Source organism: Thiorhodovibrio frisius (genome assembly GCF_033954835.1).
Taxonomy (GTDB): domain Bacteria; phylum Pseudomonadota; class Gammaproteobacteria; order Chromatiales; family Chromatiaceae; genus Thiorhodovibrio; species Thiorhodovibrio frisius.
Genome location: NZ_CP121471.1, coordinates 2055947 through 2112159, shown reverse-complemented (window position 1 = coordinate 2112159; position 56213 = coordinate 2055947). Strand labels below are relative to the sequence as shown.

The 56213-nt window shown below is 60.2% G+C and carries 54 protein-coding genes, 1 tRNA gene and 2 pseudogenes (2 of these 57 running past the window's edge); 32 read left to right on the top strand and 25 right to left on the bottom strand.

From position 1 onward, the window contains the following. On the top strand, positions 1–126 hold the final stretch of the coding sequence (locus tag Thiofri_RS09900; RefSeq protein ID WP_009151241.1) for a response regulator transcription factor. It extends 516 nt beyond the left edge of the window; 126 of the gene's 642 nt are visible here — the last part of the coding sequence; its start codon lies beyond the left edge, outside the window; it ends in the stop codon at positions 124–126. 8 nt (positions 127–134) lie between these two features. Here Thiofri_RS09900 and Thiofri_RS09895 read toward each other — a convergent pair whose 3' ends face one another. The 10 genes from Thiofri_RS09895 to trxA all read right to left on the bottom strand — a co-directional run bounded on the left by Thiofri_RS09895 (position 135) and on the right by trxA (position 12440). Then, positions 135–929: a bestrophin-like domain gene (locus Thiofri_RS09895; RefSeq protein WP_009151240.1), complete on the bottom strand. Its 795-nt coding sequence runs from the start codon at positions 927–929 to the stop codon at positions 135–137. 67 nt (positions 930–996) lie between these two features. Further along, positions 997–2040, bottom strand: coding sequence for an HAD family hydrolase (locus tag Thiofri_RS09890; RefSeq protein ID WP_009151239.1), 1044 nt, complete (start codon positions 2038–2040; stop codon positions 997–999). Positions 2041–2301: 261 nt separating this feature from the next. Then, the gene (locus Thiofri_RS09885) at positions 2302–4098 is read right to left on the bottom strand and encodes a sulfatase-like hydrolase/transferase (RefSeq protein ID WP_143742096.1); all 1797 of its coding nucleotides are present in this window, start codon (positions 4096–4098) and stop codon (positions 2302–2304) included. Between the two features lie 460 nt (positions 4099–4558). Beyond that, a complete protein-coding gene (gene mgtE, locus Thiofri_RS09880) occupies positions 4559–5914 on the bottom strand; it encodes a magnesium transporter (protein ID WP_009151237.1) in 1356 nt (451 codons plus the stop codon). Between the two features lie 113 nt (positions 5915–6027). Continuing rightward, positions 6028–7071, bottom strand: coding sequence for a M14 family metallopeptidase (locus Thiofri_RS09875; RefSeq protein ID WP_009151236.1), 1044 nt, complete (start codon positions 7069–7071; stop codon positions 6028–6030). Beyond that, on the bottom strand, positions 7071–8492 hold the full coding sequence (locus Thiofri_RS09870; protein ID WP_009151235.1) for a hypothetical protein: 1422 nt from the start codon (positions 8490–8492) through the stop codon (positions 7071–7073). The genes Thiofri_RS09875 and Thiofri_RS09870 overlap by 1 nt, the downstream gene beginning before the upstream one ends. Before the next feature lie 36 nt (positions 8493–8528). Beyond that, positions 8529–9203 carry an N-acetylmuramate alpha-1-phosphate uridylyltransferase MurU gene (murU, locus tag Thiofri_RS09865; RefSeq protein ID WP_009151234.1) on the bottom strand — a complete coding sequence of 225 codons (675 nt, stop codon included), beginning with the start codon at positions 9201–9203 and terminating at the stop codon, positions 8529–8531. Further along, positions 9200–10597: a paraquat-inducible protein A gene (locus tag Thiofri_RS09860; protein ID WP_009151233.1), complete on the bottom strand. Its 1398-nt coding sequence runs from the start codon at positions 10595–10597 to the stop codon at positions 9200–9202. Before Thiofri_RS09860 ends, murU begins: the two co-directional genes overlap by 4 nt. 39 nt (positions 10598–10636) lie before the next feature. Then, entirely contained in the window at positions 10637–11893 is a 1257-nt protein-coding gene (gene rho, locus Thiofri_RS09855; protein WP_009151232.1) for a transcription termination factor Rho, read from the bottom strand. Positions 11894–12113: 220 nt separating this feature from the next. Further along, entirely contained in the window at positions 12114–12440 is a 327-nt protein-coding gene (gene trxA / locus Thiofri_RS09850; protein ID WP_009151231.1) for a thioredoxin TrxA, read from the bottom strand. Between the two features lie 351 nt (positions 12441–12791). Here trxA and Thiofri_RS24745 point away from each other — a divergent pair. After that, a pseudogene (locus tag Thiofri_RS24745) lies at positions 12792–14197 on the top strand (DEAD/DEAH box helicase). Here Thiofri_RS24745 and yrfG read toward each other — a convergent pair. Beyond that, positions 14194–14907 (bottom strand): GMP/IMP nucleotidase, encoded by a 714-nt coding sequence (gene yrfG / locus Thiofri_RS09835; RefSeq protein WP_009151229.1) that lies wholly within the window; start codon positions 14905–14907, stop codon positions 14194–14196. The pseudogene Thiofri_RS24745 and the gene yrfG sit on opposite strands and share 4 nt — an antisense overlap. A gap of 232 nt (positions 14908–15139) precedes the next feature. Continuing rightward, positions 15140–15649, bottom strand: a complete 510-nt coding sequence (locus Thiofri_RS09830) for an STAS domain-containing protein (RefSeq protein WP_323706231.1) — start codon at positions 15647–15649, stop codon at positions 15140–15142. A 264-nt stretch (positions 15650–15913) separates the two neighbouring features. Between Thiofri_RS09830 and Thiofri_RS09825 the strand changes: the two genes are divergently transcribed. The 20 genes from Thiofri_RS09825 (at position 15914) to Thiofri_RS09730 (ending at position 34734) form a co-directional block, all read left to right on the top strand. Beyond that, on the top strand, positions 15914–16573 hold the full coding sequence (locus Thiofri_RS09825; RefSeq protein WP_009151227.1) for a response regulator: 660 nt from the start codon (positions 15914–15916) through the stop codon (positions 16571–16573). 233 nt (positions 16574–16806) lie between these two features. Then, the gene (locus tag Thiofri_RS09820; RefSeq protein WP_009151226.1) at positions 16807–17124 is read left to right on the top strand and encodes a DUF2934 domain-containing protein; all 318 of its coding nucleotides are present in this window, start codon (positions 16807–16809) and stop codon (positions 17122–17124) included. Continuing rightward, positions 17121–21260, top strand: a complete 4140-nt coding sequence (locus Thiofri_RS09815; RefSeq protein ID WP_009151225.1) for a CheR family methyltransferase — start codon at positions 17121–17123, stop codon at positions 21258–21260. Before Thiofri_RS09820 ends, Thiofri_RS09815 begins: the two co-directional genes overlap by 4 nt. Before the next feature lie 139 nt (positions 21261–21399). Continuing rightward, positions 21400–22845 carry a TrkH family potassium uptake protein gene (locus Thiofri_RS09810; RefSeq protein WP_009151224.1) on the top strand — a complete coding sequence of 482 codons (1446 nt, stop codon included), beginning with the start codon at positions 21400–21402 and terminating at the stop codon, positions 22843–22845. Between the two features lie 592 nt (positions 22846–23437). Next, positions 23438–24733, top strand: a complete 1296-nt coding sequence (locus Thiofri_RS09805) for a tyrosine-type recombinase/integrase (RefSeq protein ID WP_009151223.1) — start codon at positions 23438–23440, stop codon at positions 24731–24733. A 190-nt stretch (positions 24734–24923) separates the two neighbouring features. Further along, positions 24924–25550, top strand: coding sequence for a hypothetical protein (locus Thiofri_RS09800; RefSeq protein WP_009151222.1), 627 nt, complete (start codon positions 24924–24926; stop codon positions 25548–25550). A gap of 121 nt (positions 25551–25671) precedes the next feature. Next, a complete protein-coding gene (locus tag Thiofri_RS09795) occupies positions 25672–25872 on the top strand; it encodes a helix-turn-helix domain-containing protein (RefSeq protein WP_009151221.1) in 201 nt (66 codons plus the stop codon). A gap of 265 nt (positions 25873–26137) precedes the next feature. After that, complete coding sequence (locus tag Thiofri_RS09790; protein WP_009151220.1) at positions 26138–26647, top strand: hypothetical protein; 510 nt, start codon at positions 26138–26140, stop codon at positions 26645–26647. After that, the gene (locus Thiofri_RS09785; protein WP_009151219.1) at positions 26640–26822 is read left to right on the top strand and encodes a hypothetical protein; all 183 of its coding nucleotides are present in this window, start codon (positions 26640–26642) and stop codon (positions 26820–26822) included. Before Thiofri_RS09790 ends, Thiofri_RS09785 begins: the two co-directional genes overlap by 8 nt. After that, a complete protein-coding gene (locus Thiofri_RS09780; protein WP_009151218.1) occupies positions 26809–29274 on the top strand; it encodes a YfjI family protein in 2466 nt (821 codons plus the stop codon). The genes Thiofri_RS09785 and Thiofri_RS09780 overlap by 14 nt, the downstream gene beginning before the upstream one ends. 347 nt (positions 29275–29621) lie before the next feature. Next, on the top strand, positions 29622–29894 hold the full coding sequence (locus Thiofri_RS09775) for a hypothetical protein (protein WP_040857607.1): 273 nt from the start codon (positions 29622–29624) through the stop codon (positions 29892–29894). A 22-nt stretch (positions 29895–29916) separates the two neighbouring features. Next, the gene (locus tag Thiofri_RS09770; RefSeq protein ID WP_083848583.1) at positions 29917–30114 is read left to right on the top strand and encodes a sigma factor-like helix-turn-helix DNA-binding protein; all 198 of its coding nucleotides are present in this window, start codon (positions 29917–29919) and stop codon (positions 30112–30114) included. 9 nt (positions 30115–30123) lie between these two features. Continuing rightward, entirely contained in the window at positions 30124–30486 is a 363-nt protein-coding gene (locus tag Thiofri_RS09765) for a hypothetical protein (protein ID WP_009151216.1), read from the top strand. Positions 30487–30498: 12 nt separating this feature from the next. Next, positions 30499–30729, top strand: a complete 231-nt coding sequence (locus Thiofri_RS09760; RefSeq protein WP_009151215.1) for a hypothetical protein — start codon at positions 30499–30501, stop codon at positions 30727–30729. Positions 30730–30897: 168 nt separating this feature from the next. Then, positions 30898–31200, top strand: coding sequence for a hypothetical protein (locus Thiofri_RS09755; protein WP_143742036.1), 303 nt, complete (start codon positions 30898–30900; stop codon positions 31198–31200). Positions 31201–32310: 1110 nt separating this feature from the next. Beyond that, entirely contained in the window at positions 32311–32556 is a 246-nt protein-coding gene (locus Thiofri_RS09750; protein WP_009151213.1) for a hypothetical protein, read from the top strand. Positions 32557–32656: 100 nt separating this feature from the next. Beyond that, positions 32657–33373 carry a transcriptional regulator gene (locus Thiofri_RS09745; RefSeq protein ID WP_190275874.1) on the top strand — a complete coding sequence of 239 codons (717 nt, stop codon included), beginning with the start codon at positions 32657–32659 and terminating at the stop codon, positions 33371–33373. A 136-nt stretch (positions 33374–33509) separates the two neighbouring features. Beyond that, complete coding sequence (locus Thiofri_RS09740; RefSeq protein ID WP_009151211.1) at positions 33510–33992, top strand: DUF5681 domain-containing protein; 483 nt, start codon at positions 33510–33512, stop codon at positions 33990–33992. Then, on the top strand, positions 33989–34177 hold the full coding sequence (locus Thiofri_RS09735) for a hypothetical protein (RefSeq protein WP_009151210.1): 189 nt from the start codon (positions 33989–33991) through the stop codon (positions 34175–34177). The genes Thiofri_RS09740 and Thiofri_RS09735 overlap by 4 nt, the downstream gene beginning before the upstream one ends. Beyond that, positions 34171–34734, top strand: a complete 564-nt coding sequence (locus tag Thiofri_RS09730) for a hypothetical protein (protein ID WP_009151209.1) — start codon at positions 34171–34173, stop codon at positions 34732–34734. The genes Thiofri_RS09735 and Thiofri_RS09730 overlap by 7 nt, the downstream gene beginning before the upstream one ends. 152 nt (positions 34735–34886) lie before the next feature. Here Thiofri_RS09730 and Thiofri_RS09725 read toward each other — a convergent pair. Continuing rightward, a tRNA-Thr gene (locus Thiofri_RS09725) sits at positions 34887–34962 on the bottom strand. A gap of 43 nt (positions 34963–35005) precedes the next feature. After that, a complete protein-coding gene (locus Thiofri_RS09720; protein WP_009151208.1) occupies positions 35006–35827 on the bottom strand; it encodes a cytochrome C assembly family protein in 822 nt (273 codons plus the stop codon). Positions 35828–35955: 128 nt separating this feature from the next. On the opposite strand from Thiofri_RS09720, the gene ffh reads away from it, so the two are divergent. Beyond that, complete coding sequence (gene ffh / locus Thiofri_RS09715; RefSeq protein ID WP_009151207.1) at positions 35956–37386, top strand: signal recognition particle protein; 1431 nt, start codon at positions 35956–35958, stop codon at positions 37384–37386. Positions 37387–37464: 78 nt separating this feature from the next. Here ffh and purU read toward each other — a convergent pair whose 3' ends face one another. Next, positions 37465–38319 carry a formyltetrahydrofolate deformylase gene (gene purU / locus Thiofri_RS09710; protein ID WP_009151206.1) on the bottom strand — a complete coding sequence of 285 codons (855 nt, stop codon included), beginning with the start codon at positions 38317–38319 and terminating at the stop codon, positions 37465–37467. A gap of 116 nt (positions 38320–38435) precedes the next feature. Between purU and Thiofri_RS09705 the strand changes: the two genes are divergently transcribed. Continuing rightward, the gene (locus tag Thiofri_RS09705) at positions 38436–39143 is read left to right on the top strand and encodes a hypothetical protein (RefSeq protein ID WP_009151205.1); all 708 of its coding nucleotides are present in this window, start codon (positions 38436–38438) and stop codon (positions 39141–39143) included. Positions 39144–39181: 38 nt separating this feature from the next. On the opposite strand, the gene Thiofri_RS09700 is transcribed toward Thiofri_RS09705, so the two are convergent. After that, a complete protein-coding gene (locus Thiofri_RS09700) occupies positions 39182–40669 on the bottom strand; it encodes a mannose-1-phosphate guanylyltransferase/mannose-6-phosphate isomerase (RefSeq protein WP_009151204.1) in 1488 nt (495 codons plus the stop codon). 159 nt (positions 40670–40828) lie between these two features. Between Thiofri_RS09700 and Thiofri_RS09695 the strand changes: the two genes are divergently transcribed. Together Thiofri_RS09695 and Thiofri_RS09690 are read left to right on the top strand one after the other, a co-directional pair. Then, positions 40829–41581, top strand: a complete 753-nt coding sequence (locus Thiofri_RS09695) for an MliC family protein (protein WP_009151203.1) — start codon at positions 40829–40831, stop codon at positions 41579–41581. Positions 41582–41690: 109 nt separating this feature from the next. Beyond that, the gene (locus Thiofri_RS09690; RefSeq protein WP_009151202.1) at positions 41691–42620 is read left to right on the top strand and encodes a DUF6279 family lipoprotein; all 930 of its coding nucleotides are present in this window, start codon (positions 41691–41693) and stop codon (positions 42618–42620) included. Between the two features lies 1 nt (position 42621). Here the strand turns inward: Thiofri_RS09690 and Thiofri_RS09685 are convergent, their stop codons facing one another. From Thiofri_RS09685 to Thiofri_RS09675, 3 genes are all read right to left on the bottom strand, one after another. Continuing rightward, the gene (locus Thiofri_RS09685) at positions 42622–43950 is read right to left on the bottom strand and encodes an MFS transporter (protein WP_009151201.1); all 1329 of its coding nucleotides are present in this window, start codon (positions 43948–43950) and stop codon (positions 42622–42624) included. A gap of 135 nt (positions 43951–44085) precedes the next feature. Next, on the bottom strand, positions 44086–45447 hold the full coding sequence (locus Thiofri_RS09680) for a Coenzyme F420 hydrogenase/dehydrogenase, beta subunit C-terminal domain (RefSeq protein WP_009151200.1): 1362 nt from the start codon (positions 45445–45447) through the stop codon (positions 44086–44088). Between the two features lie 76 nt (positions 45448–45523). Continuing rightward, a complete protein-coding gene (locus Thiofri_RS09675) occupies positions 45524–45859 on the bottom strand; it encodes a DUF1626 domain-containing protein (RefSeq protein WP_009151199.1) in 336 nt (111 codons plus the stop codon). Between the two features lie 41 nt (positions 45860–45900). On the opposite strand from Thiofri_RS09675, the gene Thiofri_RS09670 reads away from it, so the two are divergent. Then, positions 45901–46128 carry an addiction module antidote protein gene (locus Thiofri_RS09670; RefSeq protein ID WP_143742035.1) on the top strand — a complete coding sequence of 76 codons (228 nt, stop codon included), beginning with the start codon at positions 45901–45903 and terminating at the stop codon, positions 46126–46128. 63 nt (positions 46129–46191) lie between these two features. On the opposite strand, the gene Thiofri_RS09665 is transcribed toward Thiofri_RS09670, so the two are convergent. Genes Thiofri_RS09665 through Thiofri_RS09650 form a run of 4 tightly spaced genes read right to left on the bottom strand, consistent with a single transcriptional unit; the run spans position 46192 to position 50836 of the window. Beyond that, on the bottom strand, positions 46192–47133 hold the full coding sequence (locus Thiofri_RS09665) for a diguanylate cyclase (protein ID WP_009151198.1): 942 nt from the start codon (positions 47131–47133) through the stop codon (positions 46192–46194). A gap of 33 nt (positions 47134–47166) precedes the next feature. Beyond that, positions 47167–49566 carry a response regulator gene (locus Thiofri_RS09660; RefSeq protein ID WP_009151197.1) on the bottom strand — a complete coding sequence of 800 codons (2400 nt, stop codon included), beginning with the start codon at positions 49564–49566 and terminating at the stop codon, positions 47167–47169. An 11-nt stretch (positions 49567–49577) separates the two neighbouring features. Next, complete coding sequence (locus Thiofri_RS09655; protein WP_223296838.1) at positions 49578–50168, bottom strand: hypothetical protein; 591 nt, start codon at positions 50166–50168, stop codon at positions 49578–49580. Beyond that, a complete protein-coding gene (locus Thiofri_RS09650; protein WP_223296837.1) occupies positions 50156–50836 on the bottom strand; it encodes an ABC transporter substrate-binding protein in 681 nt (226 codons plus the stop codon). Before Thiofri_RS09650 ends, Thiofri_RS09655 begins: the two co-directional genes overlap by 13 nt. A gap of 232 nt (positions 50837–51068) precedes the next feature. Between Thiofri_RS09650 and Thiofri_RS09645 the strand changes: the two genes are divergently transcribed. From Thiofri_RS09645 to Thiofri_RS09630, 4 genes are all read left to right on the top strand, one after another. Then, complete coding sequence (locus Thiofri_RS09645) at positions 51069–51767, top strand: response regulator transcription factor (protein ID WP_009151195.1); 699 nt, start codon at positions 51069–51071, stop codon at positions 51765–51767. A 59-nt stretch (positions 51768–51826) separates the two neighbouring features. Next, positions 51827–52090: a potassium channel family protein gene (locus Thiofri_RS09640; RefSeq protein ID WP_223296836.1), complete on the top strand. Its 264-nt coding sequence runs from the start codon at positions 51827–51829 to the stop codon at positions 52088–52090. Positions 52091–52157: 67 nt separating this feature from the next. After that, positions 52158–52460 (top strand): type II toxin-antitoxin system RelE/ParE family toxin, encoded by a 303-nt coding sequence (locus tag Thiofri_RS09635; RefSeq protein WP_009151194.1) that lies wholly within the window; start codon positions 52158–52160, stop codon positions 52458–52460. Further along, positions 52457–52753, top strand: coding sequence for an addiction module antidote protein (locus Thiofri_RS09630; RefSeq protein ID WP_009151193.1), 297 nt, complete (start codon positions 52457–52459; stop codon positions 52751–52753). The genes Thiofri_RS09635 and Thiofri_RS09630 overlap by 4 nt, the downstream gene beginning before the upstream one ends. Positions 52754–52939: 186 nt before the next feature. On the opposite strand, the pseudogene Thiofri_RS09625 reads toward Thiofri_RS09630, so the two are convergent. Beyond that, positions 52940–53278 (bottom strand): annotated as a pseudogene (locus Thiofri_RS09625) (DUF3782 domain-containing protein); the annotation flags it as partial. Between the two features lie 484 nt (positions 53279–53762). Continuing rightward, a complete protein-coding gene (locus Thiofri_RS09620; protein WP_009151192.1) occupies positions 53763–55295 on the bottom strand; it encodes a fumarate hydratase in 1533 nt (510 codons plus the stop codon). Positions 55296–55517: 222 nt separating this feature from the next. Between Thiofri_RS09620 and Thiofri_RS09615 the strand changes: the two genes are divergently transcribed. After that, on the top strand, positions 55518–56213 hold the 5' portion of the coding sequence (locus Thiofri_RS09615; RefSeq protein WP_009151191.1) for a TauD/TfdA family dioxygenase. 180 nt of this gene lie beyond the right edge of the window; 696 of the gene's 876 nt are visible here — the first part of the coding sequence; its start codon is at positions 55518–55520; its stop codon lies off the right edge, out of view.

The window sequence follows — 56213 nt, the reverse complement described above, 5'->3', positions numbered from 1 at the left end:
CCGCGCACGGGTGAAGCGCATCGACGTAGTGTGCTGCGCAAGTTCAAGGTCCGTTCGACCAAGGCGTTACTGTCCCTTTTTGTACCACCGAAAGACGCTGCGGCTCAAAGCGAACCCTTAGCGTAAAACAGCAGCTACTGCCCAAGGTCCTGCTGTATTTGGTCAATGAGCGTCTGGATAACCTCCTGGTCCACCTGGATAAAGCCGGACACTGGGTGGTCAATATCCACAAGCAGCAGCATGACACCGGACAGAACCAGGGCGAGAGCCGTCATCCGCGAACGGCTGATTCTCCCTGAAATGCCGGCGTTAAAGCCGCCGATTGCCAGAGAAGCTGTGGCGATGATCACCAAAATGGCGAGCACAATGCCCGGTAGTCGGTAAAAAACATTCCAATTGCGCAGGCGGTGCGAACCAAAAAGATCCGTCACCGCCAAGCCGAGAGACACATCGAACGCACCAGCCTCCTTCTCTTGCACAATCTCTTCGGTAAGCTGCCAGATCGCGGCTGCCGCGCGCGTCGACTCCTGGATCAAATCCTGGAGCTTTTGGGAACTGAGTGCGTCACTTCTCGTAATGACCTGAGTGCGCGCGTACTCAAGCAGCGCCTTCTTTAATTTCTGATCCTCAGGTTTGGCGACCAGATCGGCCAGCAGAAACACCTTGCCGATCGCATTCGCGTCAGTGATCACGGCCTTCTGCCGGGACTGGTGATTGCCCACACTGGCTGAGAAGGTCAGCGCCAGGATCAGCCCAAGCAGCAGCAACATCGACGAGAGAACGACATTGCCCCCACCGGCCTCCGCGCTCTCCCAAAATTCCTTGGTGCGATGCCCGGCGCGATAACCGATCTCGATCGCGATCATCACGAGGACGAAAAACAGCAGAACCACGCCCCAAATCGGAATTTGATAAAAAAAGGAGGTCATCTCTGTTTATACCAATCGGAAATTGGTCAATTGTTGGATCGCTCGTCAGCGGGTTGCGTCCTGGCGCTCATTGATCAGGAGCGAAGATGCGCTTCCAATCGTCCTTTATGCTGATCACGGACCAGCCCTTAGCCTTGGCCTCGTCCATCAGGTCCTGGCTGAAGGTGCCGAACTTGGTGTCGGGCAGCCCCTCGGCGGGGCCGTAGGCGTATTCGCGCTTCGCGTCGTCGTGGAAAACCAGCATCATCAAGCGCGCGCCCGCGCCTGCGCCAGTCCATTCGAGCATCTGCCGGTCGCCATCGGAATTGCCGAAGGCGGCGATGGGACGCTTGCCGATGAACTGATTGATGCCGACCGGCTTGCCCGTTTTGTCGTCGATGAAGTTCACCTCGGGTTTACGTATCAGCTCGGGCTTGCCGTCGACCACCTTGTACTCGGTCTTGATCGATGAACCGATCACCTGCTGTGCGGGTATGCCGTAGACCTCCATGGTCATCGGCCGCATGAACTCGATGCCGCCGCCGGAGACGATGTAGGTGGTGAAGCCATTGTCGCGCAGGTAGTCGAGCAGTTCGAGCATCGGCTGGTAGGCTAGCTCGGTGTAGCGCCGGTCGAACTTCGGATGCTTGGCGGTCTTGAACCAGTCGGTCACGATCTGTTCAAACTCGGCCGTGCTCATGCCGGCATGGGTCGCCATGACCAGCTCAAGAATGCCCTTTTCTCCGCTCGCCGCAATGCCGGCCAGATCGTTGGCAAGCACCGACTTGAAGGGCTCTGTCGTCTTCCACTCCGGGTGCTGGGGAGCCAGCGCCTTCACCCGGTCCAGGGCAAAGGCGAGCTGGGTGTAAATGGGGTGCGACGGCCAGAGTGTGCCGTCGTTGTCGAAGGTGGCAATGCGGTCCTCAGGCGGCACGAAGTCGGGCGAGCCTGGCGTGGTGACCTTGTCCACAAACTCGATGATCGCCTGTTTGCTGTCACCAGTCGTCCAAGACGCTAGTGGGTCAGTGTCTGCGGCAAAGAGCGCGCCGGTCGCGCCGAGGCCAGCAAGCACCAGCGCCGCAGGCCACAACAGGCTCAGCGGCTTGCGGTTACCTTTGATTTTGGTATGCATTTGGGTATCACCTTTGGTTAGGGTCGCAGATGTTGCGGGCACTTCTGGTGCGCCCGCAGGGAAAGCCGATCAGGTACTGCTGTATAGAGAAAGCATGCAAGGCACAGCCAAGCGGCTTAGCCGCATGCACAGTGTTCGATGGAGCGAAATAGCTTCTAGCAAACTTCGCGCAAAACATAAAGACGCATGATCCGGGATGACCAGGATCATGCGTCATGGGTTGCCCGGCGTCATGCGCCGGGACAGTTCAAAACACGCGGATCAGGGGGTTGGACGCCCCATACCTCGCTCATCAAGCATCTTCTGCACGGCCTTTTGCTCTTTCGGCGCAAGGTCATACATCGGCGGGTTGTTGCTGATAAAGCCGATCTTGAACTGCGGCGGATACTTCATCAGGTCGGCCATATAGGCGCCAGCCGCTCCCTCGAGCGGAACGTACATTGGAATATGGCGAACACCGATGCTCACGTCTTCCTGTGGGTTAGTGTAGAGATTAAACATAATAGCGCCGCCACTTTCGGTGAAGACCGAACCGCTGAAGCCGCCAAAATCGCCTTTTTGCACCACCCCGTTCTCAATCTCCCCGGTCCAGACCAATTTGAACTCATCGATCCGAATGCCACCGAAGTACTGGTTGATGGTGTAGGGACGACTGCGCCGGCTTGACAGACCATCATCGGCCAGCAGGAAGGGCAGCTGATCGACGCCGTCGATGTAGGTAACGTCGGAGAACTCTCCAGCCAGGTCGGCCCCGGAAACGCCGGTCATTGACATCACGGTGGGCAGAATATCGGCAAAGTCGAACAGGCCATCGGAGCGACGTGACGGGATCATGCCTTTCCAATAGGCGAAGGTCGGCACGCGCACACCGCCTTCCCAGCTCGACCCCTTACAGCCGCGGAATGGGGTGCGACCATGCGGCGGGATTTCACATTCCGGCCCATTGTCGGAGGTGAGCAGGATCAAGGTGTTCTCAAGCTGGCCGGTTTCTTCAAGCTTGTCGACCAAGGCCCCGAAGATATCATCCATCTGCACGATGCAATCACTATAGACGGTATGCGCGGCCGATTTGCCCAGGTATTCATCGGGCGGATAGTTGTCGAAATGGCAACCACGGGTGGCGTGATAGAGGAAGAACGGCTCGTCGCTGTCCTTCATTTTGTCGAGAAAGGCTAGGCTGACGTCCTTCCAGTGGGTGTCAAGGTCTTTGATGTAGTCGAGGTCGATCAGCTTGCCGTCCTTGCATTGCTCGGTGTCATCGGCGGTGCAATGGACCTCGTGGTGGTCAAAGCCATCCTCCTGCATCATCTTGAAGCGCGCCGGCGAGAGAGCGACCTCGGGGTTAAAATAGAGATCGCGCCATTCGGTATACATATCCGAGACGCCCAGAAAGCCGACATAGTCGTCATAGCCGACATTCTGTGGCAACGAGCCCTTGTTCTCACCCATGTGCCACTTGCCAACGCCCTGGGTGACATAGCCGTGTTTCTTGAGCAGCTTGGGCAAGGTGATGGCACCGTCAAGGCCGCCCGGCTCGCCATACATCGGCGGGCGCAGGATGCCGTGATGCAGCGGATTCTGACCGGTGTGAATGGTCGCGCGACTCGGTGAGCAGGACGGCGTCGAGTAGGCCGAGGTCAGCAGCAACCCGTCTTGCGCCAGCTCATCCATGTTGGGCGTGGCATTACCGACGGCCACGCCACCGCCGTTGAAGCCGGGATCCATCCAGCCCACGTCGTCGAGCAGGAAGATCAGCACATTGGGCTTCTTGCCGGTTTTCTTCTCCAATTCGGCGAGCTTCTCGCGCGCGGCGTTCTCTTGCTCCGGATGGGCGATGACCGGATACATGTTGTCGGCCGGCTTCTCGGCCTTGAGATGAATGAAATGCCCAGGAAAGTCATACCCCTTGGCCGAGGTTGGGCCTGTGGTTGCGCCGCGCGGGTTGGCGGATTCTGCATCCGGGGCCGCCGCCGCGTAGGGCAGCGCAAAGTTTAAGGTCAGGGCGACGGCAAGCGGGGCCGTCAGTCGATGGCGCAAAGCATCGGGTTTTGCGAGCATCGGCCCGCCATTGTGGTATGGATCAACAGACATAAGCATTACCTTTTGGATCGTAGGGAATTCGCCTCCGCTGGGAAGCCGGTGGGAGGCCGAATCAATAAAGGATCGAAAGGATGAAGCGACGCACTCAGGCTGAAGTCTGAATGGAGTAGGAAGGACTGGAACCCTCATGTGAATCACAGGGATTCATTATCCAGGGTGATCGGGACCATGAGCGTTAGGATTTGGAGCCTTCGTAATGGAACTTCAGCCCGCGACACGACGCAACCCGGAAAGACTCTAGGCGGTCTTGGCAGAAATGCCTATGCGTAAGAATACCTAGACTACGCGCGAAATCCGCCGACAATGGTCTCGAAATACACGGCAGCGTCCATTGCTTGCTTTCTAAACTTAAGCGTCTTAAGCGTCCGTCACCCAGCCCACAATCGAAAACGAGTTTGCAATTGGGATACCGATGCGCTCACAGCAAAAACAGGGTCGCCAGACCAAGAAACGCCATAAAGCCCACCACGTCGGTCACCGTGGTGAGAATGACACCGCCAGCCAGCGCCGGGTCGATGCCGAGGCGGCGCAGCAGTAGCGGCAAGAGCGCACCGGTAAAGGTGGCGACGAGCAGGTTTAGCGCGATGGCCACCGCGATGATGAGTGCGATGTCGCGACTGCCGAACCACAAAAACGCAATTCCGGCCACCACCAGCGACCAAATGAGGCTATTGAGCAGTGCCACGGCCATTTCCTTGCCGAGCAGCCATCGGATATTTTTCACCGAGAGCTGGCCGATGGCGATGCCACGGATGGCAAGCGTGAGTGTCTGGGTGCCGGCGATGCCGCCCATGCTGGCGACCACCGGCATCAGCACCGCCAGGGCGACGATCTGCTGAATGGTGGCCTCGAAGCGGCCAATCACCCAGGCAGCCAAAAAAGCCGTGAGCAAATTCACCCCCAGCCAGAGCGCGCGACGGCGAGCGCTGAGCAACACCGGAGCGAACATGTCCTCGGTCTCGCTCAAACCCGCCTGCCCCATGAACTGGTGCTCGGCTTCCTCGCGGATCAGGTCCATCACGTCATCGACAGTAATGCGCCCGAGCACCTGCCCCTGATCGTCGATGACCGGGGCCGATACCAGATCGTGCGCCTCGAAACGACTGGCCACCTCGCGGGCGTTGGTGGTCGCGAGAATGGGCTGCACATCCAGGGTCATAGCCTCGGCGACAGATTCGTCGGGATCGTGCGTAAGCAGATCACTCAAGTAAAGAACGCCGAGATAACGGCCAGCCCGATTGACGACGATGAGATTGTCGGTCAGGTTTGGCAGCCCGTCTTTGTAACGGCGTAGAAAGCGCATCACCACGTCGAGCGTCACCTCCGGGCGCACGCTGACGGTGTCGCTGTTGACCAGAGCGCCGGCGCTATCCTCCGGATAAGCCAGGGAGATTTCCAGACGCTCGCGACGTTGCTGGTCCAGGCTGTTTAGCACCTCCCAAGTGATGGTGCTCGGCAGATCGCGGATCAGGGCGGCCAGGTCGTCGGAGTCCAGGCTTTCGGCCGCAGCCAGAATGCGGTCCGAGCTCATGCGGCTTAAGATGTCGTCGCGCACATCGTCGTGCAGATAGAGCAGCGCTTCACCCTCGATGTTCGGGTCAAGCAGCTCCCACAGGAGCTGACGCTGCGGCGGCGGCAGGGACTCAATCACATGGCCAATCTCGGCCGGATGCAGCGCATTAAGCATGCGCTGGGCTTTTTTGACCGAGCCGGACTCGAGCACGGCATGCAGGGCATCAATGCGGTCGGTCAGAGGATTGCTCTCGGGTTCCATACAGCGGATTTCCTGAGTGTTTGGGCTTTATCTGTTTGCGCCCATTATGCGGGTTTTGCGCCCGATTCAAGCTGGCTTCAAGCTGGCTTCAAAGCCGGCGGCGAGCGAGACGATCAAGCGCCGATCTTGTAGCGTTCCATCAGGTAGCACAGGCAGTCCTGACGAATGACCCGCTCATCGCGGGTAAGCATTGAGGGCATGGCAGGGATGCGCAGGCGCAGTTCGCGTTCCTTGAGTTCAAAGAAGCGCGCGCCAACATCCTGGCCGTTTTCATCGCGCACATCGAACGCGGCCTCCTTGGCCGAATCCAAGCGAGCGAAGGGCGTGCCGGCGGCAAGCTCGCGGAAGTTAAACTGTTCCAGTTCAGGCGACAGCAGCAGCTCGGCCGCGCGGGGAGGAAAGCCGAACTCCAGTCCGGTGGCGATCTTAACCTGGGCCACGGTGTGGAAAAGATCGATATCCTGCGCGGGTGGCGGCTGGTCGCTCAGTGAGTCCAAGTCCAGACAGCTGTCAATGTAATTGCGCGCATGCTCAATGCCATACTGCTGGCCGGCTTTGCCGCATTCGAGTGTCACCGCCGGGCAGAGTTCGGCAAAGGCCTGGGACTGCACCCCGCGCGGGCGGATGAAATACACCACAGTACGCGAAAAGAGCGCGGCAAGCTGCAAAAAAGGCGGCTCAATGCGATTGAGACAGCCATAGTGCGGGTTGTTGCCAGTATTGTTGTGCAAATCGATGCTGGCAAAGCAGCCGCGCGCCGACATCCGCTCGACCACGCGCGCCATGATGGCATGCTCCGGTGTCGTCGGCGCAAGCTCGCTACCGGGCCAGACGCGGTTAAAGTCCGGCTGCTCTGGCAGGTGGCGCAGACCAACTGCCGCCGCAGCTGGATTACCGATGAACAGACTGAGCGCCCGTGGTAGCCGCCCTGCCCCGTCTTTTCCAAGACGCTCGCGCAACACCAGGCGCATGGCATCCCAGCCGACGCTTTCATTGCCATGCATCAGCACTGAGACAAAAAGCGCTGGCTTGCGCTCACCTGAGAGGTGGATCAAGGCCGGGCCACCGAGAATGGACGCAAGCGACTGGCTGTCGCAATCGAGCAGACCGGGAGGGAGCTGGTTGAGCTCGATGAGTGACAGCTTTGGGGGCGCCATTAGTCCAGCGTCCACTCGTGCACCGGACGGCCGCTTTCCTGTTTGGCCAAATAGGCTTGGGTCAGCTCGTCCCAGCGGGTGCCGTGACGCGCGGCCCAAGCGCATTGCCAGGCCGAACCGGTGCGACCAAGGCGGGCACGCGCAGCAATAATGTCGAGCCAGTGGCGAATTTCATCGCGGTCGATGCCAAGGTGAGTCAGACCCTCGCGCGCTAAGGGGACCAGTTCGTCCTCGATCAGCCGCGCGACTGGAACTTCAGCACCGTCGCGCCAGACCAGTCGCGCCTGGAGACCATACTGGGCGGCGCGATAGAAATTGCGCTTGGCCTGCCAGAACCGCAGGCGTTCCTCCGCTGGTTGCTCGGCGATGGCAAGCCCGTGCAAGGCGCCGATAAAGAATGCCGCATTGGCCAGATTGTCGGCGACCGTCGGCCCGGCTGACAGCACCCGATGCTCCAGGCGCAAATGGGGCCTGCCATCGGGCTCAAAGCCGATCAGCGGGCGATTCCAGCGCCAGATGGTACCATTGTGCAAACACAGATGCGCCAGGGCTTCGGGCGGGGTATCGCTCAGCTCCGGCAGCAGCACCGAGTAGCGACTGACATTGGCGCGAAAACATTCCATCACCGAGCCCTTGGCATAACGCACACCAAAGCCAAAACGTTCCCGCAGCGCCGGGCCACCAACAGACACCGCCTGCTCAAACAGCGGAATACGGCTTTCAGCCCAAAGTTCGCGCCCGAACAGCAGGGGCGAATTCGCCCCCACCGCCACCATGGGCGCGGACAAAATTTTAGCGGCATTGTAGTAGCGTGCCGATTCCGCCGCCGTCATCTTGAGGTGAATCTGAAAGGCCGTCGCGGCAGCCTCCAGCATCACATTGGGCTGCAACAGCTGGACTTGCTCCTCACCGCTGATGTCGATGCGGATTGGCCGGTCGCGGCGCAAAGAAAAAATTTGCTCGTTCAGCGCCTGGAAACGCTGACGCTCGGTCATGCGCGCGAGCACCAAGTGATCAGGACGCAGGGTGGGCAGAATACCGATGGCGACCACCCGCGCCCCGGCCGCCGCTGATGCCTGGCGACAACGGGCCAGACGGGCATCGAGTTCTGCGGCAAGCTGACTGAAAGCATTGCCCTCGAGACGGCGCGGCGTGGTGTTGAGCTCCAGATTAAAGCGCGCCAGTTCAGGCACCACCAGCGGATCATCAAGCGCGGCCAGCACGGACTCAATGGCATCCGCCGGCGCGCCATGGCGGTCGATCAGGTAGGTTTCGAGTTCAACGCCCACCTCTCGCGGGCCAACAGCCAATCCATCCTCGGCAAAGAGACGCGCAAGGCTCTCGGTCTCCTGCTCCAGGCGCTGCTGAAACTCGGTGAAATCAGACGACTGAAAGCGGCTGTCGGTGATCTCTTTTCCCATGGGGTTAGTCAGCGCGCGCTAGGCTGTGGCTGGCATTCAAACATCGGATTTCAGGATTTTCTCAAGCTGCCCCAGACGCTCGGGCGTGCCTATGTCCATCCACTGCCCTTTGTCATGGTAACCACTGGCGCGCCCCTGACTGATCGCCTGGCGGAGCAGGGGCGCGAGCGGGAAGGCGCCGGGCTGACAGCTGGCAAAGAGCGCCGGGTCATAGAGACCGACTCCAGCAAAGGTCAGCCGTCGTTCGCCCTCGCTCAACAGCTTGCCATGATCGCCAAGGACGAAATCTCCTTGCGGATGCTGGGGCGGGTTATCAACCAGCACCAGGGTGACCAGATCGCCAGCGGCGAGGCGCAGCGCGCTATAGTCGATGTTGGAAAAAATATCGCCATTGGTGACCAGGAAAGGCTCAGGGCCGAGCAGCGGCAGGGCTTTGAAAATTCCGCCGCCGGTCTCGAGCGCTCTGCCCTCACCCTCGGGCGAATAGCAAATACGCGCGCCAAAACGCTGGCCATCGCCAAGCGCCTGCTCGATCTGGACGCCAAGGTGGGCGTGGTTGATGACCAGATCGCGAAATCCCGCGCGCACGAGCCGCTCGATCTGATACTGAATCAGGGGTTTGCCGGCCACCGGTAGCAGCGGCTTGGGCGTGGTATCGGTCAGCGGACACATGCGGTTTCCGCGCCCGGCGGCCAGGATCATGGCTTTCATGCGCCCGGCTCCCGGGTTCGCTCGGGGTTTGGCGCCCGGTTTGGTTCCGGATTTAACTTGGAACTGGACGGCGCGCGGTCGGCTTCCAGCAGGGTCGAGATGGTGAGACTGCCCAACACAAAGCTCAAAAACATGAAAAAGCCAATCGAAAGTCGCGTGCCGTTGGTGGTTAGCACATCAAGGCTGGCCGGGGCAGTTTGACCGCCGGCCAGAGTCAGGAGTTGACTGTCGATCAGCCCGTCAAAGCCAATAAAGGCCATAAAGACAGCCACCACCAGCACATCCGCCATCGACCATTTGCCCGAGCGCAGGGCAAAGAAGCGCACAATTGACCGCCAGGCGCCGCCCTCTGTGCCCACTGGAGCGCGGTAGTACAGCAGACTTGCGAGAGTTTTCAGCGTTGGGAACACCAGACTAAAAAGCGTGATCAGCACCGCCACCAACAGCATGTCAGCAGCGCCAGTGCGGGCCAGGAGTACCACAACGTCCATGATGCTTTTGCTCTGAAAGTACAGCACCTGGTCGGTGAAGCGCACCGGCTGATCAAGCAACAGAAAGCTCAGCTCGGTGATGCGCGCTTCAATCTCCAGCATGGGCGTGAGCACGCCGATAGCGAGCAACACCAGCGCGGCGCCTGTCAGCAGCCCTAACACCTCTGGCAGCAGCCGCCCGGCCGTTCGGGTCCACAGCAGATTGAGCAAAAACAGCGCCAGCACCAGGCCGAGCAGCAGGAGTGCATTCTGCCGGCTGCACTGCTCACCCGCCTCGATGCGGGCTTGCAGTTGCTCGGTACAGTCCACGCCAGTGTCGCAGCCATAGCGCATGAGAATGGCATTGAAAGCGCTGTAGTCCACCTGCGCCAGACTGGTCGCGGTGGCCTGGTTTAGCACACGAGTCAGATAGCCTTTGAGTTCGGCCTTGGTGTGCGGCTGCTCCAGCTCGAACAGCACCTGATCGGCATAATAGGGCACCCGCGCGCGCAGGCTGTCGAAGTCGATCAGCCAGTCCTGCACCCGCTGTTGCAGGCCACCCTGCACCCGCTCGATCCAGTTGCTGCCTGAATGATTGCGCCGTTGCAGGTAGCCATCCACCTCCACCAAGAGCCGATCAATAATCTGCTCCACAGCGAGCTTCAGGCCCGGGCGACTCTCTTCGGTAACCTCAAAGCTGTCGATTTTGCGGGCAAGAATATCGCCCAACTGCTCCACCCAGAGTTCGGCATTGAACAGCCCGTATTTGACATCGCGCAGCTCGGCCAGCGCGGTCTTGTCCTCTTGCAGGGTGCGCAGATCGGAGATGAGCACAACACCCAGCCAGACTGCGGCACCCAACAGCAGCGCGGACAGCACCGCAGACGCCAGACGCCGAGCGGGAGGCGGACTCACGCGCGTCATGGCAGCAGCGCCTGCCACAGGCCCGTTAGCGCCCGAAGCCTAGCCGCGCATGGAATCGAAGAACTCGCCATTGGTCTTGGTATTCTTGAGCTTGTCGACTAGAAACTCCATGGCTGCGAGTTCGTCCATCGGGTGCAGGATCTTGCGCAGAATCCACATCTTCTGCAGCTCGGCCTGGGCCATTAGCAGTTCCTCGCGACGGGTACCGGAGCGATTGATGTGAATGGCCGGGAAGATGCGCTTCTCGGAGATGCGCCGGTCAAGGTGAATTTCCATGTTGCCGGTGCCCTTGAACTCCTCGTAGATCACATCGTCCATGCGCGAGCCGGTGTCGACCAGGGCGGTGGCGAGGATGGTCAGGCTGCCGCCCTCCTCCACATTACGCGCAGCACCAAAAAAGCGCTTGGGCCGCTGCAGCGCATTGGCATCCACACCACCGGTCAGCACCTTGCCCGAGGATGGCACCACGGTGTTGTAGGCGCGCGCCAAGCGGGTAATGGAGTCGAGCAAAATGACCACATCGCGGTTGTGCTCGACCAGGCGTTTGGCCTTCTCGATGACCATCTCGGCGACCTGCACATGGCGCGTGGCCGGCTCATCGAAGGTGGAGGAAATCACCTCGCCGCGCACCGAGCGGGCCATTTCGGTGACTTCCTCTGGCCGCTCGTCAATCAGCAGCACGATGAGATAACAATCCGGATGATTGTGCCCGATGGACTGGGCGATGTTCTGCAACATCATGGTCTTACCCGCTTTGGGCGGGGAGACAATCAAACCACGCTGGCCGCGACCGATGGGTGCGACCAGATCGATGATGCGCGCGGTGATGTCCTCGGTGCTGCCGTTGCCGATCTCGAGCCCGAGCCGCTTTTGCGGGAAGAGCGGCGTGAAGTTCTCGAACAGAATTTTGTTCTTGGCAAGTTCCGGCCGGTCGAAATTGATGTCGCTGACCTTGAGCAGCGCAAAGTAACGCTCGCCCTCCTTGGGGGGGCGGATCTTGCCCGAAATAGTATCCCCGGTGCGCAGCGCAAAGCGGCGGATCTGGCTCGGGGAGACATAGATATCGTCAGGCCCGGCAAGGTAGGACGCATCGGCTGAGCGCAAAAAGCCAAAACCGTCCTGGAGAATTTCCAGCACGCCGTCGCCGGAAATATCCTCCCCACGTTTCGCCTGGACTTTCAGGATCGAAAAAATCAGATCCTGTTTACGCGAGCGCCCTACCCCTTCGATCTCCATGGACTGCGCCAGCTCGACCAGGCCCGGGATGGGCATTTTCTTTAATTCAGTGAGATTCATTAGACGTGCTCGAAAACCGCATGGAAGATGCCGCCGTCCGGGCGACCCTGGCAAGGTCGGCGAAGCGGTGCGGGATGAGGGCGGAGGAAGGAACGGGCGTCGGGGACGACGACCGCAGGTCCACAGCGGAGGTTGGGGCAAAATGCCAGTCAGTGAGCCGCAAGCGGGTGACGCAACACGCGCCCGGAAGCGTCGCGAGTTGCACGGTCGCTGCGGGTGTCTAGAGATTACTGTCGATAAAGGCCGTCAGCTGAGATTTGGACACGGCACCGACCTTAATCGCCTCGGCCTCGCCGTTCTTGAACAAAATCAGCGTTGGAATGCCGCGCACGTTAAACCGCTCGGTGACAGCGCGGTTCTCATCGATATCTACCTTGGCCACCTTGACGCGCTCGCCGTATTCCTCGGCAATTTCCTCAAGGATGGGGGCGATCATTTTGCAGGGTGCGCACCAGTTGGCCCAGTAGTCAACCAACACGGGGGTCGCGGACTGTAAAACGTCCTGTTCAAAAGTATCATCCGTTACATGGAGGATTTTATCGCTCACAGTGTACAGTCTCCGTTGGGGAATCAGCTTGGTGGGTTTGGGATTGCAGTTCGCTCGCGAGTCTGGCGGTTACCCGGCGGCAAGGCGGTGCCATGCGGCGGCCGAACCTGGGTCGGTGTTTGCGAACTGAGTCGGGAAATTGGCTTTACTGTCGCCCCTTAGCGGGCCAAAGGGAGCCGGTATTGGCAGGCCTGACAGGATCGGCGACGGTGGGCAGGAGATAACCGGTTGAGCCGGTGATCTCGCGTTGTACCAGACCCTCGGGTAAGATGCTATTTCAGCCAAAGATACCAAGTTTTGCAAGTCCTGTCGTCAAATGGCGGCAAATGATCGGAGCGATAACAATTTTTCATGTCTGAAACCCACCTTACCGAAACCCGGTTCGACAGCTTTGCACTCGACCCGCGCATTCTCGACGGTCTGAACGAGGCCGGCTTTAACTTCTGCACTCCCATCCAGGCCCAGGCCCTGCCGATCGCCCTCGCGGGCCGCGACGTTGCTGGCCAGGCGCAGACAGGCACGGGCAAAACCGCCGCCTATCTGGTCGCCGCCCTGCACCATCTGCTGCGCCATCCGCCTGATCCTGCACACCCGCCGCTCGGCCCCCGGGTGCTGATTCTGGCCCCCACTCGCGAGCTGGCGGTGCAGATTCATAAAGACGCACTGGTTCTTGCCAAGCATACCGGCTTTCGCCTGGGTCTGGCCTACGGCGGCACCGGTTACCAGCAGCAGCGCGATGAGATCGGCGCCGGCGTGGATATCCTGATCGGCACCCCTGGGCGACTCATCGATTACTTCAAGCAGCGGGTGTTCGACCTCAAATCCATCTCGGTGGTCATTCTCGACGAGGCTGATCGCATGTTCGATCTCGGCTTCATCAAAGACATCCGCTTCGTTCTGCGCCGCATGCCGCCGCCCGAGCAACGCCTCGGCATGCTGTTTTCGGCCACCCTGTCCTATCGGGTGACCGAACTGGCCTACGAGCACATGAACGATCCGCAGATGGTCGAAATCCGGCCCGATAAGGTCACCGCCGATCGGGTCACCCAGTGCTGCTACATGGTCGGCAATGATGAGAAAATCCCCCTGCTAATCGGCCTGCTGCGCGGTATCGACGATGGCCGGGTGATGGTCTTCATCAACACCAAACGCCAGGCCGAGCTGGTGTGGGGTTACCTGGAGGGCAATGGCATCGAGTCCGCCGTGCTCTCAGGCGATGTCCCACAGAAGCAGCGCCTGCGCCTGCTGCGCCATTTTCAGGAAGGCAAGCGCCGGTGCTGGTCGCCACCGACGTGGCCGCGCGCGGGCTGCATATCCCCGATGTCAGCCATGTCATCAACTACGACCTGCCAGAAGACTCCGAGGACTATGTCCACCGCATTGGCCGCACCGCGCGTGCCGGCGCCAAAGGCGACGCCATTAGCTTTGTCTGCGAGACTTATGCCTTCTGCCTACCAGAGATTGAGGACTATATCGGCGCCAAAATCCCTGTTGGAGCGCTCAGCAACGACCTGTTCGCCGAGATCGCCCCCTCAAGCCGCGTTCGCCCGCCGCGCCGCGAAACGCGCGACAGGGACGGCAGAGGCTCGCAGGATCGCAAGCACAAGCCAAAACATCATCACAAAAGCGATGATGCCAAGGGAGACCAAGACAAGGAAAAGGCAAGCGGCGATAAACCGAAAAAGCGCCGACGTAGAGGGTCCAAACCAAAAACAGATCAAGGCCAACCTAGCGAGAACTCAGCTCCGGCTGACTAAGCAACCGCCGCCTGCTGCGAGGTCGACGCACCCGCGAGTTCCGCAATCAGCGGCGCAAACCCAAGCGCTGCGGGAAACTCGCTAATCTGCGCCGGAGGCGACTTGGAGTCCGGCTGTAACATGGCCAACAGCCAGCGAAAACCATAGTCTGCCGCCGCGCGCAGCACGTCCAGATTATCGTCAACAAAAAGCGTGCGCAGGGGATCGAAAGGCTCGACCTCCTGCAAGGCATTCCAGAAGGCCGCCGCCTCCTTGGGGTGCTTGAGATCGTGCGCGCTGATCACCCGCTCGAAATGCCCGGCCAAGCGCGTGCGTTCCATCTTGAGCGCCAGTGAGCGCGGATGAGCGTTTGTCACCAACACCCGGCGCTTGCTGCGCGCCGCCAGGGCCTCCAAAAACTCAGGCACGCGCGGATGCACGGCGATCAGATGCTCTACCTCGGCCTTTAACAGCGCGATATCCAGCCCAAGCAGCTCGCTCCAGTGGTCGATGCAATACCAGGCCAGAGTGCCACGCTTGGCCCGATACTGGTCAAACAGAAACTCCCGCGCCTTCGCAGGCGCTAGGCCGCGCTCCTCGGCATAGCGTCTGGGCAGATGTTCAAGCCAGAAATGATTGTCGAAATGCAGGTCGAGCAGGGTGCCGTCCATGTCAAGAAACACGGTGTCGATGGCGTCCCAATCACGCTCGAGCGGATGGCTTAGTATCATGAATATCCAAAACGACGCTTGTCTGACTGTTCAAGTGTCGCACAGGATATTCCTATCATCATCGCTGTAGCAAATGAGTGTTCCGTGTTGTGCGCAACCCCGTTGATATTTCGGCTTGTTCTGGGCCGGGTGACGGCCAGGGGGTCACGGTGGCAGGAATGCCGCCTGAGCCAAAATGCGCCAAAAACCGATGTCACTTGGGCATCAAGCGCGATTCTAACCTTCTCACTGGTCAGTTGAGTGAGGAAATGTGCAAATGAAAACAGGCATCCAGGCCTTTTTCATTCAATCGCTTACGCACTCCAGCACCAGCGTTAACGATATGCAGGTTATCGCGCAGTTTTCCGGCCTTTCGATACAGAAACAGCAGTAATTCCAGGCCAGAGTCAAAGACCCGCCGCGTGTTTTTCATGTCGATCACGACACAGCCGGTCTGATGTTGATCAAAGCGCGCCGCGTGAATCGCCTCCTGCATCATGTCGAGCGAGGCAATATCCAAGCTTGAGTCAGCCTGCACCCAAACGGCCTCCTGCAATGCCTGGTCAAGCTTGGCGTTAGCGCGTGATCGCAAGCGACAAGAAACGGCAGAGCGCTGACGCGGCAGCGTGGCTCTAATCTGAGCGGATGCCCGACCGAATACTTGGCTGGCCGACGGCGGAATCATTGGCCTATCCGACGCGGTTTGATCGAGCGGCTTGGAATATGGCATGACGATCCTGCTCCTGCGTGGCGAGTCGGGCATCAGCAATAAAGCATGCCCCGCTAAACGGATTCAGGGACGCTGACGGGTCTCTGATTTAGAGTATGACTGAGCGCGCCCATATCTGGCATCGGGGATTCCCCGATGTTGTCATCGGCGAAAGACTGTTAGCTTTCATGCAAACCCAGCAAGAATATCTGGGATCACGCTACACCTTTTTTCTGCCCACTAACCACTATTCCTGCCCCACTAACCACTCGCAACAAGCCCCTGGGCAATGGGCTTGCACTTGCGCACAGACCATCAATGCATACTGAATCGGACTGTAAAACCCTGGTGATTGTGGATGATCATCCTCTGGTGCGCGAGGGCCTGAAAGCAGTTCTCGCGCGCGAACAGGGGCTGATCGTGGTTGGCGAGGCCGGCAACGTCGGCGAAGCAATGGCGCTGATTCAGGCCCTGGCGCCAGACATGGCCATCATCGACCTGGCCCTGGCGGACGGCGACGGGCTCGACCTGATCAAGCGGCTGAAAGCACATTGCCCGAACCTCAAAATGTTGGTCTGTTCGATGCGCGATGAAGCACTCTTTGCTGAGCGCGCGCTCCATGCCGGCGCCATTGGCTATGTCCATAAAAGCGAGGTGGCACTTCATATTATAGACGCGATTCGCGCCACCTTGATGGGACGCATGTTTTTGAGTCCGGCGATGGTCGAGCGCTTGCTCAAGCGCAATGGTCCTGGACAGCAGCCCGCAGGGCTTTCTGTGGACAATCTTAGTGATCGCGAACTGCAAGTGTTCGGCCTGATCGGCGACGGCCAATCCACCGCCGAGATCGCGCAGGTCTTGCATCTGAGTGTCAAAACGATTGAAACTCATCGCGAAAACATTAAACGCAAACTACAACTGGGCAATGCGGCAGAGCTGACGCGTTCTGCCATCATCTGGTCGCAAACCCAATACTGACATACCAAAATGGTCACTATCTGTGGCTCGCCTTAGCTGCGACATGGGGGATACCCTGATACCAGCTTCCTTGTCCACCCCGAAACCCTTTGGCACGCATCTCGGCTAGGCTACTGCCCACAAAGCGACAGATCGGGTCGCCACAGTCGACAGCGATCTGGTCGACCATCTGGCCCAGCCCGGCCGCAAACGAAGCCTGAGCTTTTCATGCATTTGCCCCCAGGAGGCTGACCATGCCTTTTTCGTCATTCTCGATTGACCGCAACACCTTGCAAGACCGGCGGACCTTGAGTAATCGTCGGCACCTGGGTGAAAGACGCAACAACCAAGAGGACGCGCTCGTACATCATGCGGGGCCAGCCGAGACAGCCTCCCTGCGCTTCGCCTCGCCACCCGAGCAGGAAGTCAATGGCCCCGCCATGTCGCAAACTCATTGGCAAGCGGTGGCTGAGGCGGCCTATTTCAAAGCGGAAAAGCGCGGCTTCCTCGGCGGTTCCGAAACCGAAGACTGGCTGCAAGCCGAGCAGGAAACACGTTCGGCCCTTGAATGACGCCACCTGCAACAAGAATACTGGCTCTGGTTCCGGCACCAGAGTCAGCAACAGCATCAGCAGCTCCGGACCCTGACCGGCAGCCGCTGGCCGTGGTTGGCGTGCTGGCCTCCGCCGGAGGCCTGGACGCCATGCGCGCACTGCTCCAGGGGTTGCCCACCGCCAGCGGTATCGCCTACGTGCTGGTGCCTCACCTCGATCCGCACCGCGCCAGCCTGCTACCGGAGTTGCTCAAAGCATTCACCACAATGCCGGTGGCGGAGATCGGCCCTCACTCCCCGCTAACAGCCAACTGCGTGTCTATCGGACCGTCGAACTTTGCCGTGACCTTAAGCGGCGGGCGACTGCGTCTGCACCCAGCCGCAGATGTGGCGACGCTAAGACAGGGCGGGGGCGACGCCTTTCTCTGCACCCTGGCCCATGGCTATCGCGAGCGCGCCATCGGCGTCATCCTCTCCGGCACCGGAATACATGGCATCGATGGCCTCAAGGCCATCAAGGCCGCTGGCGGGCTCGCACTGGCGCAGACCCCCAACAGCGCGGCCTGCGAACAAATGCCGCAATCCGTACTCGACGCCGGGCTGGTCGATGCCTTACTGCCGCCTCAGTTGATGGGCGAGGCCATTCAAAGCTATGTGACCAACCTGCATTCTGTGCTTCAGCCGGCCCTTGCGTTCAGTCACCCTACAAACTCCCCGCCGACCACAACCGATGTCGACCTCGAGGTCGAGGAGGCACTGCTCGACGAGGTGCTCCTGACGCTGCACAAACAGATCCACTGCGATTTTAGTGGCTATCGGCGCAACATGGTTTGGCGCCGGGTCAAGCGCCGCATGGGCCTGTGCCGGATCAACCGCAGCGCGGACTACCTCGACTATCTGCGCGCCCACCCGGAGGAGGCGCGCGAACTGTTTCAGGATCTATTAATCGGCGTGACGCGCTTTTTCCGCGATGCGAAAGCCTTCGCCGCGCTGCAACAGGCCTTGTTCGCTCCTGGCGCGTCGTCACTGTTGGAAGCGCGCTCAATCCGCGTCTGGGTGCCGGGCTGCGCCACTGGTGAAGAGGCCTATTCGCTAGCAATCCTGCTGTTGGAACAGAGCGCGCACATGCGGGTGGCGCCGAGCCTGCAAATCTTCGCCACCGACATTGACCCAGGAGCACTAAAATCCGCCAGGCGTGGCGTCTATCCCGACAGCATAGCCACCGATCTAGGGGCCAACCTAGGCGCCAATCTGGGCGCCGAACGCCTGGGCCGTTTTTTTGTGCGCGAGGGCAAGAACTCCTTGCGTGTGACCAAGCAAGTGCGTGAGGTGGTGCTCTTTGCCTGCCAGAATCTCATCGCCGATCCACCTTTTTCCAATCTCGATCTCATCAGTTGCCGCAACCTGCTGATCTATTTCAAGCCGAAGGTACAACAGCAGATTCTTGGCCTGTTTCACTTCGCGCTCAAGCCCAACGCCACCCTACTGCTCGGCCCGGCCGAGACCATCGGCCGGGCCACCGACCTGTTTGAGACCCTGTCCAAGCCCTGGCGGTTGTTTCGACGCATCGGTCCGACCCGGCATGAAAATCTCAGATTCCCGATCACCGCAGACCCCGCTCAGCGCACCTCCGATCAGCCCTCCAAACCCATGCCTACCTCTGGTCCAACGCTCGAAGAACTTGCCCGCACCCTGCTGATGGAGCAATTCGTACCCGCCTCGGTGCTGGTCAACAGGCAACTTGAGATTCTGTATTTCTTTGGTCCCACGGATGATTACCTGATTCGCCCCAACGGCCCACCGAGCCTTGACCTGATCACGATGACACGCCAGAGCCTGCGCGCGCGTCTGCGTGGTGCCTGTCTTCGCGCCCTGAGCGAGAACAGCGACCAACGTCTGGAGGATCTGCACCCACAGGATTCTGGCCCGCCACGCCCGATCGACATCCGGATTCGCGCCCTGCGCAATCCTGCCGCCGCGCGCGGTCTGCTCCTGATCAGCTTCCTCGACCAACCGCCGTTGGAGCCCGCCCCAGCCGTGGCAGATGCCAGCACCGCCGATGATGCCCAGAGACAACGGCTGGAGCGCGAGTTGCAAATCGCGCGGGAGGATTTGCAAAACACAGCAGAAGGCATGGAGCACAACAACGAGGAACTCATGGCCGCCAACGAGGAGGCCATGGCGATGAACGAAGAGCTGCAATCAGCCAACGAAGAACTGGTCAGCTCCAAAGAAGAATTACAATCGCTCAACGAAGAACTGAGCACGGTCAACAGCCAGCTGGAAGAAAAAATCCGCGAACTGGAGACCAGCGGCAACGATCTGCACAACCTGATTTCTAGCGCCGAGATTGCCACGGTGTTTCTCGACACCGCAATGCATATCAAGAGCTTCACGCCCAACAGCGCGCGGCTACTGAACCTGCGCTCGGGTGACGAGCAACGCCCGCTCAGCGACCTGGCGCCGAACATCGATGACCCCAGGCTCCTCGAAGATGCCCAGCGCGTGCTCGACACTCTGACCCCGAGCGAACGGGAAATTGCCGGCGACCTTGACACCCGCTACCTCCGCCGCATCCTGCCCTACCGAACGCGGGACAACCGTATCGACGGCGTGACCATTAACTTCATCGACATCAGCGCCCGTGCCGAAGCCGAAGCCGCCATCCGACAAAGCGAAGCGCGCTATCGCATCCTGTTCGATGACTCGCCTATGTGTTTGATGGAACTGGATTGTTCCGAGTTGAAAGGCTACCTGGAATCCCTGCGCACCAGCATCAACCAGCCTATCGGCGAGCCGCTGCGCACCCAGGCAGGCTGCCTCGACGCCTGCTATCAGCGTATTCATCCCGTTGCTGTCAATCGCGCCACAATGGCACTGGTGCGGGTCAATTCGCTACAGGAACTCACCACCGGTCTACCGCACCTGTTCCCGATCCAGTCGCCGGATCAACTGGCAGATTTAATCGAGTCGCTCCTTGCTACCCCGGAGCAGATCATCCACGAAGGCGTGCTGCACGACAATGAGAAACGCGAGATCCCGGTGCTCTGCGTTCTTGTCCCAGCCCCCGGCGCCGAGACCAGCCTGGCCCGCGTGCTGGTCGCGCTCATCGACATCAGTGATCGCAAGGCTATCGAAACCGAGTTGCGGCATCGCGAAGAGCGGCTTGATGCCGTAGTGTCTAGCTCCACGCACGGCATCCTGGTCGTTGACCAGGCCCAAAGACTCCGGGAGCTGAATCCGGCGGCAATGGAACTCTTCGGCGTCGATCAGACCACCATGCTTGGCCAACCACTTGAGCGCCTGATCCTGCCCGATGACAAAGTCGCCTCGCCCAACCTGTTCAAAACCGGCATCAGCGCCGTGCCCTGCGATGGCGAATGGCCGCACGGATGCATCGGCGTGCATGCCAACGGCACTCACTTTCCGCTCGAATTGTCCATCTCCGCTATCGGCCATCTTGAGCTTTATGTGCTCTGGGTACGCGACCAACGCCAACGCCTGCGGCTGGAACGCGAAGTGATCGAAGCCAGCACCCGCGAGCAAGAGCGCATTGGGCGCGATATTCACGACGGACTCGGACAACAGCTCACCGGCATCAGTCTGCTCGCCGCGCGCCTGGCCACCGGCCTGGCCCGGACCAAACAAGACGATGCCAATCTGGCCGCCGCGCTCTCCGAGCACATTCAGCAGGCCCTGGCCGACACCCGCGTCGTCGTCAAAGGCCTGGCGCCGGTAGAAATCGTGGCCGACGGCCTACCCAAGGCACTCGCCGCGCTGGCCGAGCGCATCGATGCGACCAGCCCTGAGCTAAGCTGTCAGTTCAGCGGCGACATTGAGTTCAGCGGCGCCGACCAGCACGCCGTCGCGCATCTGTTTCGCATTGCCCAAGAAGCGGTCCACAACGCCGTCAAGCATGGAAAGCCCAAGCAGATTGACATCCGGCTGGAGGAGACCGAACACCGAATGGTTCTCTCCATCAGGGACGACGGCTACTGGAAACCACCCGCAGCAACCGAAACCGGCCAGTTCGGCCTGCACATCATGCGCTACCGCGCCAGCATCATCGGCGGGCTGCTGGATATCCAGATCGGCACCCAGGGCGAACAGCACGGCACCCTGGTGCGCTGCGTCTGCCCGCGGAACAGTGACTGACCGAACAGTGAATGCGGGTTGAAGCAAGCCCGGCCAAGCTTGAACGCGCCACGCGAATGCAGAATGTCGCTGAACAAGAGCGCCGAACAAGGCTAAAATCGCAGGTTGCCACCACCCTTTACCTGTCGAGTCTTTCGCCATGCACTGGCGCACTGTCTTTCGTCTCTTTGGGCTGTTATTTCTATTCTATAGCCTAAGCTTTCTGCCCTCCCTTGGCGTCGCCTGGCTCTATCAGGACGGTCAGATGAAGGAGTTCGTGAGCTCCTGGCTGCTGTGCGCCTTGCTCGGTCTGGCGCTGTGGTTGCCGAATCACGCAAAACGTCAGGCGCTGTCGGTGCGCGAGGCCTTTTTTGTCGTCGCCCTGTTCTGGGCGCTCATCGGCGCCGTTGCCGGGTTGCCATTTGTGCTGGGGCTGCATCTGTCCGTCACCGATGCAGTGTTCGAGTCCATCTCCGGCTTCACTACCACGGGCGCAACCGTGATGACGGGGCTCGATAGCTTGCCGCCGTCCATTCTGTATCACCGCCAGCAAATCCAGTGGCTCGGCGGCATGGGCATGATTGTGCTGGCCGTGGCCATTCTGCCGCTCATGGGCGTGGGCGGCAGTCAGCTCTATCGCGCTGAGTCCTCCGGGGTGGCAAAGTTTGAGAAACTCACCCCGCGCATTGCCGAAACCGCCCGCTCGCTCTGGGGCATTTATGTCGGCCTGACACTGGCTTGCGCACTGGCCTACTGGGCTGCGGGCATGACGCTTTTCGATGCCGTGGGACACGCCTTTGCCACAGTCGCGACTGGCGGCTTCTCCACCCATGACGCCAGCATCGGATGGTTCAACAGCCCCCTGATCGAGAGCATCGCCATTGTCTTCATGCTCGCTGGCGGGGTGAACTTTGCCGTGCATTTCGTCGCCTGGAACCGCCGCAATCCCCTCGTCTACCCGCGCGATCCGGAGGCACGCGTCTATGGTGGGCTCTTTCTCGGCGGCAGCTTGTTTGTGGCGCTGAGCCTGCTATGGACCCAGGCTTACCCCGGTTTTGCGGAGTCCCTGCGCTACGGCGCCTTTCAGGTCGCCTCCATCCTGACCAGCACCGGCTTCGGCACCGCCACCTTTGGTGAATGGCCACGGCACATCCCGCTGACGCTCGTAATCCTGTCCTTTATCGGTGGCTGCATCGGCTCCACCGCTGGCGGCATGAAAGTCATGCGCGTCATGCTCATGGCCAGGCAGGGAGTGCAGCAGTTGGTCCATCTCGCACATCCGCGCGCCATGATGACGCTCAAGCTTGGCGGGCGCCCAGTCGACCAAGACACCCAGTTCTCCATCTGGGGCTTTGCCGTGCTCTATACCTTCGTCACCCTGATGCTGACCCTGGCGATGATGGGACTAGGGCTGGACTTCACCAGCGCCGTGGGTGCCGTAGTCGCAACCATCAACCTGCTCGGCCCCGGGCTGGGCGAAGTAGCCTCAAGCTTCGCCGGCGTCGATGACGCCATCAAATGGCTGTCACTCTTCGCCATGCTAGTCGGCCGCCTCGAGGTCTTTACCCTGCTAATCCTGTTCCTACCCGCCTATTGGCGGGGATGACATTGGGGTGCGTGCAAGAACAGTGAGGTGGAGGACACCCAATGGGTCCACCTCAACCGGCTTCTAAGTGCCCTGACTGACCCGCCTGCTGCGCCACTTCCGCGACTACCGGAGCCAAACCAGGCCAGTCACCTCGGCACCCAGCTAACCGGCACCGACAGAAGAGAAGCAGCACCCGCCGCCAAGCGGGTTTTTTATGTCGCCAAGAACGGCTACACTAGAAAGGAATGCCTTGGTCGAACAAAGGCATATTACACGCGCTTGCACAATACTTGGCTGTGACCTAGCTCGCGACCTAAACCGGCCGACCAAGAAAAAAGCCCTGCCGCCAATAGCTGCAAGGCTTTTTTTGTTGGAGCCGATGAGCGGATTTGAACCGCTGACCTACTGATTACGAATCCATTTACCCCACTTTTTTACCGCCCCCGCCAATCCTTGCCCCAGTTTCTAACCCCTTGTCTTGACAGTGACTAACAGTGGCGTAAACTGAAGTTGAGCGACATTCGGCACCCAAGAAAAGCCGTTCTGTACTGGGGCAAAACTGGGGCACGCTCGCCTTGCCCCAGTTTCACCCGCCAACGAGGGGCACGCCATGCCAAGCGCAACAGACAAGCGCATCCGCGAGGCACTCACAGACAAGCGCATCCGCGAGTATCAAACGCCCGAGAAGGGCAAGCGCATCTACTGGGACGCGCACCGGGACGCCCCAAAGGGTTTCGGGTTGCGTGTGACATCCGCTGGAACCAAAGCCTTCGTCTTGCGATACCGCGCGAGAAGCGGGCAAGAGCGCATCCTAACCATTGGCGAGTTCGGAGCCGCCTGGTCGCTGACAGCCGCGCGCATTGAGGCCGCTCGGTTGCGCGCCCTGGTGGATCAAGGCAAAGACCCGCTCGGAGAGAAACACGCCGCCCGCGATGAAATGACCATCGCCGCCCTGGTGGATCGATTCTGCAAGAGCCGCGAGGGCCGCTTGCACACCGCCAATGAAGCGCGCGGCTACCTCGAACGCGATCTGATCCCCGTTATGGGCAAGCGCCGCATCGATACCGTCAAGCGCTCGGACATCATTAGCCTGGTGGAAGCCCGCGCGCTCAAAGCGCCCCGCGCAGCCGCCCTGCTGCTTACCTACATCAAGCAGCTATTCAGCTTTGCCGAGGATCGCGAGCTGCTGCCCCTGTCGCCAGCCACCGGCATCAAGCCCGCCAAGATCGACAAGGCACTGAAACCGCGCAAGCGCCGCCGCGTGCTCGACGATGATGAGATTCGCGCACTCTGGAATGGCGAGGCAGGGACGCGCGGACTCACCTTGATCGCGCTCAAGCTGATCCTACTCACAGGCCAGCGCCCAGTCGAAGTGCTCGGCATGTCCTGGTCGGAGATCGATGGCGAAACTTGGATCATTCCCGCCGCCCGCCGCCGCAAGACGGACACCGAGCACCGGGTTTATCTCACAAAGACAGCGCTCGCCTTGCTCGAACAGGCCAAGGAGGAATCAGCGCGACTTGCCACCCGCCGCAAATGGAAGCCCAGCGACTTCGTTTTCGTGCATCGCGATGGAGGCAAGCCGGCAACCGTCGCGGGACTCGACCGCGCCGTGGCTCGCGCCGTGGCACCGATGGCGAACAAGTCGAATGCAGACTGGGGACACTGGACCCCGCACGATCTGCGCCGCACCTGCCGCACCCGTCTAGCCGCCCTGGGAGTCAGTGAAGAAGTGGCCGAGCGCACCATCGGGCATGGTAAGACCGGCGTGGTCGCGGTCTACAACCAGCACGACTACAGCGCCGAAAACCGCGCCGCCTGGGAGAAGTGGGAGCGCGCCTTGCTCGGTATCGTGGGGAACACCGTTAGTAACGTGGTCCCCTTCGCCAAGAGCGCTGTCGGCTAAAAAAACGCGATTGAAAAACGCCCAAGACCGAACTGCAAAAACTGCAAAAACTCGCTTTCGTGTCCGGCGCGCCTGCAATAGCAAGGCTTGCCCGTTAAGACCGGACCCAAAACGAAAAAGGCGCCAAAGGGGGAACAGCCCTTGGCGCCTGGTCGCGAAACACCTTCCTTGCTCTATGAGATGAAACGCTGTGAATAATGATAGCACCGATGATGCCGAATGCTTGGTCAATGTCCGCGTCGAATTCGACATCAATGTGAAGAAAGCGACAGCCAGCGAGCTTGTCGCCAGCGGCAAGGAAGCGCTCAAGCGCGAGGGTTTCGGCTATCCCCCGCGCCGCGATTTTCTCGCCGCCCGCCAATGGACCGCAAAAAGTGCAGCGCATCTAGCGCTTGGAGTTGACCCCCTCGGTAGCTTGCGCGACTGCGACCGCGCGGCCATTGCCCCGGCTGTCGAGAACCTGGAGCGCCTATTCCTGGCAACCGTGGGCGATTCAGCCCCGCCCGCCGATTGGCTCACCACCTTTCGCACGCTCGGAATCGACTCGCCTTGGCCGACCGACCCACCGGAGACAGACACCCATCAGAACCCAATGGACGCGCGCACCGCCGCCCTGGCCGCGTGGCTCAAGGCCCAAGGCATCCCGCGCGCGGACTGGCACCGACTCAAGACCCGGCGCGGACTGAGCAGGAAGAAGCTCTATCACGCGCTCAAGGATCACCCGGCTTTCATCGCGCGCGAGACAGGCCAGCCGATCAGTGAAACCAGCTTCATTGCGCACTTTTGGAAGCAGCAAGGCATCGCCGCGCTTGAGTGACAGCACAGGGGGGACAAAGGAGGGGGACAAAAGAGGGGATAGTGTCCCCCCTTGCGTGTCCCCCCATGCCGTGTGTTCCGATGACGCCACCTAATGACGACTCGCGTTATCGGAGACAACTATGGCGTTAGAAGGCGAATACCTAGAGGAAGACAGCGCCGCCGCGTACCTCGGAGTCACACGGCGGACTCTGCAACGCTGGTGGTCTGAGCGCATCGGCCCGCCCCGGACCTACATTGGCCGCAAGCCGTGGTATCGGCGCGCCGCGCTGCAAAAGTGGCTGCTCGACAACGAGCGGACACCCGCGCGGGAGGCCGCGTGATGAAAGCTGCGCACAAAAAAGCCCATGCTGGCACATGGGCTGAATTTTGGTCTATGATTAAACCGTCTGCCGGGCGCTACCAACGCCCGACAGCAAAGCCCACCTCCGACTGATTACGGCAGTCTCAAGATGAACACCGGCCTCAATAGTGTAGCAATCCGCCCGCCTGGCGTCATGCCAAGGTGGCGTTTTCGCTTGCCTTCCGGTTGTCCATCCTCCTGCCCGCCTCAGTCGGTCCTTTCGATCATCAATCGGAGACCGACACATGCTATCCGTTCATTCCCATTCTGCTGGCCAGATCGTAGTAGTAGACCCGAGCGACCCGCGCGCTGGCGCCCGCTGGCCGTCTGACGCTGTAGCACTCGAACAGTCCCACGAAGGCAACAACAACCCGTTGTTTTTCGTGGTTGGCCACCAAGCTGACCCCAAGCGGGTAGCACAGGCTGCCATCGACCGCCTGCCGACACTTCTGTGCGAAATCGCAGACCCCGCGCTGACCACCTTGCGGCAGGTCACCGGACAGCCAACCACCGCCCTGGCGCTGGATAAGGCCGAGCTGATCGAGTTGATTCAACGCGCGGAATCCCAGCTGTTGCTCGCGATGATCAATGTCAGTAAGGCCGATGCCACCACGGAGCGCCCACTGATGCTGGCCGCGCTGGCTCGCGCCATGGACGGGCTGGAGACCGACGACATCGCCGAGGAGACCGGCCTAGCCCCGGAAACCTGCGATGAGATCGTCGCCATCTGGCGGGAGGAGGCCAACCATGAGTAGAGGCCGCAAATCCACCGGCCGCCGCCGCCAGCGCCGCGATAAGCAGGCCAGCCGATGGCCCGGCACCGGCCATGAAAAAGCCCGGGAGCGCACCACCGCCGCCCGGGCTTGGGATCAAGACACCACCGACACCGCCACACCCACCACAGGAGGGCACCGTCATGGGAGAGTTTAGCATCTCCAACGCGGATTTTCTCAAAGCGGTTTTTCACACCATCCCCGAGGGCGCCGCGCCCGTGGTCGTGGGTTTCCATGGCGATCCGCACAAGGTCGCAAAGTCACATTGGGCGACCTATCCCGTTAATGGCTCGCTGCCCGCCTGCCTGGCACCCGGCACGAATCAGTATTTCTCGACCGCATCAGTCAGGCCGGATGAGAGCGGAAGGTTCTCACGCAGGAACCCAGCAGCGGTGCATGCACTGGTGATTGACGATGTTGGCAGCAACGGGAAAGTTGACCGCGATCTAATCACCATCCCGCCATCGTGGGAACTGGAGACTTCACCGGACAACGCTCAACTCGGATTCATCCTTGACCGCCCTATCACCGACCTGGACCTGTTTCAGCGCGTGCTGAAGGCACTCAAGGCCAAGGGGTACACCGATCCCAACGGCAACAACCCCGTGCGCCTGGTGCGCTTACCCGAGGGAGTCAACGCCAAGGCTTCCGTGATTGACCATCATGGCGAGCCGTTCCCCGGAGCCGTCTGGGTATGGGCACCAGAGCTGCGCTATGCGCTGCCCGATCTCGTTACCGGCCTTGGGCTGAAACTGGACGATGCGCCCAAGCCAAGCGCTGAGCCACCGGCGCCGGAACCTGGTGAGTGGGATCAGGCCAAGGCCCGCAAAATCGCATGGGACGCTGCAAGACGAACGCACGACAACCCACAGGCCAGCCGTCACGGCGAAATCTTCAAGATGGGCGCCTTCGCCGCGCGCGATGGGCTGCCCCAGGCTGCGCTGGAATCCATGCTCAAGGAGTTCGTGGAGCTCATGCGCGCCGCCGATACCAACGGCGAGCCGGCCGAGGTGAACTGGGCATCAGAACGCGCGGCGATCCGCGATGGCTGGGCCAATGGCGCCAAGGACCGAAAAAAAGCATGGACCTATTCGCCCCCTAATTCTGAGGCCGCCCCAGCCCCCCCGGACCTGCCAGAGCCGACGCCCTTACCGAGCCTGCCGGCGGTTCCAGAGCTGCCGCTAGACATCCTCCCAGATGCCCTCAGACCGTGGGTGGAAGACTGCGCAGACCGCGCGCGATTCCCGGCTGATTTTGTTGCCATCGCTGGCATGGTGTCTCTGGGATCAGTTGTTGGCCGCCGCATCGGCATCAGACTCAAGCGCGACGACGACTGGACGGAATACCCCAATGTCTGGGGATTGAATATCGGCCCACCGTCTGCACTCAAGAGCCCCGCCGCCGGGCAGGCATTGAAGCCGCTCAAGCGCCTGCAAGTCACAGCCGACGAAAGCAACGCCCAAGCCAGTGCCGCGCACGAGGCTGAGATGGAGGGCTACCAGCTTCGCAAGGCCGCCGTCAAGAAGGACAACGCCAAAAAACTGAGCAAAGACCCCGGCGCCAAGATTGAGCCGTTCACCGAGCCACCGCCCGATGCGCCGCCGAAAATGACCTACTGGACAAGTAACGCGACCGCAGAAGCGCTTGGCGTCTTGCTGGCCGAAAATCCCAACGGGCTTTTGGTCGAGCGCGATGAAATCTCGGCTCTGCTGAAAGACCTTGAAGACGATGCTAACGCCACCGCGCGCGGGCTCTACCTCTCAGGCTGGAGCGGCAAGGAGGGCTATCGCTTCGACCGCATCATCAGAGGCACAACCACACTGCCCAAGTACGCCCTGAGCGTTTTTGGTGGCATCCAGCCCGGCCCTTTGTCTCGCTATGTCCGTGGAGCCGCTACTGGCGACCGCGCCGATGGACTGTTGCAGCGCTTCCAACTCGCCACCTGGCCCGATCCAGTGGGGTTCGAGTATGTTGACCGCGCCCCCAATGCCAACGCCCGAGAAGAGGCATTTAACCTGTTTTCGCGCACCGATTCGCTTGACTTCAATTTCATTGGGCACCCAGACCGATTCGATGATGACGTGAAGTTTGTTCGGTTGCAGCCCAGCGCACAGGAGTTATTCATTGAATGGTACACCGCATTCATGCTCGAACGCCGTGCCAATGAAGCCAACCGCGCCGAGTCTGAATCATTGGCCGCCCATCTCGGCAAATACCCAGGGCTACTCGGCAAGATCGCACTGATTCTGCATATCGCTGATGACTACCAGACTCAAGCTGTATCACAGCGCACCCTGATGAAAGCGCTCGCCTGGCTGGAATATCTCGCCCCCCATGCCGAGCGCATCTATCACGCCGCCGAATCGCCCGAGACCACCGCCGCGAACCTGTTGCTCGCCAGACTGCGCAAGCCTGGCATGCCCACCCAGTTTCGGGCTTGGGAGATCGTTCGCAACGGCTGGCATGGCCTGACGGATCGCGATGCCGTTAAGCGCGCATGCCGACTATTGTACGAGTACGGCTGGCTGATCGAGATCCCCCAGGACACCAGCGGACCCGGACGCAAGCCGGACGCGCTTTACAGTGTGAACCCGCGCGCTGGTGTGTAACCGTGGCCGCGCTTACCCCTACCCCATACCTGGATCGGCTGCGAGGCGAAAATGAGAAAAAAAACGCCCCACCCCGAACTGCAAAAACTGCAAAAACTAATTTACGCAGTTTTTGCAGTTCCCCCCCTGGCGTTTTTCAATCGCATTTTTCGCCAGCACCCAAAATCCAGGCACCCAAGTCCAGCCCCAAAAACCGGCAACAGGAACAAGCCAAGGAGCACGGACTAGGGGCTATCGACCGTTACCGCGTAACAACGTGGCTCGACCAGATAGGCGAGCCCGATCCCCAGGCCCGCGCGCAATACCTGGCCGCATGTTCGCGCGCCCCGAAAGCACTCGCCTGGACCTTGCGCGAGCTGGCCGCCGCCCCAGCGCCTGCACCCAAGCCCGCCGCCGCTCCCAAGCCGCAAGATCAGCCCGAGCCGCCCGCCCTGACCGAAGCCAAAGCCAAGGCGACCGAGGCCCATCGGCTGTATCTCGACCACCTGATGCGCGCCCCTGCTACCGGTTGCGGCTGCTGTACCAACTTGGGCGCACTCCAGGCCCGGTTCTGCCCCGATGGCGCCCGGTTGCGCGAAGCCTACGTCCAGGCCGCGCGCGATGCCGAGCCTAGCCGATAGATAAACGAATGAGGCCGCGAACATGCACATCACGCCCGTCATGGATCACGAAGAAATCGCCGAGCAACTTGGAATCAGCGTTATTCGCGTGAAAAACATCGAAAAGAAAGCGCTCGCGAAATTGAAAAGATATATGGAACGGCACTTCCCGATAGAGCCCGATGAATTAGTCGAGACTATCGGGCATTCATCCTTAATAGCAAAGACACCACACCAATGAGGCACCACAATGAATTTATCCTGTACCTACCCAGGCAATAAACCGCCCTATGTCAAAGATGACAAACGCTGGTTTGTCCTTAACGCCCACCGCCGCGCGCGCGTGCGCAAGCCCGGACGTGGCGAGCTGGCCGAGCTTGGTGTCTCCAATACCGGGCAGACCGCACCGGCCCGCGTGATAGTCCTGCGCACCGCCTTGAATATGCGCGCGCGCCGCGTGGTATTTGATCGGCGCATAAATGATGCGAGCAGCGATCAGGAAATCATCGGCTACCTGCGAGCCCAGGGCTTTGATTACCCGCCCAAGCGCGCGGACGTGGACCCGATGCGCCTGGCACTCGAGCTTGATCGACTTGGCGTAGCGGCATTCTGACGGGAGGCACCAATGGACACCACCACGGACCTATACCGCCCCGAGCTGCCGCCGCATATCGAGGATTCGTTAATCGCCCTGATGGATAATGAAAGCGAGTTCGAGCATTGGTGGCGAACGCGCGTCGGGGATGATGGACAAATCGAAACCCGCGAACGAAAGCAGATTGCCGGCGATCTTTGGATTCAGATTCGCGACCTGCTGCAACTGGCGATGATGCCAGCGAATAGCACCTTGCATTGATGGCGAGGCTTGCGAGACAGGCAAGGGAGCGGAGTATATCGAGAGGGTGAAGCGCTGAGAGCTTTTCGGAGCGAGGTGTTTGAGGCGGCTGACACCCATGGCGGGAAGCGGGATGGGGCAGGCAGGAAGGCTGAAGGTGACGATGGTAATCAAGTTGATAATATCAACTTGAAAAGGGCCAAGAAGAAAAGCGGCACAGACCCCGAATACATCATCGCCCGCCTAAAGCGCGATGCCGAGACCGACCCCAAGGCCAAAGCCCGGTTCGCCATTGCAGCACCAGCATGGCATCATGGCCGCGCGCGTGCCCCTGGTGGCGGAGCCGACTGCCGTTATCTGTCAGGCACCGATCCACCGCCGGCACCCTGTCGGTTGCGCGCGCACCGCCCAAACATGGCACAATCCCACCCGCGCGCGCTCAAAGCCGAGGACCGCGCCCGGTTTGCTCCGACTCTCTCGCGCGCCATGTAAACTGTGCCGCGAGCGCGCGCATTTTCCCGCCCCATAGCGCGCCAACGCAAATCCGCACTGGCCGTGGTGGCTGACCCGCGCGCGCGAGGAATCCGACAGTTATCCAAATTTTTCTGAGGCCGTACAAGAGGAGCCACCGCCTCCCCGGCGCCGCGCTCATTGCGCCAATTAACAATTTTCGAGTCAACAAAAAAGGAGAAAGTCGAGCCACCGCCTCCCCGTCGCCGCGCTCATTGCGCCAGCCATCCCCAGGCCCTGCGCCAATCCAACTCTGGGGAGTCCTATTTCGAGCGCTACGGTTTCGCCGTGCCCCTGCCGAGGGCAAGGCCCTGAGTCGCCAGCGCGCCGCCCTGGTGGCCATTGGAGCGCTCGCGCGAGATCGGCGCCCATCCTGCCCTGAGCGCCAATCCCGCGCCCCCTGAGCCGTTCCCGCCAAGGGGTTTGCCAACGGTTTACCCCTTCACCGAAAGCGGCACAGCGGGCGTTCTGTAAGGCCGGTTTTTCCCAGGAAAGAGAAAAAGTCCGCTCGGGAGACATTTTCGCCGAGACTGACGAAATCAGCCGCTTGCGCGGGAAGCAGCATCAGTTGGAGAAGAAGGCCGCAAGCGGGAGGGTAGATCGGGATTTTTCGGGGGATCAAAATGACACCCCCAAAACCGCCGACAAGCTCGCCACTGAGTTCAATGTCAGTCCCGATTGACGGGAGCGCGATTCTGGCCTAGCCTTGTTTTGGGCGAAACGAGACCCTTGGAATAGTGATTCAGGCCAAGTTTCACGCATCGCCCGCCCCTTTATGCCCCCCGGTGGCTTGGTAGCCGGGACAACCCCGTCAAGCTCCGGGCTCATTCCCTGGTCAGGTTGATGGGGTTTTCTTTTGCCTGTCAGACTTACACGCTTTCAAACGCTGCGAAAATGTTACCCCCAGCGTTACCCCGCGCGCGCTTTCCAGCCTCAGACTGACAGAGAATCACCGCTTTTACTGCATTCATGGCACTGGTAGCACCTGACTACCAATCACCTGCTATCGGCTGTCGATTGTTTGACACTTGTTAAACTTGCCGCATTGGCCTAGTCTTATGGGAGGTCAACCACCACCCCGGAGTCAGGACAATGAGCGCAACCAAGACCACATGGGCGGTTCGCATCGATGCCGACGCCCGCATTCCTGAGCGCCTGGCCGCGCTCAAGCAGCACCCCGATGAAACGCTCGCCAGCGTGCTAGAGCGCGCCGTCACCCACCTGGAGCACTGGCTTGCCGAGGATTCCAGCGACCGTTACAGCTTCGCCGCTGTTGCCGCTCGCTTGGCCGCGCTGGAGGGCCGCGTGGCGAGCCTGGAAGATCAGGAGCGCGGTTGAAACGCGACCCTTAGCCGTTACTGAGTAACGCCTTGACCGTTACTGAGTAACAGACTATCTTCACTGTTACTGAGTAACAACCGAGGTTAAGCAGATGGGCATGACCAACGCAGAACGCCAGCGCCGTTATCGCGAGCGGCACCTGAAGGACGTAGACGCCCAAGGCGAGCGCATCGCCCTGGTGGTCACTGTGCCAGCCAAGGCTGCGCTTACCCGGCTGGCAAGCTGGCATGGCACAACCCAGCGCCAAGCACTCGAGCGCGCGCTGATCGAGTCTCAGGCACGCATTATCAACACCCTTACCGGCGAGCAGCAAAACGCCTTCCATGATGGCAAGCTGACAGCTAGCGCGTTACCGAGTAACGGACACCCCGAGCCGTTACAGGGTAACGACACCCCAGCGCACGATGCCAAGATTAAGCGCCTGCGCAGCACTGTTTCCGGGTTGCTCCAAACCGAGGAAGCGCTGCATAAAGAAATTCGCGAGCTACGCGCGCATCTGAAAAACCGGGACGCTCAGATCGAGCATCAAAAGACAATGCGGGCAGTGGTCGAGCGCGAGCGCGATATGGCAAAGGCTGAAGTCTCCCGGCTGAAAAGCGCAGCACCAGTGACAGCACCCGATGCTGACAAGGTGGCAAGCCCGTTACCGAGTAACGAGACAGCAAAGCGGACTGAGCCGTTACCGAGTAACAAAGCCGAGCGCGACCAAGCCATCCGGGAGGCCAAGGCCGCGCACCCTGAAAAGAGCAACTATCAGCTTGCGCGCGAGTTCGACACCAGCGAGCCGACCGTTCGCCGCGCGCTTAAGGGCTGATCAGCGCCCGGAAATCCGCCATCGTCGCCCCTTGGTGGCTTGGATACTGGACGCGCACGGAAAACGCCCTGATCGCCGCCTGAACTTAGCGTGATACTGGCCACCTGTAGTCACACACGCGATCAGGAGGCCAGCTATGGCAACGACACGAGACCCGAAAGGGCGATTCAGGGCGGGCACCAGCGGCAACAAAGCCGGACGCCCGCCCGGCAGTGGGTCATCGCCCGGCGTCTTGCTCCGCCGCGAGATCGCCAAGCACGGACCCGTCCTGCTGAAAAAGATGCTCGCATCAGCCAAGGACGGGGACATGGACGCCCTGACATGGTTATTAGATCGGGTAATACCGAAGCTCAGAGCCGAGCCCGCGCCCGTCCATGTTGACCTGACCGGCGCCGCCCAGGAGATCAGCACCCGTCTACTGACCGCCGTGTCTGACGGGAGCATCGCGCCGGAGACAGCGACGGAGCTGCTGACACTGGTGCGTGAGACCACCGCCACCGACACCACCGCGCCGCCTGACCTGACCGTGCTGGATCGCATGTTCGACGATGCCGTCGCCAAAGCTCAGGCCGACCGGGACGCCTTGCGAGCCGAGCGTGGGCAGGAGGGCATCGCATGACGACCATCGCCAAACGAGAGCCTGACGCCACCATGGCAGGGATGGTCCGACTCGCCCGCCTGGCTGACGCCCATCAAAGCGAAATCCGCGCCGCGCTGGAGGCTGTCCTCGACCGTCTCGAGCGCATTGAAAGCAAGGTATCTACCACACCCCACCAGCCCCAGGAGGGCACAAGAAAATGCTGACTTTCTCACTCCAAGAGGCCGCCGAAGCCACCCGCCGAATCCGCCCTGGTGGCGACTTGGGCCGGACGTGGCACGATCTAAAACTGGTCATGCGCGACCTGGCCGAACTGCCGGCACGCGAGCCGCTGGCGGTTCTGTGTCATGCACACGAGAGCTACCCCGCCACAAGCTACGGCACCGCGCTCGCGAAACTGACGGACCAGCTTATCCGGCTGCGGGATGAGATCGCCTTGATTGGCGATTCCATGCGCCTTGAGCATGCCGCTGAGCGCTCTTCCATGTCCTTCAAAATTAAAGCTGCGTTTCGCCGCCAAGATGAAATTCGTACCGAGCTCGACCGCATCGAGCACCAGTCTCGCTGCGGGCAGGCCGGCATTAACGACCGCCGCCGGGTTTTGCGCGATGCGGGAGTCTCTGTCTCTGAGATCGAGCGCGTGCTGCCGGGAGTTTCGACGGATGAACTGGATCGCCAGCGCGCCCGATTGATCGAAGAGCGCAATCGCATTCGCGCATTCCTTCATTCTTATGACGACACCGAGTGGGATGAGGCCGCCTAGTTGATCTCGGTCAACATCGACCCTGGAGACCCGGCCATGGCGCCGGGTTTTTTGTGCCAGCCGCCAAAAAAGTTTTTCGTGGCTGAAGTGGGGCAAAACTGGGGCACGCTCGAAAACGCGATTTTCGGAAGAGCTGTAAGTGTTTGAAAATATGGAGCCGATGAGCGGATTTGAACCGCTGACCTACTGATTACGAATCAGTTGCTCTACCAACTGAGCTACATCGGCTGGGGAGGCGGTAGATTATACCGAAAACGGCGCTGGCTGTGGGTCAGGTGCCGATGGTGCGGTGGAGGATGAGTTCGAGCACCAGTTTGCTACCGAAGTAGGAAAGTAGCAGGATGATGAAGCCGCTTAGGGTGCCGATGATAGCTTTGCGGCCGCGCCAGCCCCAGAGTTTGCGCCCGAGTAGCAGGCCGCCGAAGATCATCCAGGCAAAGACCGAGAGCACGGTCTTGTGCACCAAGTGCTGGGCAAAGAGGTTGTCGAGGAAGGCAACACCGCTGAGTAGCGCCAGGGTGAGCAGCATGAAGCCGACGCTGATCATCTCAAATAGCAGGGCTTCCATGGTCATAAGCGGCGGCAGCGAGCGTATGAAGCCGTTGGGCTGGCGCTTGCGCAGGTAGTGGTCTTGCACCGCAAGCAGCAGGGCTTGCACGCTGGCGAGTGTGAGCAGACTGTAGGCGAGCATCGACAGCAACACGTGCAGCTTGAGCATCCAGCTTGTGTTCTCTGCCATGAAGCCGACATGGGGATAGACGGCATCGAGCAGGATGGTCAGTGCCGCCACGGGCAGTAGCACGATACCAAGGTTCTCGACCGGTTTGTTGATGCTTGGCACCAGCAGAGCGCCTATCACTGTCCAGGAGGCGAGCGACAGGGCATTGAAGAAGGCGAGATTCAAGCCCGCGCTGCTGAAGATGGTTTGATACAGTAGCCAGGTGTGCAGCATAAAGCCCGCGAACGCGGCCCCCAGCGCGACGACTCGCGGCGGCACAGTCGCACGATCACGCATGAACAGACGATAGGAAATCAGGGCTGTGGCCACGAGGTATAGGCCAATGCTGAGAGAGGCTAGGACTGGCTGCTTCATAGTGTCATCATCTCACAAAGCCTGCTGATGGAAAACGCAGCCCGCAGTGGTGCGATTTTCCCAACCGGCAGGTTGTCACAAACTACATTATAGGGAGGTTTGCCGCGCAAGGCGCGGCACGCGTACTGATGTTCGATACCCTTCAGGAACGTTTTGGCGAGGTCATCAAGAGTCTGCGCGGTCAAGCGCGGCTGACAGAAGATAATATCAAGGAAAGCCTGCGCGAAGTGCGTAAAGCGCTACTTGAGGCCGACGTGGCGCTGCCGGTGGTGCGCAGCTTTGTTGATCAAGTGCGCGAGCAGGCGCTCGGGGCCGAGGTCACTAAGAGTCTGACACCCGGACAGGTGCTGATCAAGATCGTTAACGACGAATTGGTCAGCCTGATGGGCGAGGCCAACGAGGCACTGGACCTGAGCGCCCAGCCTCCGGCGATCATTTTAATGGCTGGCTTGCAGGGCTCGGGCAAGACCACCAGCACCGCCAAGCTTGCCCGCTTTCTGCAGGAACGGCACAAAAAGAAGGTCATGCTAGCAAGCTGCGACGTCTACCGCCCGGCCGCCATCGACCAGCTTCGCACCCTGGCCGATGAAGTCGGCGCCAGCTTCTTCCCCAGCACCGGTGCGGATCAACCACTCACCATCGCCAAGCAGGCCACCGAGGCGGCGCGCAAGCAATTCCAGGACGTCCTCATCATCGACACCGCCGGTCGGCTTGGTATCGATGAGGCCATGATGGCCGAGATTCGCGGGCTGCATGCCGCGCTTAAACCGGTCGAGACCCTGTTCGTGGTCGACAGCATGACGGGCCAGGATGCAGCCAACACCGCCAAGGCGTTCAACGAGGCGCTGCCGCTGACCGGTGTGATTCTGACCAAGGCCGATGGCGATGCACGCGGCGGCGCAGCGCTGTCGATCCGCCAGATTACCGGCAAGCCAATCAAATTCCTCGGTGTGGGCGAGAAAACCGCCGCGCTTGAGCCCTTTCACCCCGAGCGCGTGGCCTCGCGCATTCTCGGCATGGGCGACGTGGTCTCCCTGGTCGAGGAGATGCAGCAGAAGGTCGACCACGAGAAAGCCGAGAAGCTGGCGAAAAAACTCCACAAGGGCAAAGGCTTCGACCTGACCGACTTCCGCGATCAACTCCAGCAGATGAACAAGCTTGGCGGCATGAGCGGGCTGATGGACAAGCTGCCGGGCATGGGCCAGATCCCCGACAAGGTCAAAAAGCAGGTCAATGACAAAGAGATGACCAAGTTGATTGCAATCGTGGACTCCATGACCCTGAAAGAACGCAGCTACCCGCAGATTATTAAAGGGTCACGCCGTCGGCGCATCGCCATGGGCTCCGGCACCCAGGTGCAGGATGTGAATAAACTGCTCAAGCAGTTTACCCAGATGCAAAAAATGATGAAAAAAATGAAAGGCGGCGGCATGGCCAAGATGATGCGCCAGATGCAGGGGCAAATGCCCGGGGGCCTCCCGCCTGGTGGCGGTTTTCCTCCGGGTGGCGGTTTTCCTCCAGGTGGTGGCTTTCCGCCTGGCGGAGGCATGCCTTTTTAGGGTGCGCAAGGGGACAGTGACGGCATCGGTATTATCCCTGCTCGGTCAATCAATTCGCCTCTGCTCTCCTGCCCTGTCTCAGGCAAAAACAATGGTCTTGTTGCCGTGCACCAGCACCCGGTCTTCCAGGTGGTAGCGCAGCCCGCGCGCCAGGACCATTTTTTCGACATCGCGTCCGAGGCGGACCATATCCTCGACCGTGTTGTGGTGATTCACCCGCACCACGTCTTGTTCGATGATAGGGCCGGCATCCAGCTCTCTAGTCACATAGTGGCAGGTCGCGCCGATCAGCTTCACGCCGCGCTCGGATGCCTGATGGTACGGCCTGGCCCCGACAAAAGACGGCAAGAAACTGTGATGGATATTGATGATGCGCGCCGGATACTCCGCGCACAACTCCGGCGGTAGGATTTGCATATAGCGCGCTAGCACAATCACATCGGCCCGCGCATCGCTGATACGCTCCCTGACTGCCGCGAAATGCTGATCCTTGTTGCCCGGGTCGACCGCCAGGTGATGGTAGGCAATGCCATGCCATTCAACATAGCCGCGCAGATCGTCATGGTTCGACAGCACCGCCGGAATCTCGCAGTCGAGTTCATGGCTGCGCCAGCGGTACAGTAGATCCGACAAGCAATGCGCCTGCTTGCTTGCCAGCAGCACCACACGGGGTTTGATGCCACTGTCGTTGATGAACCAGTGCATCCCAAAGCTTTGCGCGGTGAGCGCAAAGCGAGCGCGAAATTCTGCCAGCTCAAAGGGAATAGAATCCGCGCGCACGACATAGCGCATGAAAAACCACTGGCTACCGGGATCGGTATAATGGTGGGCTTCTGTGATCCAGCCCCCAAGTCGGGCGATAAAATCACTCACAGCCGCCACGATGCCCGCCTGATCGGGGCAGGAAATGACCAGACGATAGGTTCTTTCCATTAGAATTCTGTCTTATTCGGTGGTTTTTCGGGAAATTTTTCACATTCCGGGGACTTCCACATTGCAGCCCCCCCCCACATTCAAGCGGATGCCCGAGCATCCCGGAAGCGCGCCAAATGGACTTACCCTTTACTGACCGTCCGGGCCGTCGCGAACGCCAGCTTCAGCGTCGGCACAACAACCCGCTGTTTGCCTGGCCGCCCTGGATCGCCGAGCCAGAGGACCTGCTCGCCGCCCAGCGTGCTGATCATGCCGAACTCGAGACCTTCCGCACCTCATTTCGCGATCTGGTGCAACGCGCGATTGATCTGCCAGCAGACGCCGGCAGCGAGCAAGTGCTGAGTTTGAAGGAAGAACTCGAGCGCCACTACGAGCAGGCTTGCGGACTACCCGAGGACCAGAGTCAGCAAAAAGCGGCCATCAAAAAGCTGCTTGAGGTCATTATGCGGGTTCTGCATCGGCACAGCGACCATGATCCTGTCGCACGCCAGGAGTTGAGCGACGAGGCACAGGCCCGCGCGATTCACTTCCGGCTGCTCGAAAGCCCGCTGGTGGCCGATCTACTCGACCCGGACAGCCCCATCAGCGCGCACGAACTCCTGCCAGCGCTGCTGTCCTCCCCGGCCAGTGAGGTCGCAGCGGCGGTTGAACTCTTCGATGTCGAACAACTCAGGCTCCTGATCGACCAGAGCGAAACCCTGCTCAGCCAGTTGCACGGACACGGACTCAAGGGCACCAAGGCTCAGCAGCGCTTGGGCCTGATCCGCGAACGGCTCGAGCAATACGAGCCGCAAAGCCTCTGGCCGGACGACAGCCTGACTTAGCGGCAAAGACGAGCGCGCCAAACCAATAGCTGTCGCCGTCAGGATGTCTCTTCGGTGCGCTGATAGACATCTTCAAAACGCACAATGTCATCCTCGCCCAGATAGCTGCCGGACTGCACCTCGATGATCTCCAGCGGAATGGTTCCCGGGTTCTCGAGCCGATGACGGGCGCCAACCGGAATGTAGGTCGACTGATTTTCTGTTAGCAACTGGACCTGATCATCGCAAGTGACTTTCGCGGTGCCTGACACCACAATCCAGTGCTCGGCGCGGTGATGGTGCATTTGCAATGACAATGCGTGGCCTGGCTTGACCGTCAGGCGCTTAACCTGGTAGCGCGCACCCTTGTCGATGCCGCTAAAGGCACCCCATGGCCGATGCACGCGCTGATGATCTCGATGCTCGTTGCGCTTGGACTTACTTAAGAACTGAGTCACCGCTTTCACGTCCTGCGCGTGGTCTTTGTGCGCGACCAGCACAGCGTCAGCGGTCTCAACTACAATCAAGTCTTCCACCCCCACGGCTGCCAGCATGCGGTGCTTCGCCAGCAGCAGATTGTTGCGCGAGTCGTGCGCGAAAGCATCGCCATCGAGCACATTGCCCTGTTCATCGCGCTCGCGCACCTCCCACAGTGCCGACCAGGCACCCACATCCGACCAGCCCACATCCAGCGGCAGCAGTAGCAAGGGCGGATCATCGGCAGCCTTGCTGGCGCTTAAAGGTTCCATCACCGCATAGTCGATAGAATCGCTCGGGCAGGCGGCGAAAACCTCGGACGACACATGGATAAAGTTGTCGGCGTTGCGCTGATCCGCCAGCGCCGCGCGCACAGCGGTAGCCATGGCGGGACGAAAACGCTCGATAAGCGCAAGCCACAGCGATGCCTTTAGCATAAACAGGCCGCTGTTCCACAAGTACTCACCCGAGGCCAGATAGGCTTGCGCCTGCTCGACGTCGGGCTTCTCGACAAAGGCCTCGAGTCGGAAGGCACGCCCATTTAGCGCAGGCTGCTCCAAGCCAGCGCCTTGGCGCAGATAGCCGTAGCCGGTTTCTGGCTTGCTCGGCACAATTCCAAAAGTCACCACCGCGCCGTCGTCTGCGAGTTGCAGCCCATCGGCCACAGCGGCACGAAACCCCTGGTCGTTGGCGATCACATGATCAGCCGGCATCACCAGCAGCACTGGGTCAGCTCCGTCTGCGGTGGCTGTCAGCGCCGCAAGCGTGAGCGCCGGCGCAGTGTTGCGCCCGATCGGCTCCAGCACAATGGCCGCCAGATCACGCTCCATCAGCCGGAACTGCTCGGCCACCAGAAAGCGATGTGCTTGATTGCAAACCACAATGGGCGCGCGGTTCTCCATCGCAAGCTGCGGATGCTCCGCCGGCAGCCCATCGATGCGCCGCGCGGTTTCCTGCAGCATGGTGTGCTCGCTGGTCAGCGGCAAAAACTGTTTGGGATAGGCCTCTCTCGACAAAGGCCATAGCCTGGAACCCGAACCACCTGACAAAATCACCGGCTGTAGTAACATGCGCCCATCCATCCTGATCGAGTAAACTAATAAATCACGCCCGATTGGGCCGGGAGATTAGACCAATCGCCGCCGGCGCGGTCAAACTGCCCGGTGATCCTCTCGCGGCTTAGCTGGTATGTCGGCAAAAGCCTTGGCGCGCCAACAAAGGATTCCTCCATGCCCATTAAAGGTTTTCGCACCGCCCTCCTCGGCCTGATTCCCACCGCCGTGCTGCTGATCAGCGCCGATACAATCGCTGGCGAGTCCGCCTCCAAATCCACCTCGGCGTCCGAACTCCCCTCCCCCACTCGCATCAAGTGGCAATGCACCGAGCAACCCGCCATGCTGGTGGTTGTCAATGCACAGGGGGCCCTTGCCAACGAGACGCAAGGCGCGAAAACCTCTCATCCGGTCCAGATTCACGCCATCAAGCTCGAACCCACGGCCAGCGGCCCGCAAATCCCGGCCAAGCTGATCAGCACCGACAGCGATCTTGCCGCCCCCGCCGCCACCTGGTCACCCGGCAATTCGGTCATCACCAGCGATGGCCATTTGCGTCTGGACCTAACAGACAAACACGCCTTTCTCGCCACCAATGAATTTGGCAATCAGACCTTGTTCCGCCGCTTTAACTGCGGCACCGCTGGCAAGAACGCTCCCGTGCATTACCAGTGCGGGCCGGATTTTGACCTCTGGGTCAGTTTTACCACGCCTGGAGACGGCGCATCAGATGCCTCCACAGACAAAAAGACCGCCAAACAAGACAGCGCAATGGTTCAGTATCCCGGCGGGCAGATTGAGCTGCCCCAAGACAGCTCGGGCCCAGGCGCGCGTTATGCACAAGCCGACAGCAGTCTTTTGATTCAAGGCGACTCGGCCACCTTCACCCTTGATGGGGGTGAGGAACATCGCTGCCAGGTTGAGGACTAACGCCTAAGCTGCCAGCCCCAAGGGGCCTCGAAAACAGCTTTTGCATTTACAGTCCCTTTCCATGTGACCCCTTTCAATCTGACCCTTTCAATGTGATCAGGTAATCGCCGTGCTTACACTCGACCTGCGTAGAAAACTCGCGACCCCGCACCAGCGCTTGCGGCCAAAGCGACGCCTGCTCACTTTGCTGCCGGCTGCGCTACTCTTCGTTCTGGCCACCAGTGGCTGCTCGCAAATTCACATCGCCTACAACACCGCCGGCTTCACCATCGAGCTTTACGCTAACCGCTATCTCGGCCTCGACGACCGTCAAGTCGCCTCCTGGCGTCCGCTGCTGTCCGAAGCACTCAATCAACACCGCGATGAAGAAGTCCCCGCCATCACCGCCTTGCTCACCCAGGCGGCTGAAGATGTCAATGCAGGACTCACCACTGCCAAGGTCTCGGCCTGGCTGGATCAGCTTGAGCCCATGTACCAGCGTCATGCGCGCCTATTCGCGGCGACGGTGGCTCCGCTGCTCGCCAGCTTGAGCGAGACACAGATCAATGCACTGGAGAAAAAGTTTCAGGAGCAGGCGCGTGAGGATGCCGCCGATAACAGCCCGGAAAGCCTTGCCAAACGCAAGCGCAAGCGCATCAAGCGCTACATTGAAAATATCGAATGGGCGACCGGAGATCTCACCCAACCCCAGCGCGAACTGGTCCGCAAAGAGATTGGCGAGTTTCCGGACGTGGACACTAGTTGGTATGCCTATCGCGACCAGCAACGTATGGCGCTACTCGCATTGCTCAGGCGCGGCGCCAGCACCGAGCAAATCGACATTTTTCTAACCCGCTGGCTGGCCGAGTTCATGGACATGCCGGTCGACCTGGCCCAGGCGCGCGATAAAATGCGCGCCGGTCTCATTCAGACCGTTGTGGCACTCGACCCCACCCTGTCCGAGCAACAGCGTCTGCACTTTGAGAAACAACTCAAGACCCTCAGCGAAGAGTTTCAGTCCCTCGAGCGACGCAAGCCAACCCAAGCACCGGGCGTCTGAATCAACCGCCGTCGGGCTCAGAGACCTCCCGCAACCCCAGCGCCAGCCCGGCGGCCACCAGCGCGCCAACGCCCAGAACCAGCACCACCAGTGCCGGCCCGTAACTGTCACCAAGCAGCCCGACCGGGCCGGCCAGGAGCATGGCCACCCCGATGACCGTGTTACTCACCGCCACCATGGCGGCGCGTTGCTCGGCACTCGCCATATCCACCAGATAAACCTTGCGTCCAATGCGCACGCCAGCGTGGGCGATGCCGAGCAGCAGAAAAATCCCCGCAAAGGCCAGCGGATTGCCCAGCCAGAACGCCGCCTCGCTGTGCGCCAGCAACCAGGTCACCAGCCCCAGCGCCCCGGCCATGCCTGCGGCCAGCACCATCACCCAGCGCGCTGAGCGGTCACTGAGCCAGCCCCACAGCGGCGCACTGATGCTGCTCGCTAACCCGCTGGCAATGATCAGCAGCCCCAGTCCCGTCAGAGCGCCGTCACTGTGCTGTTGCGCCAGCAGCACATAAAAGGGCGCAGTCAAGGCCACACTCAGCAGTGCGATACGCACCAGTACAAAGCGCAGAAACAGCGGATCGGTCTTGAGCAGGCCAATGCTCTCAATCGCCGTCTGTAGCGCATTGCCACCGCCACTGGTCGCCCCGGGCTGTTCGAGAATTCCCTGAAACACCAGAGCACTAAGCACAAAAAACACCGCCGCGCCGGCGAGCAAGGCGACAAAAACCCCAATTCCCGCATCGCTCGGCGCGAGAAACTCCAGATAAAACCCCACCCCCAGCGTCATCACCCCGGCAATGCCGGCAGAAAGCCCCATCAGCCGTCCGCGCCGGGATTTGGAGACCGTCTTGCCCAGCACATCTTTGGCTGAAACCGAGCACAGCCCGCGCGACAGACTAAACAGCACCAGCAAGCTGAGCATCACCCAGCCAGCCGCCGCGCCGCGCAAACTCCCCGCCGTCACAGCCATCAGCGCCAGCGCCACCGCCGAGAGCAGCGCGCCCAGAATCCACACCGGCTTGCGCAGCGGGCGCTGGCGGATCACCGCCGCCACCGCCAGTTGCGGCAGCAGCACGCCGGCCTCGCGAATAGGTACCAGAAAGCCAACCAAGAGCGCCGGCGCGCCCAGCGCCCCAAACAGCCAGGGCAGCAGCAGCTTGGCGCTGGCCAGCTCATCGGCGACTTTCGTCAACAAATTGGCGAGCAGATAGGCGAAGAAATTGCGCGGCTGGTCGTTGCAAGAGGCGGCGGGGATATCCTTGCAAACCCGCGCGTCTTCATCACCGGTGACCAGGTCATAGAGGGAGTCGAGCGCGTTGGCGTGACGCATAACAGGAAGGCTTGATAACAAAACGGCAAGAAAATGCAGGTGCGCAACGCAGCCACCCGAGCATTGGGCGGGCTGCGGCACTGGGCGATCTGAGGCGCGGGGCGAGCCAGTCTCACGGCATGGCCGCTCGCGCCGCTATTTTTCCGGCTCGAGTGGGCGGCCGAAAGTCTCAGCGTAGTCCCCGGCATAAGGGGCGAGTGTTTGGTAGACCGCCGGATGCACCACGCGCTGCTCGAAGCGCGGAAAATGGCTGCGCAGATATTGCAGATTGCGCAATAGCTTCATTTCAATTACCGCGCGCGCAAACTCCAGTCCGCGCGGCCCGCGACGGCGCTGCAAAAAGGCAATCAGCCGCCGGATGGGCTTGGGCGGCTTGCCTGGCGGCTCCGCCAGCATACGGATGTAGCGCGGCATGCCCCGGTTGCGGTCGCCGGCGCTGTCGAGTTCACGAAACTCCAGTTGCGGTTTGATCAAATCCAACATGGCCTGGCCGCGCTCGGTACGCACCAGCACCCATTGCCAACCCAGACGCGCACCCATGTAGCCGATGGTAATGTCGGCCAGACTGTTGGCGTAGTCAAAGCAGGACAGACAGGCCGAGGGAAACACCCCATCAAGCTTATCCATCGGGAAATCAATAAAGTTCACCCGCTCAATGTCGCCGTCGTCATGGCGCATCCACAGGCGATAGTCCTGCATGAACTCATAATGGACAATGGTCTCGGGCGAGCGCGACACCTGCGTGAGAAAGAACTGCAAATCCGGATAAGTCACATTGTCGCTGCACGGAATGCCAATGACATCCAAGTGCTCCAGACCCATCTGCTCGCGCAATTGCGGCTCGGCCGCGCGCAGAATCTGCACCTGACAGCCGGTGCCGATAAAGGCCAGGCGCTTAATGCCAGCCGCGCGCACCTCATCGAGCAACGCCAGATTGGGCGACAGGCAGGGCTTATTACCGGCACTCGCGCGCACCGCATCGGGCGTACGCGCGAGTACCGGTCTGGGCGCAAACCGGGTACCCGGAGCGGCCGCCGCTGTGATGACGCCCTCCACCTGCCCGGTTTCCAGCAAGGCCGCGCCCAAGCTGGTGACCATGCCCGACCACTGAGCTCCCGATGCTGGCTGGCGCATGCGTGCGCCATACATCGCGCGAAAAATGCCAAAGCGCAGCTCGTCCCCTTCTCGCCGCTCGCGCCCATGCAGACGCTGTTCAATCTCCGGAACATGCTGGCGCACAAAAGTACAGCTCGAGGCCATCAGCGGCTTGAACTGACTGTCGCACAGGCCGCAGTCACTGCACAGCTTGGGCCGCCCGCGCAGCCGCTCGTCCTTGCTCAGCAGGGTTGGCTCGCGCAAGCCCTTGGCCGGGCCAAGGTCTTCAGGATCGAGACCAGTCAGCGGGTCCATTCCGACCGGGGTCATTGCGGCCAGGTCCATTTCGGGCAAATCCAAAGATGCACCGCCGGCAGCGGCAGAACTAGGGTCGGATGCCATGCGTCAGGCCTCGTTCAGGGGATAGAAAACGGAAAGATACCAGAGGAAAGTATCCAGTCCCAGTCGATCACTAGTGTTAGCTGGAGACTTCCTCCGGCTCGCCGAAGGTTTCAATCCCCAGGTGTCGGGCGACATCCTGGGCGCGGCTGTCGATCATCGGGGAGATGACAATCAGCCGATTGGCCTGGCGCTGATGGTGCCGCTCGTAGAATCTGCGCCATAGCGCATCCTGGCGCTCGCGCTCGCGGCGCATTTCATCCAGCGTTTGATGAAACCAGTCGTTGGTCTCCTCGCGCCGGCTGTACAGGTTGGCGGTCAGCCCGAGAATGGCCTCGCGAAAAGCAGGGTCGGTTTCGAGCCACGCCGGCAATTCGCGGTTGACGGTTTCTTTGATCGATTCGAGCGTGGTCATCGGTGGCTCCGAAAGATTTAGAATCTTGTCTGATTACCTAAGTGTATGCTTGGATTATATGCCAAGCCTTTTGTCCTGGCCGCGACATTGCCCGCGCGCGCAACTTCAGCGCTCTGGCTCGCGAGGTGGGCGTGACCCGCGAAGGGCTGCGCAAGGCGTTGTCCGCCGATGGCAATCCGTCGTTCGCGTTGGTGCTCAAGATGGCCCATGCGTTGGGACTCGGGTTGGAGCTGAAACCCCGGGCGGCTCAAGCATGGCAAAGGACTTAACGCTCTTGGTCTCGGCTACCGCCTGTGCCTGCCACTGCGGCTGCTTTGAAGTCCCGTCGAAACTCAGCCTGGATTCACCTGGTTTCGACCGCCGGTTTTCGCTTGGTAGAGGCATTGATCGGTTTGTGAGATCAATGTGTCCGGGGCTTTGTCAATCGTTGGGACGATGCTCACCGCGCCGATGCTGACGGTGACCCAGTCACTGACCGGTGACGGCGCGTGCTGAATGCGCAGATCCAGAATTGCGCTGCGAATACTTTCAGCGATGTCTTTTGCGCCGCCCTGGTCGGCGTGCGGCAGAATACAGGCAAATTCCTCACCGCCATAGCGACAGGCAAGGTCGTGCGCGCGCTGCATTTGACGGTTGATGGTAGTGGCCACTTTTTGCAGTGTCTGGTCACCAGCGAGGTGGCCGTAATGGTCGTTGAAGCCCTTGAAGAGATCAACATCAATCATGAGTAAACCGGGGGGTTCTTTAATCCCGGCGAGTCGTTGCCACTCTGCGTTTAAGACCTGATCAAAACTTCTTCGATTCGCCACTCCCGTCAGTCCGTCACATTGGGCGAGACGTTCGAGTTGCATCCGTTGTCGCTGGATCAGCAGATGGTTTCGAACCCGAGCCCTGAGAATGGCTGGACTGAATGGCTTGGCAATATAGTCGATGGCACCAAGGTTGAGACCCTGTTCTTCATCGGCTTCTTCATCCATGCAGGTCAGAAAAATGACTGGAATTTCGGCCGTTTGGCAGTTCTGTTTGAGCAGGCGGCAGACTTCAAAACCCGTCATGCCGGGCATCTGCACGTCCAGCAAGATCAGATCTGGCTGTTCAATGCCGGCAAGCTTGAGAGCCTGCTCTCCGCTATAAGCCTGTATCGGGTCGCAGATGTCCTCAATCTCGGCCGCTGCAAAAGCAAGGTTTAACGGCTGGTCGTCGACGATCAGGACTTTTTGCTTAGCACGGCCAGCGGACTCGGTGATGCTTCGATGGTTGGTCTCTTCAGCCATAAGATTGTATTCCCAGAATGTCCGTATGATCGCTTATTGGCTTTTGAAGCGCTTCTGTAATTCCTGAATGGCTTCACCAGTCGCCCTGTGAATCTCCGCGGCCAATCGACGCGCTGTTTGAACATCGTCATCCTTGGTAGCTTGTGTCATCGCCTTGCCTAAGTCTCGCAATTGATTGAGTCCGACATGGCCTGCCGATCCGATGAGATCGTGGGCATGCTGTCGAAACTGCTTTGGCTCGCCCTGCGGGGCCAGTGACTGAAATAATTCCCCACGTTGCTGGATGTCCGCAATGAGCATGTCCACCAATGAGTTGAAACGCTCAGGGGTGACGATCGTTCGCAGATGCTCAAGCGACTTCGGATCAAGCGTGTTGCTTGCTGGCAAAGCGCTGCCGATCATCGCGGTATTGTCGGCCTGCGTCTGCGCTTCCTCAAGGGTAGTGGCCTCAGAGCAAAGGCGATGTTCAGCGAGTGTTTTAAGGAGAATTTCCAACTCAATCGGTTTGGCAACATGCGCATTCATACCCGCTTCCATACACTTCATCACATCTTCCTTGCTTGCGTTGGCCGTCATGGCAATGATGGGGAGTTTGTCGAAGCGAGGGCTTCTGCGCAGTCGGCGGGTGGCGCTGAGACCATCAAGTTTCGGCATCATCATGTCCATCAGGACGATGGCGTATGTGTTGTCAGCTGCGGCTTCAATCAGATCAACAGCCTGTTGGCCATCGCCGGCCTCGTCAACCACAATGCCCTCATCCATCAATAGCTCTTTTGCAACGAGTCGGTTGAGTTCATTGTCGTCCGCCAGCAGCAGGCGCAATCCGCGTAAACTCTGGGCGTTGCTTTTTTGTTCAGATGGCATTGTTTCCGGCAGGGTTTCGTGACTTTCAGGTTGGCGCACCTGAACGCGAAACCAAAAGGTGCTGCCTTTGCCCAGTTCACTGCGAACCCCGGTCGCGCCTCCCATCAACTCGGCAAGGTGACTGGAGATGGCCAGACCCAAACCGGTTCCACCAAAGCGCCGGGAAATCGAGTTGTCGACTTGATGAAAAGGCTGGAATAAGGTTTCGATTTGCTGCTCGTCCAGGCCAATGCCTTGGTCTTGGACTTCGCCATACAAATACAGTAAATCGTCAGCCTGCTGCTGGAACTCCATGCACAGGCTGATCCGTCCGTGATCGCTGAACTTAATCGCGTTGTTTGCGTAGTTGAGAAGAATCTGGTTGATTCGGTGCGGGTCACCAACCAGGCAGGAGGGGCAGTTCGACGGCTCAGCGTGCAGGCTCAGGCCCTTGTTTGCAGCTGTTTCGGCGAGCATGTCCCGCGCATCGTCGAGCAGCTGTTGTGGTGAGAAAGGAATCTCCTCCACGCTCACGTGTCCGCCGTCGAGTGCAGAATAATCCAGAATATCGTTAATAATGCACGTCAGATGTTGGCTGGCGCGCATGATTTTCTCGACACGCTCTCTTTGGCCTGTCTCGAGGGGGTGTCGGAGGCTGAGTTGTGCGAGCCCGAGAATGGCGTTCATCGGGGTGCGGATTTCGTGACTCATGGTGGCCAGAAAGTTGGCCTTGGCCTCAGCAACCTGTTCGGCCAGCTCCCGGGCTCGGGCACTGGCTGCTGCTTCAACCTCCAGCCGGTCCGCCCAGAGCATGTTGTCACGAAACACCTCAAGCGCCTGTGCCATTTGGCCCACTTCGTCACCGCGTTCGGTGTGGTGGATAGGTGTCTGATAGTCGCGAAGACTCAGCCGGCCCATTGCGCGGGTCAGTTGCTTGATCGGGCGTGATATCTGGGTAAAAGACAGGGAGGCCGACAATCCGATAATGCCCACCAGAGCCAGAGTGAAGAGCAACGTGGTGTTAGCAATGGTTGCTTGAGTTTTAACCTTGAGCCTTTGTGATGCCGCCTGAAAGTGCGCAATGGTGTCAGCTTTCAGGTGGTCCATGTCCTGGCGCATGGCAATGAGTTGAGGTTCAAATTCCTCGTCGATTATCTTCAGCGCTTTGTCGCCACGCCATCTTGCCGCAGCATCGATAATTGCATCGGCCAGTGCAAAGAGCTGTTTTTCCTGTTCACCGATTTCATCGATTTGTGCATTGACTTGATCAATGAGCGGTGCAATACGCCCGATCTTGTCATTGAACTGGGCGCGTTGATTCTTTAGCTGTTCTTGTGTTGCCCGCATTTCTGCCACTTGCTGTTCGGTCAGAACAGAGAGAACCAGTTCGCTGGAGTCGCTCAGGTCCAGCAGGGCAGCACCAATCAACAGCGAGGCTTGGGCATCTTTCTCCAGCAGGTTCTGGTAGTCCCGACTCACCATGGAAAGGCTGGTCATTGAATAGACCATGATGCTGACAGCCAGCGCCCCGAGCAGCATGACCAGCAGAACGATTTTGCTGGTCAGTTTAAGGCTGGTGAACAGATGCATGGGCGTGCTCCCTAGGGGCGTGGTGCTGCTGTGATGATGCTCTCAACGCGGGTCACTGCCTGGGTATTGCTGATACGCCCCATCAGATGGTCAGTGATCACCTGATAAAGGGCATTTTTCACCGGAGCCGGATGGGCATTACCCATTGCAATCGAGCCCATGATCGTCCGGCGCATGTTGTCGGCACGCATATCGTTGATCGCCTGCTGACCGCATGCATTGAACTGGTCTCGCGGCACGTCGACCCGCGCGGGAGCTGCGCCGCCCGCGATATTGAGGTCGCGCTGCAAGTCAATGCTGATGAGTGTGCTCACGAACATGTCTCTTGTTTCCGGCTCGGCCGGATAGTCTTTGAACAAAATAAACTGGTCACTGTTGAGCAGCATCATTCCCTGAGTGTCAGGAAAGCGGAAACAATCATAGTCTTGCCCCGGAACAAGTCCGTGGGCGCTGAATTCACCGTTCACCCAGGTTCCCTGCACCTGCATCAGCGCCTCCCCGGAACGGGCGAGATCAGTGGCCTGGTTCCAGCTGCGTTCACTAAAACCAGTATCCAGGTAGTTCCGTAACTGGCTCATGCGCTCAAAGATCAGCTGAAGCATCTCGATATCCTGCGCGTTGGGCGCAAGCTCCACAAAGGTCCGGCGATAGAACTCAACCCCGCCTGCCCCGGCGGCCACGGATTCAAACAGCAGGGTGTGCTCCCACGCTTCATGTCCAATCGAATCGGGATCAGGCCAGCGGCTTTGGCGCTATCAAGCATGGCGATCAGATCAGGCCAGGTGTCCGGTTGTTTCAGACCAAGGCGCGTGAGTTGTGCGTGGTTGACCCACAGCCAGTTGGTGGAGTGGGCATTGACGGGGGTGGCAACCCAGTGATCCTGATACTTGGACAAGTGTTGAATCGCAAACGGGATGACTTCATCCCATTGCTGTTCCCTGGCGATATCGTCAAGCATCACCAACTGTCCCTGGCGCGCCCAGTCTTGAATGTCATAACCAATGGCCTGGGCAGCCATCGGCGGTTTCCCGTCCGCCACCCGTTGGCGTAGTTCGTCGCTGAAGCGGTTGGTGCCGCTGCCGGCAACGGCTTCCTCATGCCAGACAAGGCCCTGGTGCTCGATATGCTGTCGCATGGCATTGATGCTGTTGCGCTCGCCAGCGGAGACCCACCAGTGCATGACGTCAACACGACTTGCCGATGGCGCCTCTGCCGCCGCAAGCTCACAAAGCAGAAGACCGATGAGGACAAATCGGGATGAAAGGCGCATGACGGGGTCCAAGGGTTAAGGATTCGCAGGCCAATGGTGATTCTGAAGCATTTATTTGAAGTGAACAAATCCGCGATTCGTTCTGCAAGCAAGTGCAAGGTTTCGGATTCTCGCTCTGGTAAACTGGGCGGCTAACCTTGCCGTTCCGCTATTTCGGTACGGCAAGGCCATCGGCCATCGGCCAGTCTCTGTAGACGGCATAACATTGATATTAATAAGGTAATATTGAGCGATGGCTACCGACGAACCCCGCCTGAAGGTGCTGGTGGTCGAGGATCTTGGCGCCCTGCGCGAAATCACCGTCGACACCCTGAACGCGCAAGGTTTCAGCGCCATCGGTGTCGATTGCGCCGAGTCGGTGTGCGAGCTACCCGATCAGTCCGACTTTGACGTTGCGGTGCTGGACCTGAACCTACCCGGTGAGGACGGTCTCAGCCTGGCGCTGCGTCTGCGCACGGTGCAACCGAATCTGGGTATCGTGATGGTCACATCACGCGATCAGTTGCCTGAAAAAATCAGCGGATACGAGCACGGCGCCGATATGTACCTGGCCAAGCCGGTGGCAGCCGAGGAGCTCGCTTTTGCCATCCGCGCCCTCGGGCGCCGACTCAAGCCAGAGCCGGCGGATCACCAGATCAGCCTTCTGGACCGTTACACCAGAAACCTGGTGTTCCCCGGCGGCGAGCTGACCCTAACCCCAGACGAAGCCACCCTCCTAAAAGCCCTGGCCCTGGCTGAGAATCAGTGCATGGAAAGCTGGCAACTGCTCGAACTGCTCGACCGCGAACTCAGCGAACAGGGCAAAAAGCAGCTCGAAGTGCTGTTCTCGCGCCTGCGCAGCAAACTCAAGGCGCGCGGCATGGAGCAACCCATCATCCAGGCCGAGCGCGGCCTCGGCTACCGGCTGTGTCTGCCGCTGCGGTTGGTTTAAGTATCAAGGCGCGACTCCAGCAAGGCCAAGCAACAAACACGAAAAAGAGCGCGTTATCCATGGAAGCTATCGCCCTGTCCCGCCTCGAAAAGAGTCTTGATCGGCAAATCCTTGACCACCAGCGTCACCGGCTGTGTCGCACCGAGTATCACTGCATGGCTGACGCCGGTAGCTTCTCCACCTTAACCACCGTCGGCTTCGGCGACATCACGCCATTGACGCCACCGGCCAAGTCGTTCGCGATGATCGAGGCCGTAGTCGGCCCGATGTTTGTCGCTGTATTCCTCGCCCGCTTGGTTGGAGTCCGGACCTTGAGCCACTAGTGATCCGCGGCTGCAATTCACCAGCAACGGAGTTGACAGACTGCCAACTACAGTTTACATTTTTCTGATGTTAGAGATCATCGCATCCGAGACCTTCTCCCGCTGGTTGCGGGGTCTGGGCGATCGCCAAGCGGTGGCGCGGATTAACGCGCGCTTACGCAACGCAGTGGCAGGCAACCTAGGCGATGTTGCACCGGTTGGCGAGGGTGTCTCGGAGATGCGTTTGTTTTACGGCCCGGGTTACCGGCTGTATTTCATTCGTCAGGGTGCGGCGATCATTGTGCTGCTGTGCGGTGGCGACAAGTCCACGCAGGTGCGCGACATTGCGCGCGCGAAAGTGCTGGCCAAAGAATGGGAGCCTGAGCCATGACTGAACGATTTACCCGCTGGGATAGTGCTGACTACCTGGAGACCGAGGAGGATATTCGGCTGTACCTGGAGGCGTGCATTGAGGAAGACCCTGGCGACGGCTCGCTGATTCGCAGCGCGCTGGGCGACATTGCCCGCGCGCGCAACTTCAGCGCCCTGGCCCGTGAGGTAGGCGTGACCCGCGAGGGGCTGCGCAAGGCGTTGTCCGCCGATGGCAATCCGTCGTTCGCGTTGGTGCTCAAGATGGCTCATGCGTTGGGACTCGGGTTGGAGCTGAAACCCCGGGCGGCTTAAGCATGGCAAAGGACTTAACGCTCTTGGTCCCGAGCGCGGCCTCGGCTACCGCCTGTGTCTGCCGCTGCGGCTGGTTTAAGCACAAGTCAGTAGATGCGGGTGCATACCGGCGTTATACGCAAAGTCTTTTGTCTTTGCATATAACGCCGCTGCAAAATCGCCGGGCGCCTTTCATCTCCCGCCCTCTTAGCCGGAGACTTCCTCCGGCTCGCCGTAGGTTTCAATCCCCAGTTGTCGGGCGACATCCTGGGCGCGGCTGTCGATCATCGGGGAGATGACAATCAGCCGATTGGCCTGGCGCTGATGGTGCCGCTCGTAGAACCGCGCCTTGCGCTCAAAAATATACATCCCCGCCTTGTCGATAGAGGACGCGAGCGCATCGCGGAAAGCTTTCTCCGAGCGCAGCCCCCAGCCTGCGCCCAAGGCACCGATGCTGCGGTCGATGCGTTTGCCCAGCGCCAAGCTTTCTTCATGCAGGGCAGCCCGCTCCACTTGGTTAGCTTCCCGTTTGTGGTTTTGCTCCTTCTTGTGCGGCAGTTCGCGCTTGACGGTTTCTTTGATCGATTCGAGCGTGGTCATCAGTGGCCCGAAAGATTCAGAATCTTGTCTGATTAACTAAGTGTATGCCAGTTCCCGCAGCAGAGCCATCCAGCGTCGGTTTTTACGGCGGCTCATTCCGCCACATCCTTAGATGAGCGCAAGTGCCCGGTATTTCGCGCGCTTGGCCACCATGGGACAAGGACGGTCTCAGCCTGGCGCGGCGTCTGCGCGCGGTGCGGCCGGATCTGGGTTGGTTAAAGTGTCCAGTCCCAGTCGATCACGAAACAAAGCCAAAGCGCCGCCTGGGCGGACCCACCATGGCCAAGCGCCTATTCAGCCCCCCGCCTAGGCGCAGCGCATCAGAATCCTGCCTCTCGCACAATCAAGAAATCCCAACCATTTTGTGCGATAGCAAAGGCATCGCATGAGCACTCTCAGCCCGGGGACCAAGGTAAAGACGCGCGCCGGATCAATCTGATTGCGCGGCAAGGCGTACCTTCCATTCGCGCGGACCGCTTTGGTGGATGGCCTCGCCGCTGCTGTCGACGGCGACGATGACTGGCATGTCTTCGAGCTGGAACTCGCGCACGGCTTCCATACCGAGCTCTTCGAACGCTACCAGCCGCGACTGGCGAATGGCCTTGGCGACCAGATAGGCCGCGCCGCCCACTGCCATCAGGTAGACGGCGCCGTGCTGCTTGATGGCATCGGTAGCCGCCGGGCCGCGCTCGGCCTTGCCGATCATGCCGATGAGTCCGGTGCGGGCAAGCAACTGCGGCGTGAATTTGTCCATGCGCGTGGAGGTGGTTGGTCCGGCTGGACCGACGACTTCGTCGCGTACGGCATCGACTGGGCCGACGTAGTAAATAAAGCGGTCGGCCAGGTCCATTCCCGCTGGCAGCGGCTGACCGCTGTCGAGCAACTCGAGAATACGCTTGTGGGCGGCATCGCGCGCGGTCAGTACCCGACCGGACAGCAGCAGGCGCTCGCCGGCACGCCAGCTCTTGATGTCTTTGTGGGTGATGCCGTCGAGATTGACCCGGCGCGCGCCTGCAGCCGGGTCCCAGTCGATGACGGGCCAGTCCTCAAGCTGCGGCGGGCGCAGATCTGCCGGCCCTGAGCCGTCGAGCGTGAAATGCAGATGCCGGGTGGCGGCGCAGTTGGGAATGAGCGCGACCGGCAGGGAGGCGGCATGGGTAGGAAAGGTGCGGATTTTGACATCCAGCACTGTGGTTAGCCCACCCAGCCCCTGGGCACCAATGCCGAGGGCGTTGATTTTTTCGTGCAGTTCCAGGCGCAGGCGCTCGATGTCGTCCGCCGGGCCGCGTTCGCGCAGCTCGTGCAGGTCGATGTCTTCGAGCAGCGCCTCCTTGGCCAGCAGCATGGCTTTCTCGGCCGAGCCGCCGATGCCGATGCCGAGCATCCCCGGCGGACACCAGCCAGCGCCCAGTTTGGGCAGGGTCTCGAGCACCCAGTCGACCAGGCTGTCGCTGGGGTTGAGAATTGCGAACCGTGCTTTATTCTCTGAGCCGCCGCCCTTGGCGGCGAGCCGCACCTCGACTGTGTTGCCGGGAACCAGCTCGACATGGACCACGGCGGGGGTGTTGTCGCCGGTATTTTTGCGCTGGCCGATGGGGGGCGACACCATGGAGGCGCGCAGCGGATTGTCGGGATGCTGATAAGCACGGCGCACTCCCTCGTCAATTAACGCTTGCAGGCTGACATTTTGATCCCAGCGCACCTGCATGCCGACTTTGACAAACACCACGACCAGCCCGGTGTCCTGACAGATGGGGCGCTGGCCAAGCGCACACATGCGCGAGTTGACCAGCAGTTGCGCCATGGCATCCTTCGCCGCCGGGGACTCCTCGCGCAGATAGGCCTGATGCAGGGCGTGCAGAAAATCTGGTGGATGAAAATAGGAGATGTACTGCAACGCATCGGCAACGCTAGTGATCAGGTCATCGGCGCGAATTTCTGTGAGGGCATTGGGTTGGGGCATTGATCATCGCTCGGCAGGTAGTCGTGGCGCTCAGTATATAACGAGCAACCTAGGGGACATGCCAGACTGGCTCCAGCTGGGCGCCAGATCGGCAAAGGCCCGGCGCCATCCCGACCGGCTCGCCGGTGAGGGCGGATTCAGCCGACACGCCGGATGGGGTGTTCGACGGGTATAATCGGGGGTTTTTAGCCCCCTTTTGCCCCATCCCGCAGGATGACAACCATGTTTGAATCCCCGTTTGACCTTGACCACGACAGCGCTTACGAGCATTGGCGCGAGCGAAAGCTTGCCAGCGCTCCGAGCGATCTCAACGCGCTTATCGTAGAGGTCAAGGACCCAAGACACTTGACCCCGGCCGAGTATCAGGCGCTGTTTGAGCGCTGCCAGTTGGCCAACATGGCGATTTACGCCAGCCGCAGCGGCGATGATCCAAGCAAGGAGATCCCGGTGGCCATGGGCCGCGCCTTTGGGCTAAACAGTCTCGACCACAATCCCGGCGCCGACGATGACGCCGTCACCGCGCTCACAGTGCAGGAAGACGCCCGCCATCGCGACTTCATCCCCTACTCCAACCGTCCCATCGCCTGGCACACGGACGGCTACTACAACAGCACCGAGCGGCAGATTCGTGGTCTGCTGCTGCATTGCGTGCGACCGGCGCACGAGGGCGGCGAGAACGAGCTAATGGATCATGAAGTGCTATACATTCTGATTCGCGACCGCAACCCGGCACACATTCGCGCGCTGATGGAACCCGACTGCATGACCATTCCGGCGCATACCTCAGAAGGCAAGACCCTGCGCCCGGATCGCAGCGGACCGGTGTTTTCTGTCACCAAAGACGGGCACTTGCACATGCGTTTCACCCAGCGCTCGCGCAACATCCGCTGGCGCGATGACCCCGGCACCAAAGCGGCG

Excerpts from the sequence above, each read along its gene's own strand:
- Thiofri_RS09825 (WP_009151227.1), top strand. The coding sequence starts at position 15,914 with ATGCATACTGAATCGGACTGTAAAACCCTGGTGATTGTGGATGATCAT.
- Thiofri_RS09885 (WP_143742096.1), bottom strand. The coding sequence starts at position 4,098 with ATGCTCGCAAAACCCGATGCTTTGCGCCATCGACTGACGGCCCCGCTT.
- Thiofri_RS09735 (WP_009151210.1), top strand. The coding sequence starts at position 33,989 with ATGACGACCATCGCCAAACGAGAGCCTGACGCCACCATGGCAGGGATG.
- Thiofri_RS09830 (WP_323706231.1), bottom strand. The coding sequence starts at position 15,649 with ATGCCCGACTCGCCACGCAGGAGCAGGATCGTCATGCCATATTCCAAG.
- Thiofri_RS09700 (WP_009151204.1), bottom strand. The coding sequence starts at position 40,669 with ATGTTACTACAGCCGGTGATTTTGTCAGGTGGTTCGGGTTCCAGGCTA.
- Thiofri_RS09745 (WP_190275874.1), top strand. The coding sequence starts at position 32,657 with ATGACCAACGCAGAACGCCAGCGCCGTTATCGCGAGCGGCACCTGAAG.
- Thiofri_RS09810 (WP_009151224.1), top strand. The coding sequence starts at position 21,400 with ATGCACTGGCGCACTGTCTTTCGTCTCTTTGGGCTGTTATTTCTATTC.
- Thiofri_RS09770 (WP_083848583.1), top strand. The coding sequence starts at position 29,917 with ATGCACATCACGCCCGTCATGGATCACGAAGAAATCGCCGAGCAACTT.
- Thiofri_RS09635 (WP_009151194.1), top strand. The coding sequence starts at position 52,158 with ATGTTAGAGATCATCGCATCCGAGACCTTCTCCCGCTGGTTGCGGGGT.
- ffh (WP_009151207.1), top strand. The coding sequence starts at position 35,956 with ATGTTCGATACCCTTCAGGAACGTTTTGGCGAGGTCATCAAGAGTCTG.
- purU (WP_009151206.1), bottom strand. The coding sequence starts at position 38,319 with ATGGAAAGAACCTATCGTCTGGTCATTTCCTGCCCCGATCAGGCGGGC.
- Thiofri_RS09740 (WP_009151211.1), top strand. The coding sequence starts at position 33,510 with ATGGCAACGACACGAGACCCGAAAGGGCGATTCAGGGCGGGCACCAGC.
- Thiofri_RS09895 (WP_009151240.1), bottom strand. The coding sequence starts at position 929 with ATGACCTCCTTTTTTTATCAAATTCCGATTTGGGGCGTGGTTCTGCTG.
- Thiofri_RS09705 (WP_009151205.1), top strand. The coding sequence starts at position 38,436 with ATGGACTTACCCTTTACTGACCGTCCGGGCCGTCGCGAACGCCAGCTT.
- Thiofri_RS09795 (WP_009151221.1), top strand. The coding sequence starts at position 25,672 with ATGGCGTTAGAAGGCGAATACCTAGAGGAAGACAGCGCCGCCGCGTAC.
- Thiofri_RS09890 (WP_009151239.1), bottom strand. The coding sequence starts at position 2,040 with ATGCATACCAAAATCAAAGGTAACCGCAAGCCGCTGAGCCTGTTGTGG.
- Thiofri_RS09660 (WP_009151197.1), bottom strand. The coding sequence starts at position 49,566 with ATGCATCTGTTCACCAGCCTTAAACTGACCAGCAAAATCGTTCTGCTG.
- Thiofri_RS09805 (WP_009151223.1), top strand. The coding sequence starts at position 23,438 with ATGCCAAGCGCAACAGACAAGCGCATCCGCGAGGCACTCACAGACAAG.
- Thiofri_RS09620 (WP_009151192.1), bottom strand. The coding sequence starts at position 55,295 with ATGCCCCAACCCAATGCCCTCACAGAAATTCGCGCCGATGACCTGATC.
- Thiofri_RS09650 (WP_223296837.1), bottom strand. The coding sequence starts at position 50,836 with ATGCGCCTTTCATCCCGATTTGTCCTCATCGGTCTTCTGCTTTGTGAG.
- Thiofri_RS09680 (WP_009151200.1), bottom strand. The coding sequence starts at position 45,447 with ATGGCATCCGACCCTAGTTCTGCCGCTGCCGGCGGTGCATCTTTGGAT.
- Thiofri_RS09790 (WP_009151220.1), top strand. The coding sequence starts at position 26,138 with ATGCTATCCGTTCATTCCCATTCTGCTGGCCAGATCGTAGTAGTAGAC.
- Thiofri_RS09720 (WP_009151208.1), bottom strand. The coding sequence starts at position 35,827 with ATGAAGCAGCCAGTCCTAGCCTCTCTCAGCATTGGCCTATACCTCGTG.
- Thiofri_RS09815 (WP_009151225.1), top strand. The coding sequence starts at position 17,121 with ATGACGCCACCTGCAACAAGAATACTGGCTCTGGTTCCGGCACCAGAG.
- Thiofri_RS09870 (WP_009151235.1), bottom strand. The coding sequence starts at position 8,492 with ATGGGAAAAGAGATCACCGACAGCCGCTTTCAGTCGTCTGATTTCACC.
- Thiofri_RS09630 (WP_009151193.1), top strand. The coding sequence starts at position 52,457 with ATGACTGAACGATTTACCCGCTGGGATAGTGCTGACTACCTGGAGACC.
- Thiofri_RS09695 (WP_009151203.1), top strand. The coding sequence starts at position 40,829 with ATGCCCATTAAAGGTTTTCGCACCGCCCTCCTCGGCCTGATTCCCACC.
- Thiofri_RS09780 (WP_009151218.1), top strand. The coding sequence starts at position 26,809 with ATGGGAGAGTTTAGCATCTCCAACGCGGATTTTCTCAAAGCGGTTTTT.
- Thiofri_RS09645 (WP_009151195.1), top strand. The coding sequence starts at position 51,069 with ATGGCTACCGACGAACCCCGCCTGAAGGTGCTGGTGGTCGAGGATCTT.
- Thiofri_RS09665 (WP_009151198.1), bottom strand. The coding sequence starts at position 47,133 with ATGGCTGAAGAGACCAACCATCGAAGCATCACCGAGTCCGCTGGCCGT.
- Thiofri_RS09785 (WP_009151219.1), top strand. The coding sequence starts at position 26,640 with ATGAGTAGAGGCCGCAAATCCACCGGCCGCCGCCGCCAGCGCCGCGAT.
- Thiofri_RS09765 (WP_009151216.1), top strand. The coding sequence starts at position 30,124 with ATGAATTTATCCTGTACCTACCCAGGCAATAAACCGCCCTATGTCAAA.
- Thiofri_RS09685 (WP_009151201.1), bottom strand. The coding sequence starts at position 43,950 with ATGCGTCACGCCAACGCGCTCGACTCCCTCTATGACCTGGTCACCGGT.
- Thiofri_RS09675 (WP_009151199.1), bottom strand. The coding sequence starts at position 45,859 with ATGACCACGCTCGAATCGATCAAAGAAACCGTCAACCGCGAATTGCCG.
- Thiofri_RS09860 (WP_009151233.1), bottom strand. The coding sequence starts at position 10,597 with ATGACGCGCGTGAGTCCGCCTCCCGCTCGGCGTCTGGCGTCTGCGGTG.
- mgtE (WP_009151237.1), bottom strand. The coding sequence starts at position 5,914 with ATGGAACCCGAGAGCAATCCTCTGACCGACCGCATTGATGCCCTGCAT.
- Thiofri_RS09760 (WP_009151215.1), top strand. The coding sequence starts at position 30,499 with ATGGACACCACCACGGACCTATACCGCCCCGAGCTGCCGCCGCATATC.
- Thiofri_RS09640 (WP_223296836.1), top strand. The coding sequence starts at position 51,827 with ATGGAAGCTATCGCCCTGTCCCGCCTCGAAAAGAGTCTTGATCGGCAA.
- Thiofri_RS09730 (WP_009151209.1), top strand. The coding sequence starts at position 34,171 with ATGCTGACTTTCTCACTCCAAGAGGCCGCCGAAGCCACCCGCCGAATC.
- Thiofri_RS09750 (WP_009151213.1), top strand. The coding sequence starts at position 32,311 with ATGAGCGCAACCAAGACCACATGGGCGGTTCGCATCGATGCCGACGCC.
- yrfG (WP_009151229.1), bottom strand. The coding sequence starts at position 14,907 with ATGATACTAAGCCATCCGCTCGAGCGTGATTGGGACGCCATCGACACC.
- rho (WP_009151232.1), bottom strand. The coding sequence starts at position 11,893 with ATGAATCTCACTGAATTAAAGAAAATGCCCATCCCGGGCCTGGTCGAG.
- murU (WP_009151234.1), bottom strand. The coding sequence starts at position 9,203 with ATGAAAGCCATGATCCTGGCCGCCGGGCGCGGAAACCGCATGTGTCCG.
- Thiofri_RS09655 (WP_223296838.1), bottom strand. The coding sequence starts at position 50,168 with ATGCTTCAGCTGATCTTTGAGCGCATGAGCCAGTTACGGAACTACCTG.
- Thiofri_RS09820 (WP_009151226.1), top strand. The coding sequence starts at position 16,807 with ATGCCTTTTTCGTCATTCTCGATTGACCGCAACACCTTGCAAGACCGG.
- Thiofri_RS09875 (WP_009151236.1), bottom strand. The coding sequence starts at position 7,071 with ATGGCGCCCCCAAAGCTGTCACTCATCGAGCTCAACCAGCTCCCTCCC.